General features: G+C 64.7%; 53 protein-coding genes (1 of these 53 only partly in view). 24 read left to right on the forward strand and 29 right to left on the reverse strand.

What is annotated here, in order from left to right:
• Positions 1–123: 123 nt before the first annotated feature.
• From FJW07_RS28725 to FJW07_RS28800, 16 genes are all read right to left on the reverse strand, one after another.
• Positions 124–1,194 carry a flagellin gene (locus FJW07_RS28725; RefSeq protein ID WP_140859589.1) on the reverse strand — a complete coding sequence of 357 codons (1,071 nt, stop codon included), beginning with the start codon at positions 1,192–1,194 and terminating at the stop codon, positions 124–126.
• Between the two features lie 262 nt (positions 1,195–1,456).
• Positions 1,457–2,443: a flagellin gene (locus FJW07_RS28730; RefSeq protein WP_140642134.1), complete on the reverse strand. Its 987-nt coding sequence runs from the start codon at positions 2,441–2,443 to the stop codon at positions 1,457–1,459.
• A gap of 245 nt (positions 2,444–2,688) precedes the next feature.
• Positions 2,689–3,420 carry a flagellar type III secretion system pore protein FliP gene (gene fliP / locus FJW07_RS28735; RefSeq protein ID WP_140642132.1) on the reverse strand — a complete coding sequence of 244 codons (732 nt, stop codon included), beginning with the start codon at positions 3,418–3,420 and terminating at the stop codon, positions 2,689–2,691.
• The gene (locus FJW07_RS28740) at positions 3,417–3,911 is read right to left on the reverse strand and encodes a flagellar basal body-associated FliL family protein (RefSeq protein WP_140642130.1); all 495 of its coding nucleotides are present in this window, start codon (positions 3,909–3,911) and stop codon (positions 3,417–3,419) included. Before FJW07_RS28740 ends, fliP begins: the two co-directional genes overlap by 4 nt.
• Before the next feature lie 17 nt (positions 3,912–3,928).
• Entirely contained in the window at positions 3,929–4,633 is a 705-nt protein-coding gene (flgH, locus tag FJW07_RS28745) for a flagellar basal body L-ring protein FlgH (RefSeq protein ID WP_140642128.1), read from the reverse strand.
• The gene (locus tag FJW07_RS28750) at positions 4,630–5,235 is read right to left on the reverse strand and encodes a MotE family protein (RefSeq protein ID WP_246680891.1); all 606 of its coding nucleotides are present in this window, start codon (positions 5,233–5,235) and stop codon (positions 4,630–4,632) included. The genes flgH and FJW07_RS28750 overlap by 4 nt, the downstream gene beginning before the upstream one ends.
• A gap of 8 nt (positions 5,236–5,243) precedes the next feature.
• The gene (locus FJW07_RS28755; RefSeq protein ID WP_226892228.1) at positions 5,244–6,332 is read right to left on the reverse strand and encodes a flagellar basal body P-ring protein FlgI; all 1,089 of its coding nucleotides are present in this window, start codon (positions 6,330–6,332) and stop codon (positions 5,244–5,246) included.
• Between the two features lie 149 nt (positions 6,333–6,481).
• Positions 6,482–7,003, reverse strand: a complete 522-nt coding sequence (gene flgA, locus FJW07_RS28760) for a flagellar basal body P-ring formation chaperone FlgA (protein ID WP_181181535.1) — start codon at positions 7,001–7,003, stop codon at positions 6,482–6,484.
• Positions 7,004–7,009: 6 nt separating this feature from the next.
• Positions 7,010–7,798 carry a flagellar basal-body rod protein FlgG gene (gene flgG, locus FJW07_RS28765; RefSeq protein ID WP_140642123.1) on the reverse strand — a complete coding sequence of 263 codons (789 nt, stop codon included), beginning with the start codon at positions 7,796–7,798 and terminating at the stop codon, positions 7,010–7,012.
• 9 nt (positions 7,799–7,807) lie between these two features.
• Positions 7,808–8,137 carry a flagellar hook-basal body complex protein FliE gene (locus tag FJW07_RS28770; protein WP_140642120.1) on the reverse strand — a complete coding sequence of 110 codons (330 nt, stop codon included), beginning with the start codon at positions 8,135–8,137 and terminating at the stop codon, positions 7,808–7,810.
• Complete coding sequence (gene flgC / locus FJW07_RS28775; protein ID WP_140642117.1) at positions 8,137–8,553, reverse strand: flagellar basal body rod protein FlgC; 417 nt, start codon at positions 8,551–8,553, stop codon at positions 8,137–8,139. Before flgC ends, FJW07_RS28770 begins: the two co-directional genes overlap by 1 nt.
• Before the next feature lie 2 nt (positions 8,554–8,555).
• On the reverse strand, positions 8,556–8,936 hold the full coding sequence (flgB, locus tag FJW07_RS28780) for a flagellar basal body rod protein FlgB (protein ID WP_140642115.1): 381 nt from the start codon (positions 8,934–8,936) through the stop codon (positions 8,556–8,558).
• 85 nt (positions 8,937–9,021) lie between these two features.
• Positions 9,022–9,801 (reverse strand): hypothetical protein, encoded by a 780-nt coding sequence (locus tag FJW07_RS28785; RefSeq protein WP_140859590.1) that lies wholly within the window; start codon positions 9,799–9,801, stop codon positions 9,022–9,024.
• Positions 9,782–11,203: a flagellar protein export ATPase FliI gene (fliI, locus tag FJW07_RS28790; protein WP_140859591.1), complete on the reverse strand. Its 1,422-nt coding sequence runs from the start codon at positions 11,201–11,203 to the stop codon at positions 9,782–9,784. The genes FJW07_RS28785 and fliI overlap by 20 nt, the downstream gene beginning before the upstream one ends.
• Positions 11,204–11,207: 4 nt before the next feature.
• Positions 11,208–11,930: a flagellar basal-body rod protein FlgF gene (flgF, locus tag FJW07_RS28795; protein ID WP_140859592.1), complete on the reverse strand. Its 723-nt coding sequence runs from the start codon at positions 11,928–11,930 to the stop codon at positions 11,208–11,210.
• A 7-nt stretch (positions 11,931–11,937) separates the two neighbouring features.
• A complete protein-coding gene (locus FJW07_RS28800) occupies positions 11,938–13,059 on the reverse strand; it encodes a DUF1217 domain-containing protein (RefSeq protein ID WP_140859593.1) in 1,122 nt (373 codons plus the stop codon).
• A gap of 146 nt (positions 13,060–13,205) precedes the next feature.
• Here FJW07_RS28800 and motA point away from each other — a divergent pair, with 146 nt between their 5' ends.
• Genes motA through FJW07_RS28830 form a run of 6 tightly spaced genes read left to right on the forward strand, consistent with a single transcriptional unit; the run spans position 13,206 to position 18,105 of the window.
• Complete coding sequence (gene motA, locus FJW07_RS28805; RefSeq protein ID WP_140642105.1) at positions 13,206–14,081, forward strand: flagellar motor stator protein MotA; 876 nt, start codon at positions 13,206–13,208, stop codon at positions 14,079–14,081.
• 34 nt (positions 14,082–14,115) lie between these two features.
• A complete protein-coding gene (locus tag FJW07_RS28810; protein WP_140859594.1) occupies positions 14,116–15,054 on the forward strand; it encodes a FliM/FliN family flagellar motor switch protein in 939 nt (312 codons plus the stop codon).
• Between the two features lie 30 nt (positions 15,055–15,084).
• Positions 15,085–15,477, forward strand: coding sequence for a flagellar motor switch protein FliN (gene fliN / locus FJW07_RS28815; RefSeq protein WP_140642101.1), 393 nt, complete (start codon positions 15,085–15,087; stop codon positions 15,475–15,477).
• 43 nt (positions 15,478–15,520) lie between these two features.
• Entirely contained in the window at positions 15,521–16,543 is a 1,023-nt protein-coding gene (locus FJW07_RS28820) for a flagellar motor switch protein FliG (protein WP_140783813.1), read from the forward strand.
• A gap of 24 nt (positions 16,544–16,567) precedes the next feature.
• On the forward strand, positions 16,568–17,650 hold the full coding sequence (gene flhB / locus FJW07_RS28825) for a flagellar biosynthesis protein FlhB (RefSeq protein ID WP_140859595.1): 1,083 nt from the start codon (positions 16,568–16,570) through the stop codon (positions 17,648–17,650).
• A gap of 17 nt (positions 17,651–17,667) precedes the next feature.
• Positions 17,668–18,105 (forward strand): hypothetical protein, encoded by a 438-nt coding sequence (locus FJW07_RS28830; RefSeq protein ID WP_140642095.1) that lies wholly within the window; start codon positions 17,668–17,670, stop codon positions 18,103–18,105.
• A 61-nt stretch (positions 18,106–18,166) separates the two neighbouring features.
• On the opposite strand, the gene FJW07_RS28835 is transcribed toward FJW07_RS28830, so the two are convergent.
• The 4 genes from FJW07_RS28835 to FJW07_RS28850 all read right to left on the reverse strand — a co-directional run bounded on the left by FJW07_RS28835 (position 18,167) and on the right by FJW07_RS28850 (position 21,912).
• Complete coding sequence (locus FJW07_RS28835) at positions 18,167–18,937, reverse strand: helix-turn-helix transcriptional regulator (RefSeq protein ID WP_140859596.1); 771 nt, start codon at positions 18,935–18,937, stop codon at positions 18,167–18,169.
• Positions 18,934–19,644, reverse strand: coding sequence for a helix-turn-helix transcriptional regulator (locus FJW07_RS28840; protein ID WP_140859597.1), 711 nt, complete (start codon positions 19,642–19,644; stop codon positions 18,934–18,936). The genes FJW07_RS28835 and FJW07_RS28840 overlap by 4 nt, the downstream gene beginning before the upstream one ends.
• A gap of 539 nt (positions 19,645–20,183) precedes the next feature.
• Positions 20,184–21,215 carry a histone deacetylase family protein gene (locus FJW07_RS28845; protein ID WP_140648105.1) on the reverse strand — a complete coding sequence of 344 codons (1,032 nt, stop codon included), beginning with the start codon at positions 21,213–21,215 and terminating at the stop codon, positions 20,184–20,186.
• Positions 21,216–21,258: 43 nt separating this feature from the next.
• Positions 21,259–21,912, reverse strand: a complete 654-nt coding sequence (locus FJW07_RS28850) for a TetR/AcrR family transcriptional regulator (RefSeq protein ID WP_140708379.1) — start codon at positions 21,910–21,912, stop codon at positions 21,259–21,261.
• Between the two features lie 250 nt (positions 21,913–22,162).
• Here FJW07_RS28850 and FJW07_RS28855 point away from each other — a divergent pair, with 250 nt between their 5' ends.
• The 8 genes from FJW07_RS28855 (at position 22,163) to FJW07_RS28890 (ending at position 32,806) form a co-directional block, all read left to right on the forward strand.
• Positions 22,163–23,830, forward strand: coding sequence for an amidohydrolase (locus FJW07_RS28855; RefSeq protein WP_140859598.1), 1,668 nt, complete (start codon positions 22,163–22,165; stop codon positions 23,828–23,830).
• Positions 23,831–23,969: 139 nt separating this feature from the next.
• Complete coding sequence (locus FJW07_RS28860) at positions 23,970–25,070, forward strand: ABC transporter ATP-binding protein (protein WP_140648102.1); 1,101 nt, start codon at positions 23,970–23,972, stop codon at positions 25,068–25,070.
• Positions 25,070–26,017, forward strand: a complete 948-nt coding sequence (locus tag FJW07_RS28865) for an ABC transporter permease (protein WP_140859599.1) — start codon at positions 25,070–25,072, stop codon at positions 26,015–26,017. The genes FJW07_RS28860 and FJW07_RS28865 overlap by 1 nt, the downstream gene beginning before the upstream one ends.
• The gene (locus FJW07_RS28870; protein WP_140859600.1) at positions 26,010–26,822 is read left to right on the forward strand and encodes an ABC transporter permease; all 813 of its coding nucleotides are present in this window, start codon (positions 26,010–26,012) and stop codon (positions 26,820–26,822) included. The genes FJW07_RS28865 and FJW07_RS28870 overlap by 8 nt, the downstream gene beginning before the upstream one ends.
• A gap of 44 nt (positions 26,823–26,866) precedes the next feature.
• The gene (locus FJW07_RS28875) at positions 26,867–27,895 is read left to right on the forward strand and encodes an extracellular solute-binding protein (RefSeq protein ID WP_181167048.1); all 1,029 of its coding nucleotides are present in this window, start codon (positions 26,867–26,869) and stop codon (positions 27,893–27,895) included.
• Between the two features lie 67 nt (positions 27,896–27,962).
• Positions 27,963–29,159 carry a serine hydrolase gene (locus FJW07_RS28880; RefSeq protein ID WP_140859601.1) on the forward strand — a complete coding sequence of 399 codons (1,197 nt, stop codon included), beginning with the start codon at positions 27,963–27,965 and terminating at the stop codon, positions 29,157–29,159.
• A 28-nt stretch (positions 29,160–29,187) separates the two neighbouring features.
• A complete protein-coding gene (locus tag FJW07_RS28885; protein WP_140859602.1) occupies positions 29,188–30,366 on the forward strand; it encodes a serine hydrolase in 1,179 nt (392 codons plus the stop codon).
• A gap of 121 nt (positions 30,367–30,487) precedes the next feature.
• The gene (locus FJW07_RS28890) at positions 30,488–32,806 is read left to right on the forward strand and encodes a Tex family protein (protein WP_140859603.1); all 2,319 of its coding nucleotides are present in this window, start codon (positions 30,488–30,490) and stop codon (positions 32,804–32,806) included.
• Here the strand turns inward: FJW07_RS28890 and FJW07_RS28895 are convergent, their stop codons facing one another.
• Positions 32,807–33,718: a LysR family transcriptional regulator gene (locus FJW07_RS28895; protein ID WP_140859604.1), complete on the reverse strand. Its 912-nt coding sequence runs from the start codon at positions 33,716–33,718 to the stop codon at positions 32,807–32,809.
• Between the two features lie 102 nt (positions 33,719–33,820).
• Between FJW07_RS28895 and FJW07_RS28900 the strand changes: the two genes are divergently transcribed.
• From FJW07_RS28900 to FJW07_RS28935, 8 genes are all read left to right on the forward strand, one after another.
• Positions 33,821–35,017 (forward strand): acyl-CoA dehydrogenase, encoded by a 1,197-nt coding sequence (locus FJW07_RS28900; RefSeq protein ID WP_140783803.1) that lies wholly within the window; start codon positions 33,821–33,823, stop codon positions 35,015–35,017.
• 105 nt (positions 35,018–35,122) lie between these two features.
• Positions 35,123–38,482, forward strand: a complete 3,360-nt coding sequence (locus FJW07_RS28905; protein ID WP_140859605.1) for a transglutaminase family protein — start codon at positions 35,123–35,125, stop codon at positions 38,480–38,482.
• Positions 38,483–38,488: 6 nt separating this feature from the next.
• Complete coding sequence (locus FJW07_RS28910; protein WP_140859606.1) at positions 38,489–40,900, forward strand: circularly permuted type 2 ATP-grasp protein; 2,412 nt, start codon at positions 38,489–38,491, stop codon at positions 40,898–40,900.
• 100 nt (positions 40,901–41,000) lie between these two features.
• Positions 41,001–41,876: a transglutaminase family protein gene (locus FJW07_RS28915; protein ID WP_140859607.1), complete on the forward strand. Its 876-nt coding sequence runs from the start codon at positions 41,001–41,003 to the stop codon at positions 41,874–41,876.
• Positions 41,877–41,966: 90 nt separating this feature from the next.
• Positions 41,967–43,058, forward strand: a complete 1,092-nt coding sequence (locus FJW07_RS28920) for a DNA topoisomerase IB (RefSeq protein ID WP_140859608.1) — start codon at positions 41,967–41,969, stop codon at positions 43,056–43,058.
• Positions 43,059–43,169: 111 nt separating this feature from the next.
• Positions 43,170–43,544, forward strand: coding sequence for a YciI family protein (locus FJW07_RS28925; protein ID WP_140859609.1), 375 nt, complete (start codon positions 43,170–43,172; stop codon positions 43,542–43,544).
• Positions 43,541–44,815 (forward strand): RNA polymerase sigma factor, encoded by a 1,275-nt coding sequence (locus FJW07_RS28930; RefSeq protein ID WP_140859610.1) that lies wholly within the window; start codon positions 43,541–43,543, stop codon positions 44,813–44,815. The genes FJW07_RS28925 and FJW07_RS28930 overlap by 4 nt, the downstream gene beginning before the upstream one ends.
• 329 nt (positions 44,816–45,144) lie before the next feature.
• Positions 45,145–46,659, forward strand: a complete 1,515-nt coding sequence (locus tag FJW07_RS28935) for an aldehyde dehydrogenase family protein (RefSeq protein WP_140859611.1) — start codon at positions 45,145–45,147, stop codon at positions 46,657–46,659.
• 86 nt (positions 46,660–46,745) lie between these two features.
• Here the strand turns inward: FJW07_RS28935 and ugpC are convergent, their stop codons facing one another.
• The 6 genes from ugpC to FJW07_RS28965 form a co-directional block, all read right to left on the reverse strand.
• On the reverse strand, positions 46,746–47,822 hold the full coding sequence (ugpC, locus tag FJW07_RS28940; protein ID WP_140653208.1) for a sn-glycerol-3-phosphate ABC transporter ATP-binding protein UgpC: 1,077 nt from the start codon (positions 47,820–47,822) through the stop codon (positions 46,746–46,748).
• The gene (locus FJW07_RS28945) at positions 47,809–48,747 is read right to left on the reverse strand and encodes a PfkB family carbohydrate kinase (protein WP_140653209.1); all 939 of its coding nucleotides are present in this window, start codon (positions 48,745–48,747) and stop codon (positions 47,809–47,811) included. Before FJW07_RS28945 ends, ugpC begins: the two co-directional genes overlap by 14 nt.
• The gene (locus FJW07_RS28950) at positions 48,747–49,763 is read right to left on the reverse strand and encodes an SIS domain-containing protein (protein WP_140859612.1); all 1,017 of its coding nucleotides are present in this window, start codon (positions 49,761–49,763) and stop codon (positions 48,747–48,749) included. Before FJW07_RS28950 ends, FJW07_RS28945 begins: the two co-directional genes overlap by 1 nt.
• Before the next feature lie 2 nt (positions 49,764–49,765).
• A complete protein-coding gene (locus tag FJW07_RS28955; protein WP_140859613.1) occupies positions 49,766–50,611 on the reverse strand; it encodes a carbohydrate ABC transporter permease in 846 nt (281 codons plus the stop codon).
• Positions 50,611–51,495: a sugar ABC transporter permease gene (locus FJW07_RS28960; RefSeq protein WP_140859614.1), complete on the reverse strand. Its 885-nt coding sequence runs from the start codon at positions 51,493–51,495 to the stop codon at positions 50,611–50,613. The genes FJW07_RS28955 and FJW07_RS28960 overlap by 1 nt, the downstream gene beginning before the upstream one ends.
• A gap of 87 nt (positions 51,496–51,582) precedes the next feature.
• A complete protein-coding gene (locus tag FJW07_RS28965; protein WP_140653213.1) occupies positions 51,583–52,821 on the reverse strand; it encodes an extracellular solute-binding protein in 1,239 nt (412 codons plus the stop codon).
• 223 nt (positions 52,822–53,044) lie between these two features.
• Here FJW07_RS28965 and FJW07_RS28970 point away from each other — a divergent pair, with 223 nt between their 5' ends.
• Positions 53,045–54,247 (forward strand): ROK family transcriptional regulator, encoded by a 1,203-nt coding sequence (locus tag FJW07_RS28970; RefSeq protein ID WP_140859615.1) that lies wholly within the window; start codon positions 53,045–53,047, stop codon positions 54,245–54,247.
• A 6-nt stretch (positions 54,248–54,253) separates the two neighbouring features.
• Here the strand turns inward: FJW07_RS28970 and FJW07_RS28975 are convergent, their stop codons facing one another.
• The gene (locus tag FJW07_RS28975; protein ID WP_140859616.1) at positions 54,254–55,147 is read right to left on the reverse strand and encodes a hypothetical protein; all 894 of its coding nucleotides are present in this window, start codon (positions 55,145–55,147) and stop codon (positions 54,254–54,256) included.
• 83 nt (positions 55,148–55,230) lie between these two features.
• Positions 55,231–56,097, reverse strand: a complete 867-nt coding sequence (locus tag FJW07_RS28980; protein WP_140859617.1) for a hypothetical protein — start codon at positions 56,095–56,097, stop codon at positions 55,231–55,233.
• Between the two features lie 338 nt (positions 56,098–56,435).
• On the opposite strand from FJW07_RS28980, the gene FJW07_RS28985 reads away from it, so the two are divergent.
• A protein-coding gene (locus tag FJW07_RS28985) for a GNAT family N-acetyltransferase (RefSeq protein ID WP_140859618.1) crosses the window boundary here: on the forward strand, positions 56,436–56,775 show its beginning. It continues 494 nt past the right edge of the window; 340 of the gene's 834 nt are visible here — the first part of the coding sequence; the start codon lies at positions 56,436–56,438; the stop codon falls past the right edge of the window.

Consider the following 56,775-nt stretch of genomic DNA (forward strand, 5'->3'; position numbering starts at 1 on the left):
AGGGGCGGGTCGCTTCAACATGACCCAGTGAATCAAAAACCCCCGGCAAATGCCAGAGGTTTGTCAGCAGTCTGAGGCCGCGCCTCAGGCGCGGCCTTTTTCTGGTGGGAATAATCCCGCGGCTTAGCCGTTCTTGAACAACTGCAGGATCGACTGCGAGGAACTGTTGGCGATCGACAGGGATTGGATGCCGAGCTGCTGCTGAACCTGCAGCGCCTGGAGGCGGGTCGATTCCTTGTTCATGTCGGCATCGACGAGCTGGCCGACGCCGCGGTCGATGGAGTCCATCAGGCTCTGCGTGAAGGTCTTCTGCAGGTCGATCGAGCTCTTGGCGGCGCCGAGCACGGTAGCGGCGTCAGTAAGCTGACTCATGACGTTGTCGATCTTGGTGACCATCTGCGTGATGATGTCGTCGGTCACGCCCGTTGCCGTGATGTCGAGATTGAAGGCGGAGACGTTGTCGATCTTGACGGGCGTGCCCGTCACAGCGGCCTGACCGGCGGTGTTGGCGGCGATGTCGGTGGCGCCGCCGGCGATCGAGGCCGCATAGGCGGCGTCATATGCCGACTGGTCCGCGGCGGTGGAATAGATCGAAGTCTTGCGATCAAGAATGCCCTGGTTCTTGACCGCCGTCGCGAGGCCGGAATCGAACAGCTTGGTGCTCTCGACATCGATGTCGATGGTGCCGAGAGAGATGGCGCCGGACGAGGAGCGATTGAACGAGGAGACGATCTTGGCGTCGGCCTGGACGCCGTCATTGGCGGCCGCGACCTGCGTCGACGTCACCGAAAGATAATTCGAGCCCGAGAAGGTGGCGGCGTCCGCGAAGGATTTCATCTGCGCCTGCAGCGTGGTGATTTCGGTCTGCGTCTTGGCCTTGTTGGCACCCGACTGGCCCACAGCCGACAAAAGCTTGGTCTTGATCTGGCCAATCGTCGAAAGGACGTTGTTCATGCCGGTATAGGCGGTGTCGACCTTCGAGGCGCCGAGGCCGAGCGCGTCCTGCACGGTCGACAGCGCCGAGTTGTCGGAACGCATGGTGGTGGCGATCGACCAGTAGGCGGCGTTGTCGGAGGCCTCGGAGACCCGGTAGCCGGTCGAGATCCTGGCCTGCGTCTGCTCGAGCGATTTGTTGGTGGCGTTGAGGCTTTGAAGTGCAGTCAACGCCGCAGCGTTCGTCATGATGCTCGCCAAGAAACTCGCTCCTTCTCAAAGGCCGGCATGCCACACAGGCCAGGTCCGGCCTGCCCACCGGTTGCGGTCGTGCCGGTCGGGCCGACTCGACAACCTGTCGTAAGTCGTTGGTTAACCATATCTAGCGCGATATGGTTAATGGCCTGTTAAAAGTAGGCTTTCGAGAAGTTAAGAAACGAGGGTTGCGCGGGCCTTGAGCAAACGAAAATCGGGCCGCGCTTTTGGCGCGGCCCGATGCTTTAGCCTGGTCAGTATAGAGCGATCAGCCGCGGAAGAGCGACAGGATCGACTGCGACGAACCGTTGGCGATCGACAGCGCCTGGACGCCGAGCTGCTGCTGGACCTGCAGCGCCTGGAGGCGGGTCGATTCCTTGTTCATGTCGGCATCGACAAGCTGGCCGACGCCGCGGTCGATGGAGTCCATCAGGCTCGAGGTGAAGGTCTTCTGCAGGTCGATCGAGCTCTTGGCGGCGCCGAGCTTGGTGGCGGCGTTCGTCATGTCCTTCAGCGCGGCGTCGACGACGTTCATCATCGCCTGGATCTGAGTGTCGCTTGCAGCGGTGGTACCGGAGAAGATCTTCAGGCCGGCGACCGAATAAGTGTCGGTGGCAGCGGCAGCAGCGCCCAGGGTCGGGGCCGAGGCCGCGGCGACAGCGGCGCCGGTGGTGCCGAGACGCTCTGTGTCGAGGATGCCCTTCGCGGTCGGGGCAGCGCCTGCGTCATAGAGCTTGATGCTTTCCACGTTGACGTCGATCGTCGAGATCGAAACCGAGCCGGTGGCGCCGCGGTTGAAGGCCGATACGATCTTGACGTCCGCCGCCGTGCCCGAAGCCGTCGATACCGACAGCATGTTGGTGCCGGAGAAGGTGGCGCCATCGGCATAGGCCTTCAACTGCTTCTGAAGAGCGGCGATTTCGACCTGGGTCTTTTCCTTGGAAGCATCGGTCTGGCCATACGAAGCGGTGAGCTTCTGCTGGATCTGGTTGATGGTCGAGATCGCGCTGTCCATGCCGGTGTAGGCGGTGTCGACCTTCGAGGCGCCGAGGCCGAGAGCGTCCGAAACGGTGGACATGGCCTGGTTGTCGGAGCGCATCGTGGTGGCGATCGACCAGTAAGCGGCGTTGTCGGAAGCCTGGGAAACGCGATAGCCCGTCGAGATGCGGGCCTGGGTGGTGTCGAGGTTCTTCTGGGTGGCGTTCAAGCTCTGCAGAGCGGTCAACGCCGAGGCGTTGGTCATGATACTGGCCATGGTACACGTACCTTGTTTTTACACGGATTTTTTTGACATACCGGCATGTCCGGTATGACGGTGCGGCATCATGCCAATGATCTGTGAACCCGATCACCCGCCATCTGCAGGCGACTATGGCGGCAAGTTGCTACCAAAGACCTAAATCGGACGGTTAATCGAAAATAATGTTGGAAGGCTTGCGCGCACTTTCCTCAAGCCGTCGAGGCTTGGCGCGGCACACTTGCGCGGTCCGGCGGGAACGATCAGGTGAAGGATCGCACCAGGCTGCCGACCAGAAGGTTCCAGCCGTCGATCAGCACGAAGAACAGGATCTTGAACGGCAGCGATACCACCGTCGGCGGCAGCATCATCATGCCCATGGCCATGGTGACGGTGGCGACGATGAGGTCGATGACGAGGAAGGGCAGGACGATGAGGAAACCGATCTCGAAGCCGCGGCGGATCTCCGAGATCATGAAGGCCGGCACCAGGATGCGCAGGTCGACGCTCTCGCGCGAGACGGTCTGGCCGCGCTCTCGGGCGAGGTCGGCAAAGAGGTCGAAGTCCTTGTCGCGCACATTGTGCAGCATGAAGTCGCGGAACGGGCCGGAAATCTTCTCGAACGCCTCGGCCTGCGTGATCTGGTTGTCCATCAGCGGCTTGACGCCGGTGTTCCAGGCCTGGTCGAAGGTCGGCGCCATGACATAGAAGGTCATGAACAGCGAGAGCGAGATCAGGATCAGGTTGGCCGGCGTCGATTGCAGGCCGATGCCGGCGCGCAGGATCGAGAAGGCGATGACGAAGCGGGTGAAGCTCGTCACCATGATCAAGAGGCCCGGCGCCACCGAAAGCACCGTGAGCAGGCCGAACATCTGGATCAGATAGCCGACGGTCGTACCGTCGGCTTTGCCGATGCCGCCAAGATCGAGCTGCTGGGCCGCGGCGACGGAAGTGGTGACGACGATGAGCGCCGTGGCTATGAGGAACTTTCTCATTCGAGCAGCATCGTCCTGACGAGAACCTGTTTGACGTGGCCGCCGCTGCGCAGCGCCGCGCGCTCTTCGAGATCGGCCTTGAGATGCTGGTAGCCGCTGGCGCCTTCGATCTGGTGCAGCTTGAGCGTGCGCACATAGGCGAGCAGGTCCTGGTGGATCTGCTCGGCTATTTCCGGCGGCTGGGGAGCATCGTAGAGCAGCGACGCCTCCAGCCGGATCCAGACGTCCGACGGTGAGGCGAGATTGGTGGTGATCGGCGCCAGCTGAACCAGCGCCGGCCCGGCGGCCGCCTTGCCGCCTTCGGCGGGTTTTTCCGCGGTGCCGGCGTTTTCCGGTGCCGCGGGCACCGGTGCCGGCGTTTCGCCTTGCTTGAGATAGCCGCCGGAAAGCCAGCCCATGCCGACCGCCGCGCCCGTTATGACCAACAGCATGGCGAGTTGGATCACCAGGGAAGGTCCCTTCTTGGGCTGGACCTGCTCGACATTGGCCACGGCAGCGCTCTCCGGTCCTAGAAGGGAAGAACCTGGTCGAGGACCTGCTGGCCATAGGCCGGCTGCTGGACCTCGCTCACACGGCCTCGGCCGCCATAGGAAATGCGCGCCTCGGCGATGCGCTCGTAGGGGATGGTGTTCTCCGCGCCGATGTCGGACGGACGAACCATGCCGGCGATGGTCAGCACCCGAAGCTCGTAGTTGACGCGGACCTCCTGCGAGCCCCTGATCATCAGATTGCCGTTGGGCAGCACCTCGGTAACGACGGCGGCGACGTTGAGGGCGATGTCCTCCGAGCGCTTGATCTCGCCGTCGGCATTGGTCTCGGTGCTGGAGCTCAGGCCGGCGTCGCCCTTGCCGCTGGTGCTTGCGTTTTCCCAGCCGAGATTGACGTCGTAGCCGAGCTTGCGCGCGGCGGTGCGGCTGCGGTCGTTCTGGTTCTTGAAATTGGCCCGGTCATTGAGCTTGATGTTGACGGTAAGGATGTCGCCGGCGCGCAGCGCGCGCGGATCGGTAAAGAGCCGGCTCTGGCGATCGTCCCACAGCGAGAATTTCTTTGGCCGCGAGGCAGGCGGCTCGGGGTAGCTGTAGGGGCCGGAACCGCCCTCACCGATGCCGGAACCGACCGGCGACAGAGCGGGCTCCCGGCCGATCTCCTTGAAATTGGTGCCGCAGCCGGACAATGCCGCAACCGCGACGAGGACAAAGAATTTCAACTTCATGACGGATCAACCCTTCGCGCCGCGCTGGCCATGATGCCGGTGAGCGTCGCTGCCGCCTTCTGGTCCATTTCGTTCAAGATGACGCCGGCCTTGCGCGAATCGAGCTTCATCAGGATGGCCGCCGCGAGCTCGGCATTGACCATCGCCAGCCGTTCGGCGGCGGCGTCGGGCTTCATGCCGGCATAGATCTTGACGACGCCGTCCTCGGCGCGCGCCAGGAACACTTCGCGGCGCTTCAACCATTCCTCGTATTCGGCCCGCTTTGCCTCGAGCGCTTTCATGCGTTCGTCGATGCCGGCCTGCAGCTGCTTCAATTCCTCGGCCTGAAGCGCGTAGCGGCGGTCGCGCGCGGCGTCGGCGATGTTGGAGCAGAAGCGCTGGACCTCGCTTTCGTCAGGCGCCTTGCCGGCCGCGAGCGCAGCCGGCTGAAGCGGCGCGCTTTCGTGTGTGAGCTGGGCCGGCTGAACCGGCGCCTGACCGCCCGGCAACACCTGTCGTACCTCGTCTGCATGGGAGGCCGTCCCGCCAAGCAGAGCGACCACTGCTCCGATGGCGCAGAAGCTCAGGTGACGGCGGGGTGTTGGGGAGGAAAGCGCGGTCATCGGCGTGCCTATTGGAGAACCAGGTCGGCCTGCAAGGCGCCGGCCGATTTGATGCCTTGCAGGATGGCGATGATGCCGTCGGGCTTCACGCCGAGGCGATTGAGGCCGGATACAAGCGTTTCGAGATCGGGACCGTCGAGCACGGCAACGCGCGCGTCGGGCCGGCTTGCCTCGATGGCGGTGAAAGGCTCGACCGCGGTCTCGCCCCTGGAGAAGGGTTCCGGCTGGACCACCTTCGGCGCTTCGGTGATGCGCACCGTAAGCGTGCCATGGCTGATCGCCACGCGCGAGATCCTGACATTGCTGCCGATGACGATGGTGCCGGTGCGTTCGTCGATGACGACGCGGGCAGGGGCGTCGGATTCGACGACCAGATTTTCGATCTCGGCATAAAAACGCGCGGCGGAGACGTTCTTCGGCCGCCTGATCTGCACCGTGCGGGCGTCGCGTTCCGCGGCGACCCGCATGCCGAAGCGCTGCGAGGTGTAATCGTTGATGGCGTCGGCGATGCGGATGGCGGTGGAGAAATCGGGATTGCGCAATTGCAGCGTCAATACGCCCTGATCGTCGAATTCGGCCGGCACCGAGCGCTCGACGATGGCGCCGTTCGGCACGCGGCCGGCGGTCGGTACGCCTTGCGTCAACTGCTCGGCCTGGCCCTGGGCGGTGAAGCCGCCGACGATCACCGAGCCCTGCCCGACGGCATAGATTTCACCATCGGCTGCCTTCAGCGGCGTCATCACCAGCGTGCCGCCGGCGAGCGAGGTGGCGTCGCCCATCGAGGAGACATCGATGTCGATGCGGCTGCCCGACTGGACGAAGGGCGGCATGTTGGCGGTGACGATGACGGCGGCCACGTTCTTGGCGCGCGCGCTGCCGCCTTCGGTGGCGATGCCGAGATTCTCCAGCATGGCGCGGATCGACTGTTCGGTGAAGGGCGAGTTGCGCAGGCTGTCGCCGGTTCCGGCGAGGCCGATGACCAGGCCGTAGCCGACGAGCTGGTTGTCGCGCGCGCTCTGCAGCTGGGCGATGTCCTTGATGCGCGCGGCGACCTGGCCGGGCGGCAGCGTGCTCGGCCCGGTCGAGACCCGGAACATGCGCGTGGTGGTGGCCGGATCGTATTCCGGATCGTCGTAGACGCCGCCGTTCTTCTGCGCGAGCTCGCGCTTGGCCTTGGGCGTCAGCCCATCCGCCAATGCCGGCTGCAGGCCGATGGCCGCGCTCAGCAAAAGGAGAAGGACGCGCATCACGAAGCGCCGACCTTGACGGTGCCGTCGGCCATCACCGTGCCCGAGATGATCTTGCCGCTGTCGATGTTGCGGATCTTGATCTGGTCGCCGGCAGCACCTGGCTGCAGCGTGACGCCGGCGGCCGAAATGGTGAGCGCGCCGGCGGTGAAATAGACCTGTACGGAAGCGCCCTGCTCGACCAGCCAGGCGTCGCGGATGGCGCTGACCGGGATATACCGGCCGGGCAGAAGCGTGCGCTTGGCGACCTTGCCCTGGAGTTCCTCGGAGCGCGTCGCCATGCCGTCCGGCTTGTGCTTGCCGGGGATGAGCGTCACCTGCTTGAGCGAGGCGGGCTCGATGGTCTCGCCGGGATAGATGACCCGGTTGGGGATCAGCACGGCCTCGCCGACGGCCTGGCCGGCGGCGATCTGGTTTGCCGACTGGCCGGTCGCGTCCTGCGCGAAAGCCGGCGTGCCGGCGGCCACCAGGGCGGTGGCCAGCGCGGCGCGACGGAGTGCGGAGGAGATCGGCCCGGCCATCATCCGTTACCTGATGTTCTTGGAGACCACCGAGGCCATGTCGTCGGCGGCCTGAATGACCTTGGAATTCATTTCGTAGGCGCGCTGGGCAGAGATCAGCTCGGTGATCTCCTTGACTGGATCGACGTTGGAAGACTCGAGATAACCCTGCTGGATCGTGGCGAAGCCCGGATCGCCGGGAACGCCGACATTGGCCGGGCCGGAGGCAGCCGTTTCCTGGAAAAGGTTGTCGCCGAGCGGCGCCAGGCCCGCCTCATTGGCGAAGTTGACGATCTGAAGCTGGCCGAGCAGCTGCAGGTCGGTCTGGCCGTCGATGCGGGCAAAGACCTGGCCGGTCTTGTTGACGATCACCTCGACGGCGTCGGTCGGCACGGTGATGGCCGGGATGACGTTGGCGCCGTCGGCGGTCACGAGCTGCCCGGTGGCATTGGTGTTGAAGGCGCCGGCGCGGGTATAGAGCGTGCCGCCGTCGGCACCCTCGATCTGGAACCAGCCCCTGCCGGTCAACGCCAGGTCGAAGCTGTTGCCGGTGCTGGCCAATTCACCTTGCGTGTGGACGTTGCGCACCGCCGTGGTCTTGACGCCAAGACCGATCGAGACGCCTTCCGGCACCAGCGAGGTGTTGGAGCGGTTGGGCACGCCCTGCGTGCGGTCGACCTGGTAGAGCAGGTCGGAGAATTCGGCCCGCGCCCGCTTGTAGCCGGTGGTGTTGATGTTGGCGATGTTGTTGGCGATGACTTCCAGGTTGGTCTGCTGGGCGTTCATGCCTGTGGCGGCGATCGCAAGGGCTTTCATGACGCGCTCCTAGATACTCATGCGACTGATTTCGAGATAGGCCGAGACGACCTTGTCGCGGATCGCGATGGTGGTCTGCAGCGCCTGCTGGGCGCTCAGCACCGCATCGACGACCTGGCGCGTGTCGGCATCGCCCTTGAGCGCCTGTATCGACATCTGCTCTGCGCCCTGCAGCGTGTTGACGGTCTTCGTCGCCGCCTGGCCGAGGACTTCGGCGAAGGTGCTGCCGACGCTTTCGCCGGCCTGCGTTCCAACACCGCCCTGCAGCAGACCCGGTGAAGCCTGTTCCGCTCCATCGACCGCCGTTTTGAATTGTATTGCCCCGATACCGCCGATCATTACTGGTTCCTCATCAGGTCGATGGTCATGGAAATCAGATCGCGAGCCTGCTTGATCACCTGCAGGTTGGCTTCATAGGAGCGGTTCGCCTCGCTCATGTCGGCCATTTCGACCAACGTGTTGACGTTGGGCATCTTGACGTACCCCTTGTCGTCGGCGGCTTCGTTGCCGGGTTGGAATTCGATCGGGAAGTCCGAAGGATCGCGGGAGATCGCGCTGACTTCCACCAGCGAGCCGCCGGTTGCGCGGTCGACCTCGGACTGAAAGGTGATCGTCTTGCGACGATAGGGCTCGGCGCCAGGCGTGCTGCCGGTCGATTGGGCGTTGGCTAGGTTTTCCGAGACCACGCGCAGGCGCTCCGACTGGGCGCCAAGACCGGAAGCCGCGACCTTGAGGGCTGCAGTCAGCGCATCCATGATCAGCTCTTCACCACCATCGTCATCATCGAATGGAAGGCCTTGACGATCGCCGTGTTGAGCTCGAAGGAGCGGCGCACCTCGCCGGCCTTCATCAGCTCCTGTTCGAGGACCACGGTGTTCTTCGACGGCATGATCGCGCCGTCAGCGTCTTCCGGCCTGACGTTGAAGCCGGCATGGGCCGTTTCGGCGCCAAGGTGGCCAGTCTGCGTGGCGGCAAGCGTCACGGCGGTGCGGTCGAGGACCTTTTCGAAGGGCTCGACGTCATTGGCCGTGTAGCCCGGCGTGTTGGCATTGGCGATATTCGAGGCAATCGCCGACTGGCGCACGGCCAGCCATTGCGATTGCCGCGTGGCAAGATCGAAAAGATTTACGGGTTCCATGGGAATCTCCCGGGCAAGTACGCACAAGACTAGGCGGCCAGTCTTGCGCGGACCTTGCGCGGGACGAGCTGTAAGGCCCGGGTTCTTACTTGGAGAGCTGGATCACCTTGTCGGTGCTGGTGACGATCACCCACTTGCCGCCGCGCTGCTCGATCGAGGCGACGCGGCTGGAATCGGGCAGAACCGAGCCGCGCTGGACGATCCACAGACCGGTATCGTCCTCGATCATGGCGCGGCCGTTGGCGACATGCACCATCTTGAATTCCGAAGCGGCGGCGGGGAAGGGCTGGTCGCCCGGCGGTGGCGCGGGATCGTCCTGCACCGTTCCGGTGGCGAACAGGTCGATATCGGCATTGGGAACGTCCTTGGCCGTCAGCGGTCCGCTGCGTTCGGCCACGATGCCGCCGCCGGCGCGTCCGGAGTTGCTGCCGCTGCCGCCGAACTTGATGGCCTGAACGCCGAACTGCTCCTGGTTGAAGAAGATATACCAGGGGAACAGCGCGCAGATCAGGCCGAGCGTGATGCCGAGCGCGGCGATGACTAAATCGCTGCGGCGGTCGGCGCTCTTGTCGGTGAGGCGCGGGAACTGGGCTTTCGGCGGCTCGGGCCATTGGGTGCGGGGAAAAAGGCCATCGAGCAACGAATCGCGGCTGGCCTGTGCCATGTCGGCAGTGGATGTCCGCGGCGGATGCGGCTTGTCGGCTCTGGTCGGAAGCGCCGTTGCTTTCTCCGTCCTGGCGAGCGCGGCCCTGTCCTTGGCAAGTCTTGCCGCGCCCGCCTCGGCTCTTTCCGCCGCCTCGGCCTCGGCAAGCATGTCGCGCAACATACGCTCGGTGTATTGGAATTCAGTCTCCTTGATCGCCATTCAGCTTCCCCTTGAGATGGCGGGCGAGGTCGGCGAACGGATCGGTCGATGCGCGGTCCCTCGGCGATTGCGTGAGCGCCTCGTAAATCAGCGGCACCTGGCGCACCGCGTTGTCGAGTTCGGCATCGGCGCCGCTCTGGTAAGCGCCCAGCAGACGGATGTCGCGTGTATCCTCGAAGCGCGCGATCATCGATTTCAGCCTTGTCACCAGCATGCGCTGCTCGGCGCTCCAGGCCTTGTCGGCAAGGCGCGAGATCGACGACAGCGGATTGACCGGCGGATAACGACCCTGCTCGGCGAGCGCGCGGTCGAGCACGACATGGCCGTCGAGGATGCCGCGCACCGAGTCGGCGACCGGATCATTGTGGTCGTCGCCGTCGACCAGCACGGAAATGATGGCGGTGATCGAACCCTTACCTTTAACCCCGGGGCCTTCGGCCCCCGGCCCGGCGCGTTCGAGCAACTTCGGCAGGTCGGTGAAGACCGAGGCCGGATAGCCGCGCGCGACCGGCGGCTCGCCCGTTCCGGTCGCCACCTCACGCAGCGCATGCGCGAAGCGTGTGATGGAGTCCAGCACCAGCAGCACGCGATGGCCCTGGTCGCGGAAATGCTCGGCCACGCACATGGCCGTGTCGGGCGCGCGCCGGCGCATCATGGCGCTTTCGTCGCTGGTGGCGACGACGGCGACGGTCTTGGCCATGTTCTGGGCGCCGATCGTATCCTCGAGGAATTCGCGCACCTCGCGGCCGCGCTCGCCGATCAGCGCCACGACCACCGTATCGAAGGCCTCGGCGCCGGCCAGCATCGCAAGCAGCGTCGACTTGCCGACGCCGGAACCGGCGAAGATGCCAAGCCGCTGGCCGAAGCAGAGCGGCGTGAAGATGTCTATCACCCTGACGCCGGTGAGGAAGCCGGTGCCGACGCGCTGGCGCGCCAGGGCGCCGGGCGTCGCGCTGTGCGCGGCATCGGCTGCATTCGGCCTGATCAGCGGCGGACCGCCGTCAATGACGCGGGTCAAGGCGTCGATCGCGCGCCCGCGCCAGGAGACATGCGGCGTGACCGCGAGCGGACCGCGGCGAAAGACGGCATCGCCGATGCCGGCATCGGTGCTGCGCTCGAACGGCGCGACCACCACCTCGTCGCTGCCGATCTTGACGATCTCGCCGCGGCGTGCGCCGGCCTTGCCGCGCTGCTCGACGATGTCGCCGAGCCTGGCAATTCCGGACAGGCCGCGAACCTTGTAATGCGTCGGCGAAATCTCGGCGACGCGGCCGCCGCGCGCAAGCAGTGCCTGCGGATCGTCGAACCGCCGCCAGACGCGTTCGAGCGCGGCCAGCCTGTCGGTCCGTCCGGTATCCGCCGGGCCCTCGGAAGCGCGCAACAGGGACGAGCCGGTCGTCATGCCGTCACTTCGAGCCGAGCGTCTTGATCGCGTCGTCGGTGGAGGAATCGGTCTGCCGCATCAGCGCCGCCGTGTTCTCGAAAGCGCGCTGCACCTGGATCAGCCGGGTCATTTCCAGAACCGGATTGACGTTCGACTCTTCCAGAAACCCTTGAGCGACGCCGACGTCCGAGCGATCGGTGACGGGTTCGGGCGTGCGCGCCGGAACGATGCCCGAATTGCCATAGCGGACGAAATTCTCGCCGGGGTCGAAATTGTAGAGACCGATGGCGCCGACCAACTGGTCGTTCTGCCTGAGCGAGCCGTCGGCGCCCGCCTTGGGCGGGCCGTTGCGCGGATCGAGCTGGATCGGAGCACCGCCGCTGTCCAGCACCGGATAGCCTTCGATCGACATCAGTTCGCCGTTCTCGTTCATGGAGAAGCGGCCGTCGCGGGTCATCACCGTGCCGGCGGGCGTCTCGATGGCGAACCAGGCGTCGCCCTGGATAGCGAAGTCGAACGGATTGCCGGTTTCGGTCAGCGCGCCATGCGCGCCGGAAAGATAGGTCTTGCCGGAGGAGGCGAAGGAGACCGACTTCGGCCCGGTGCCCGAGACCACGTCCTCGAACTTCACGCCGGTGGCGCGAAAGCCGATGGTCGAGGCGTTGGCGACGTTATCGGCGATGGTGTCGAGACGGCGCTCGAGCGCGATCTGCGAGGAAAGGGCGACGTAAAGACTGTCCTGCATGATCTTCTCAGAACTTCAACTGCTGCATGGCCATCATCAGATCGGTGGAGATGCCGACACTGGTCGGCTGCGCGAAGAGCACGCTGACAGACGTCACCGCCGTCGAGGTCGGGTGGTTGATCTCGTACATGCTGGTGAAGCGGGTCAGGAACTTGCTGAGCTTCTCGGGGTCGGTGAAGTCCGAGATGTCGAGCTTCTGCTCGAAGAGCTGCGCCTGCTTGTCGATGTCGGCGGTGGCAAAGGAATCGGGCAGGCCGAGCGCTGCGCGGACCACGCTGGCTAAAGCGGTGTCGGCGAGCACGTCGTACCAGCTGGTGATGTCCGGCGCCTTGCGCTGGAAATAAAGCGCCAGCCGCACGCCTTCGTTGGTCTGGCCGGCATTCTCTTCCAATGTCTGGCGCAGATACATGTCGACGGTCGGCTGCTGCGCCGCAACGCGAGTGGTGGTCGTGTCGCCGTACTGTGCGAAGTTGAAAGCGGCGGCGAGCCCGGCATAGGCCTTGTTGGTTTGCTGGTTGGCGACGCTGTCGGGATCCTTCACGCCGCCTTGCAGGACGGACTTGATGAGGTCCTTGTCCTCGGTGGCCGAATCCAGGCCGAACGCGGCCAGCGCGTAAGTGTAGAGCCGGTCGTTCGACATCAGATCGTCGATCGACTTCACCTTGGTGATATTGGCGAGATAGTAGGTCGTCTCGCCTTTTACATAGTCCGAATCCGGATCAAGGCCGGCGATCTCGGCCTGTGTGGCGTAGTTCGCCGTAACCTGCTGCTGTGTCGGGTTGTAGATCGTCGCACTGGTGCCATCGGCCGCGAAGTTGAAGGCAGCGACGAACTGGGCGTAGCGCTTGTCGGTCAGCTTGTTGGCGAAGCTGTCGGCGTCGGAGATGCCTTCCTTCAGCGCCTTGACCATGAAGGCCTTGGCATAGTCCATGTCCTCCAGCCCGTAAGCCTTCATGGCATATTTGAACAGGCGATCATTGTTTACGAAATCGTCGATCGATGTAACCTTGCCGATATTGGCCAGATAATACTGCGTATCGCGATCGACCGTCGGCTGTTTCTCAACCTGGACGATCGATTTGTTGATGTCTTTCGCGATCAACTGGTAGCTGGTGTAGGTACTGAGCAAGGATACGCCTCCGGCCGAAGCTATCCCTGCACAATAACGTCACTTCCTTGCGCGAAGCTGAATCGCGTTTGCGGCCTTCGATTCAAGCCTCACACAAGGCACGAGGACTATCCCTGATCACGACGTGACATGCGGAAGGACCTGTCGTGGGCATTCTGATCGGACTTGTGGTGACGCTCGGCTGCGTCCTCGGCGGCTTCATGGCCATGGGCGGGCATCTGCATGTGCTGATGCAGCCATGGGAAGCGGTGGTCATCTGCGGCGCCGCGCTCGGCACCTTCCTCGTCGCCAATCCGATGAAGACGGTCAAGGACACCGGCAAGGGTATTCTCGAAGCCTTCAAGCAGGCGGTGCCGAAGGAGCGCGACTACCTCGAGACGCTGGGCGTCCTGCACAGCCTGATGCGCGAACTGCGCTCGAAGTCGCGCAGCGAAGTCGAGGCGCATATCGACAATCCGGAGGAGTCGGCCATCTTCCAGGCTTTTCCGACCGTGCTGAAGAACCACGACCTGACGAATTTCATCTGCGACTATTGCCGCATCATCATCATCGGCAATGCCCGCTCGCATGAGATCGAAGCGCTGATGGACGAAGAGATCCAGACGATCCGCACCGACAAGCTGAAAGCCTATCACGCGATGGTCGCGGTCGGCGACGGCCTGCCGGCGCTGGGCATCGTGGCGGCTGTGCTCGGCGTGGTGAAGGCGATGGGCGCGCTGGACCAGTCGCCCGAAATCCTCGGTGGCCTGATCGGCGCGGCACTCGTCGGGACCTTCCTCGGCATCTTCCTGTCCTATGCGGTGGTCGGTCCGGTCGCCACAAAGATCAAGACGGTGCGCGAAAAGAAGAATCGCCTCTACATCATCGTCAAGCAGACGCTGCTTGCGTATATGAACGGCGCCTTGCCGCAGGTGGCGATCGAATTCGGCCGCAAGACCATATCCTCCTACGAGCGTCCGACGATCGATGCCGTTGAGCAGAGCACCATGAACGCCGGCTCCGCCGAGAAGAAGGCGGCCTGAGCATGCTGCATCCGAGACAGGGCCGCCTGCCGTCATGACAAGTCCGGGCAGTCCTTCGCAAACCCGGGAGTTGATCATCGAGCGGCTCGTCGGCGACAGCGGCGAGGCGGCGCAGGTGATCGGCGTCGGCCGCGGCATGGCCGAGCGGGCGCTGCCGGTGTTGCAGAAGGCGCTTGCGGGCGAGCTCGGCGCGCCAGTGATCGTCGATCTGCAAGTGGTGGAGGTCGGCCGCGTTCCCGAGGCGCGTTCGCGCGCCGGCGATGCCTTTGCGCTGACCGTTGTTGCCTCGCCGGCCTCGGCCGATGCCATGACGCTGGTGATGGATGCGCAAGCGGTCGCCGTCATGGTGAGCGCGCTGTTCGGCGGCGATCCCGACCAGCCGGTGGCGCCGATCGAGCGCGACCTGTCGCAGATCGAGGCCGACGTCGCGACCAGTGTGTTCCAGGAGGTCGCGACGGCACTCAACGGATCCGGCAAACGTTCGCTCGAGCTGCGCCTGCCGGTGCCGAAAGCAATATCCGGCAACGATGCGAGGCGGCGGGTGCTGCGCGACGGCGCCGCCGTGCGCATCGTCTATGGCCTGTCGACGCCGTCCGACAGCGGCACGCTCACGGTGATGATCCCGCAGCGCCTGCTGCTTTCCTCGCGCAGCGGCGACGTCGCCACGGGCGAGGACGGCGAGACCACGGAATTCGACTGGCGGGCCCGCTTCTCCGAAGAGGTGATGCGCTCGACCGTCCGGCTCGAAGCGACGATGCCGCTCGCCCGGCTGACGCTCGGCGACCTCGCCGCGTTCGAACCCGGCCAGGTGATCGAATTCGAGGACAACGCGCAGCTCAACGCCAGGCTCAGCGCCCGCGACAAGACACTGTTTGTCTGCGAGTTCGGCAAGCTGGGGCAGAATTACACCGTCCGCATCAGTCATCCGCATGATGCCGGGCAGGATTTCATCGACGGACTGATGCCGGGCTGACGCCAGGCCCGGGATTCATGGAGACGAAGCATGGCAGCGACAAATGTGGAAGCCGAGGCCGAAACGGAAACCGGCCAACCTAACGAGCAGCTTGATCGCGCTATCGAAGAACTGCGCGGCGTGCTCCGTGAAGAGGAGGGCCGTCCGGATGCTGCGCTTCGGTCTGGCGCCAATTCCTCGATCATCATGACCATTCCGGTAGACGTGCAGATCATCCTCGGCAGCACGGAGATGCCCGTGTCGGAGTTGATGGCGCTGCAGAAGGGTTCCACCGTCGCGCTCAATCGCCGCATCGGCGAGCCGGTCGACGTGGTGGTCAACGGCCGCAGAATAGCGCGCGGCGAGATCACGGTGCTGGAAAGCGATCCGACGCGTTTCGGCATCCGGCTCACCGAAATCATCGCCGCGACGAAGAGCGCCTGAGAATGGCGGGCGAGTGGACCAATCGGCAGCGAGGACAGCACGCATGACGACGGCATTGGCGCTCACACGTCCGCAAAAGGCGGCGGCCATATTGGTGGCCATGGGCAAGCCCGCGGCCAGCCGCCTGCTCAAATTCTTCAAACAGGACGAGTTGAAGGCGTTGATCGAGGGCGCGCGTCTCTTACGCACCATTCCACAGGCCGACCTGGAGCGCATCGTCGCCGAGTTCGAAGCCGAGTTCACCGAGGGCGCCGGCCTGCTCGATTCAGCCGACCGGATGGATACGATCCTGAACGAATCGCTGTCGCCCGAGGAGATGAGCGCCATCATGGGCGAAAAGAAGTTCGAGCCGGTTCCGGAAGGACCGCCGCCGATATGGCCGGACCTCGAGAAGCTCGAGCCGGCGCGGCTTGGCGGCTTCCTTGCCGGCGAGCATCCGCAGACGTCGGCCATGGTGCTTTCGAAGCTCGCGTCGCAGACGGCCGCCAACGTGCTGCTCACCATGGAAAAACCGATGCGCAGCCAGATCATCAAGCGCATGGTGACAATGGCCAACATCCCGGACGCGGCATCGCGGATCGTCGAGAACCAGCTGCGCGTGAGCGTGCTGTCGCAGAAGGCCAGCAGGGACACGTCCGCCGGCCAGGAACGCGTCGCCAGCATGCTCAACGAAATGGCGAAGCCGGAACTGGACGACCTCATGCAGGATCTGGAGGATCTCGGCACGCCCGATCTCGTCGGCGTCAGGTCGCGGCTGTTCGCCTTCGACGATCTGCCGCTGCTGCCGCAGAAAGCCCGGGTTTTGCTGTTCGACGGGCTATCGACCGAGCTCGTCACGCTGGCGCTGCGCGGCGCGGCGCCGGAACTCGCCGAATCGGCGCTCTCGGCGATCGGCGCGCGCTCTCGCCGCATGATCGAATCCGAACTCGGACAGGGATCGGAAGGCATTGCGCTTGCCGACATCATGGCGGCGCGCAAGAGCATATCGGTCGCCGCCATCCGGCTGTCGCGCGAAGGAGCCTTCGAGCTGCCCTCGACGCAGACCGCCGCCGCCGAAGCCGCTTGACGATAATCACCCGGTCAGAGCGCCATGGCTGAAGCGGTCGACAAGGATTCCAAAACAGAGGAAGCCACAGAAAAGAAGATCCGCGACACGATCGAACAGGGCAAGCTGCCCCATTCGCGTGAGACCGCGATCTTTGCGTCCTTCCTCGCCATACTGGTTTTCGCCGTCTTCTATGCCAAAGACGCGATCGTCGATCTCGGCATGTTCCTGTCGACGTTCCTGGAAAAGCCGGAAGCCTGGCCGATGGACACCGAGACCGACGTCATTTCGCTCTACAAGCAGGTCATGGTCGAGATCGGCGGCGCCGTCGTCAGCCTGCTGGTGCTGCTGACGGTTGCCGGCATCGGCGCCTCGGTGTTCCAGAACATGCCGCAAATCGTCGGCGAGCGGATCAGGCCGCAGCTGTCGCGCATCTCGATCGCCAAGGGCTGGAGCCGGATGTTCGGCGTGCAGGGGTGGGTCGAATTCCTGAAGTCGCTGGCCAAGCTCGGCTTCGCTATCGCGGTGTTGACCTTCACGCTCTCGGAAGATCATCGCAAGCTGCTCGCCGGCATGATCACCAATCCGGTCTCGTTCGGTCTGGTCATACGCGGCATCTTCGTCGACATATTGGTGGCGATCGTCTTCGTCATGGGGCTGATCGCGGTGGTCGACATCGTCTGGTCGCGTTTCCACTGGCGGAGCGACCTGCGCATGACCAAGCAGGAAGTAAAGGACGAGATGAAGCAGTCGGAAGGCGATCCGATCGTCAAGTCGCGGCTGCGCTCGCTGGCGCGCGACCGGGCGCGCAAGCGCATGATGACGGCCGTGCCGCGCGCGACGCTGGTGATCGCCAACCCGACGCACTATTCGATCGCGCTGAAATATGTGCGGGAGGAAGATTCCACGCCGATCGTGCTGGCCAAGGGGCAGGACCTGGTGGCGCTCAAGATCCGCGAGATCGCCAGGGAGAACAACATCCCGATCTTCGAGGACGTGGCGCTCGCGCGCTCCATGTACAAGCAAGTTTCGGTTGATAGCGTGATCCCGTCGCAATTCTACCAGGCCGTCGCCGAGTTGGTGCGGATCGTCTACTCGAAGAAGGCCACGCGCAAAGCAACCCAATGAACGGACGCCGCTAATCCATGGACCGGCAACCACACGCCAACTCCCGCGAGCTGATCGTCGCCAGCGCCATCGAGCCCGTGGTGGGCGAATTGAGGCTCATCGACGTTGCCGACTATATCGCCTTCATCCGGCTCGAGCATTTCGCCTGCCTCTCGGACCTGGTGGACTCGGCGGCCGAGCTTTACTTCCGGCCGGGCAAGCTGCGGCTCGGCCATGGGGGCGAGGCGCATGTCGACTGGAGCGGCAGCCCGCGCATCGTGCTCGATCTCGAGCTGCGCCCGCGCGGCGTGACGGTCTATTTCCAGCTGACGCTGACCGAGCACGAGGCGTCCGTGGTGGTCAACTACGTGTCGTTCGAGAAGCCCGGCGAGACGCCCGAGCACAACACGGCCTTGCTCGAGGACGCGATCGAAGAGGCTCGCATCCGCAGGACCGAGCCGCTCGCATTCCCCTGACGATTTGATTGCAGCCGTGCCAATCTCGCTGCAGCGCGTTTACAGCGCCGCAGTTGTGTAGCTATTCGATCAGGCCGAGCCGCAACGCCTTGGCGACCGCCTGGTTGCGGTTGACCGCGTTGAGCTTCTGCGTCGACTGGGTGAGGTACTGGTTGGCGGTATGCACCGAGAGCTTGAGGAGCTTGGCGATCTCCTCGCTGGTGTTGCCGTTGGCGGTCAGCTTGAGGCATTCGAGTTCGCGCTTGGAGATCGAGCGCGTCCTGCCGGTGTCGCCGGGGCGGATGCGGGCGACCGCCGCGAAAAGCGCGAAGGAGCGGGCATGGATCTCGCACAGCATGTCGTCGGACAGCGCGATCTCCGAGCCCAGGAAGACGACCAGCCCGCACTGGCCGCGATCGGCATGCACCGGAAAGGCGATGCCGTTGGTGCCGGGCGCCAGCGGCGCGGTCGGCTCGGCCCAGGCGAGCGGCTGAAAGGCGTGCCGCGATCCGGCGGAGCCGTCGTCGGCCCACCAGCGCGGCGCCGTCGAGATGCGGCTGTGGCGCACCATATCCTCGCCATTGGCGCCGGAGATGAATTTGGTCGCGACCGCGGTGCCGGGATAGTCGGAATCGAAACACGCCACGAGACGCGCGCGCTCGGGCGACGGGCTGACGAAATAGAGGCCGAAGGCCGAGGCGTTGATATCGACGGCGATCCAGCGGCAGCGACGCACGGCATCCGGAATGGTGACCGCGTGATGGGTCTCCGAGCCGAGCGAGAAGGCGCCGAACGGATTGCATTGATCGTTGAAAAGGGCCGCGGCGGCCTCTTTGACCTGTGCGTGCTTCAAATGATGCCGCTCCTGATCGCGGTCGCGATCGCCATCGCGCGGTTGCTGGCCGCGAACTTCTGGATGGCGTGCGTGATGTAGCTGTTGACGGTGTTCGACGAGACACCGAGGATGACGGCCACCTCGTCGGTGGTCTTGCCTTCCGAAACCCAGAACAGGCATTCGCGCTCGCGGTCCGACAGCGGATCCTGCATGGACGCCGCGGCGATCAGCTGCGGAATGCTGGAAAGCGCGTAGCAGCATTTGATCTGCGCCTTCATCAGGGCGGCCAGGTCGATCTTGCCCGCCTCGGCGGCTGAGAACAGCACGAACAGGCGCTGCCGGCCGACATTGAGCCGCAACGAATAGATTTCGGCGTGGCCGAGCACGTCGAGCAGGCGGGCTTCCTCGCCGGTCAGCAATGCGCCGGCGTCGGGCGCGTGCGCCGCCACCAGCGGCTTCGGGCGTACGCCCGGCGCCACGGTCAAGGGGCCCAGCGCCAGGTTGGCAATCAGCCTTTTGCCGATCAGCTCTATGCCGTCGAAGATCCAGTTCGAGGAGACGATGCGCGCATCGTTGCGGTCCTGGTCGTGCACGATGGCGACCAGCATGTAGCTGTCGGCGCCGATATCGGCGGCAAGCTGCATGAAGAAACTGGTGAGATCGCCGCGCGATGTCAGGCGCGAGCCTGAAGCGTCGGGTTGGAGAAGCGCGGCGGAATTGCTCATTTTAATTCTTGGATTCTTGCCGGAATCGATCCTTGTGCCCGGTGCTGGCAAAACCAGCGGCCGGACCCGAAACGCGTCACGTTTACGAAGACACACCCACGGGCGCGAACGGCGCCCAACCGCGCCGAATCCCTCTAGGGAACGCGAAACCGTCCGCGTCTGGTACCAGCCTGGCGCCGGAACTTGAGACTTTGGGTGGTCGCCGCGCCCCCCATGGACCGGCTGATTCGGGTCTAATCTACCCGCAGATGAATCCGACATCAAACGCGATTTGACAAAATCGAATCCGGTGGACTCGCTTTGCGACTCAGCAGCCGGTCTTCGCGTTACTTGGCGGTGATTTCACAGTCGAATTGAGCCGATGATTTCGCGGCGGGGTCGCAAAAATACGCCCCCGGTTGCATCCAAGGGCGTATCTCCTTGACGGGGATTGGCTTAAAGCGCGTCGCGCTGAAACGGATTCAGGCGACGCGCTTTAAGGCTTTGTTTTCGTGCATGTCGTTATCGCAAAACCGCTGCACACTTTTGCGCGACACGCATTAGCGATCCTCGAAGCCGGTCAGCACGCCGACGGTGTTGATGCCGATCTCTTCGACGGCGTAGCCGCCCTCCATGACGAACAGAGTGGGCAGGCCGAGCCTGGCGATGCGGCGGCCGATCTTGGGATAGTCCTCGCTCTTCAGCTTGAACTGGCTGATCGGATCCTTCTCGAAAGTGTCGACGCCGAGCGAGACGATGACGACATCGGGGGCGTAGGCCGCGAGCCTGGCGCAGGCGTCCTCCAGCGACGCGCTCCAGCCGTCCCAGTTGGTGCCGAAGGGCATCGGGTAATTGACGTTGAAACCTTCGCCTTCGCCTTCGCCGCGCTCGTCGGCATGACCGAGGAAGAAGGGATACTCGACCATCGGGTCGCCATGCAGGTTGAGGACCTGGATGTCGCCGCGGCGGTAGAAGATCTCCTGCGTGCCGTTGCCGTGATGGTAGTCGACATCGAGGATCGAGACGCGTTTGGCGCCCTGATCGCGATACCACTGCGCGACGACGGCGGCGTTGTTGATGAAGCAGTAGCCGCCCATGAAGGCAGCGCCGGCGTGATGGCCGGGCGGGCGGCAGAGCGCGAAGGCGGTGCGCTCGCCGCCCTTGACCAGTGCGGCGGCGGTCAGCGCGACGTCATAGGAGGACTTGATCGCCGCCCAGGTGCCTTCGACGAAGGTGGCGCCGGCGTCGAAGGAATAATAGCCGAGCAAGGCATCGACGCGCTTCGGCGGCACGTCGCCGCGCAGGCCGCGCGTCGGCCAGGTGAAGCCCATGGCCGAGCCCTTGAAGCCGGCGGCAACCCATTCCGGCCACACCGTCGGCAGGAAGTCGATATAATGGGCTTCATGCACGCGTTTGGCGGCGGCGAGGTCGTGTTCGGTCGGTCCGATGATCGGCCCGAGCTTCTCGCTCTCCACCCGCGCCCTGATGAATTCGGCCCGCGACGGCTTCTCGAAACCCGGCACGATCGCCGATGTGACCAGTTCCATCTGGCCTGAATGGCCGGCATGAAGCGGCGAATAGACAGTTTTCATAGAAATTCCCCTGGAAGTGCGAAATCAGTTGGAGGTGCGAAATTCAGTCGAGATTGAGATGGGGGGTCACCAGAGCGAGCCACATGGCTTCCACATCGTCCTCGATGAGGTCGAATGTCCTGCGGTCCTTCTTCAGCCCGACAAGCCGGCAGACATGGCCGACTTCCATCATCAGCACGCCGAGCCGGCTGGCGATCTTGTCTTCGAGAGCCGGATTCACATGCTGCAGCCAGGCGGCGTAGAGGGCGATGATCTCCTTGTCATATTCGTCCTGGATCGGCCTCAAGTCGGCATTGCCGGATATGGCCTCGATCACCGGCATCAACGTGGCGTTGTCGAGATAGAGCCTGGACGTGTCGATGAAGAGCTTGCGCACTTCGCGCCGAAATTCGTCGCGGTCGGTTGGCCGGGGGACGTCGATGCGCTTCTGGATGACCTTGGGAAAAGACGACAGCCAGCGCCGGGCCAGGTCCAGAAGAATGGCCTCCTTGTTGGGAAAGTACTGATAAACCGAACCGACCGACAAGCCCGCGCGCTGCGCGATGGCGAGCGTCGTCGGCGTTCTGGTTCCTTGCTCGCGCGTCAGGATCAGCGCCGCGTCGAGAATCCTGTCGACCACCTTGCTTGACCGTTGCTGCCGCGGCTGCTTGCGCGGTTCGAGCGCTATCTTGGTCTTGCGGTCGAGACTGCGCTTCACTGCTCGTTGCCCCCGTTCCCCGCCCGGCCTCACCATCGGCGCGCGGTGCAGTCCACTATACATTCCAGATTCCGGCTGTTGACAAACGCGAATAAACAGTCGCATTCTTTATCCACGCTGTCTTCCACGATAACAAGGGGAATTTCGAAGACGGCGCATCGGCATCGGCTTTTGTTCACGGCGTCGCCCGGTGGAGCGGCGGCTCGTCGGACGTGGCGTTGTCGATCCCTCAGCAAAATGTGGAGTCGCGATGTCGGTTGCGGATGGTGGTGCGGATCTGGTGGTCGTCAACGGCCGAGTGCTGACCATGGACGATGACAATCCCGCCGCCGAGGCTGTTGCCGTCAAGGACGGCGTCATCATTGCCATCGGCGACCGCGCTGCCATCGAAGAGCTCAAGGGATCGGCGACAAAGGTTGTCGACGCCCAGGGCAGCTCCGTCCTGCCAGGCTTCATCGAAGCGCATATGCATCTCTTCGGCGGCGCGGCCGAGCTCGATAACCTGCATCTGGCGGGCGTGCACGGCTTCGACGCGCTGCGCGATGCGATCCAGGATTTCGCCGCCAGGCGCCCCGACGCCAGGCTCCTGATCGGGGCCGGCGTCGATTACGCGATCCTGCCGGAGCCGGTGACGCGCCACGATCTCGACCGCATCATTCCCGACCGTCCCTTCGCCATGTCGGCTTCGGACCACCACACGATGTGGGCGAACACCAAGGCGCTGGAAGAGGCCGGGCTGCTGCATGGCAGGCAGGTCGGACAGGGCAACGAGATCGTCATGGGCGCCGACGGACTTGCCGCGGGCGAGCTGCGCGAAGGCGAGGCCTTCGGGCCGCTCCTCGACCATTACGGGGCAAACCGGACGCGGCTTGGCCTCGAGGGCGCCGAGCCGGATCCTTATCCTTCGGCGAAGGAACTGGCGGCCGATCGCGACCTGATGCATCGCGGCCTTGAATGGTGCGCCAAGCATGGCATCACCTCGATCCAGAACATGGACGGCAATCTCTACCAGCTCGAGCTGCTGGCCGGGCTGGAAAAAGAGGGACGGCTGCTTTGCCGCACCAAGATCCCGTTCCACTTCAAGAATTTCATGACGCTGGACATGCTGGAAAAAGCCTCGCGGATGGCCGCGAGCTACAATTCGGAATGGCTGTCATCCGGCATGGTCAAGGTCTTCTATGACGGCGTGCTGGATTCCTGGACGGCGGTGATGGTCGACGACTATGCCGACCGTCCCGGATGGCGCGGCGAACCACTGTTTTCGCCGGAGCATTTCGCCGAAGTGGCGGTCGAGACCGACAGGCGCGGCCTGCAGATCGCCGTGCATTCGATCGGCGACGGCGCGGTGCGTGCGGTGCTCGACGGCTACCAGGCGGCGCTGAAGAAGAACGGCAGGCGCGACAGCCGGCATCGTATCGAGCATATCGAGGTGATCACGGCCTCCGACGTGCCGCGCTTCGCCGAACTCGGCGTTCTGGCGTCGATGCAGCCGGCGCATCCGCCGGGCGCGCTGAACTTCCCGATGGAGCCGACGATCTCGCGCATCGGCCGCGACAAGTGGGCGCTGAGCTATGCCTGGCGCACGCTGAAAGACGCCGGGGCGCGCGTCGTGTTCGCGTCCGACTGGCCGGTTTCGCCGGTCGATCCGATCCTGTCCATCCAGGCGGCAGTGATGCGCAAGCCTTGGGCAGAAGGCATGCCGGACCAGAGCTTCTCGTTGCAGGAAGCAATCGAGGGCTACACCGTCGAGGGCGCCTATGCGGAGTTCATGGAAGATCGCAAGGGTCGCCTCAAAACCGGATATCTCGCCGATATCGTCGTTTTGTCGGCTGATATCGAGGCGACCGCGCCGGAAGCGCTGCACACCGTGCGTCCGGTGACCACCATCTGCGGGGGCAAGATCACCTACCAAGCCTAACGATGGCATAGGAATTGCTTAATTGAATAGGGACTCGGATCGAGTCACTGCTCCGCAGTTGCCAAGCCGACCGGCTTGTGGTGACAATCAAACAGGAACACACCTGCCGACAAGAGCAGGCTCTCTCAATGGGGTAATCGTGCCGGAACAACCGGGTAAGAACGCGATTGAAGTTCGCGGTGTTCGCAAGGTCTTTGGCACCGGCGAAAACCAGGTAGCCGCTCTCGACACGGTGTCGGTGTCGATCCGCGAAAACGAGTTTTTCACTTTGCTCGGCCCGTCCGGATGCGGAAAGACGACGCTGCTGAGATTGATTGCCGGCTTCGATTTCCCGACCGCCGGCGAGATCCTGCTGCACGGGCGCGACATCGCGCCGCTGCCGCCCTTCAAGCGCCCGGTCAACACTGTCTTCCAAAGCTACGCGCTCTTCCCGCACATGACGGTGGCGCAGAATATCGGCTTCGGGCTGGAAATGCTCGGCAAGCCGAAAGGGGAGACCGAAGCGCGCGTCGCCCAGATGCTGAAGCTGGTCAAGATGGAGGCGCTGAAGGCGCGCCGCACCAGCCAGATTTCGGGCGGCCAGCAGCAGCGCGTGGCGCTCGCCCGGGCGCTGGCGCCGCAGCCGAAGGTGCTTTTGCTCGACGAGCCGCTTTCGGCTCTGGACTACAAGCTGCGCAAGGAAATGCAGATCGAATTGAAGCGGCTGCAGAACGAAACCGGCATCACCTTCATCTTCGTCACCCACGACCAGGAAGAAGCGCTGACGATGTCCGACCGCATCGCGGTCATGTCGGCCGGCAAGATCCTGCAGGTCGGCACGCCGCGCGACATCTACGACCGGCCGGCCGAACGCTTCGTTGCCGACTTCATCGGCGAAACCAATTTCCTGCCTGGCACTGTGGTGTCGAAAAAGCCCGGCGTGGCGACGGTCAAGTTCGCCAGCAACGCGACGATCGCCGCGGGCTATCCGGAAGGCTTCGATCCGACCGGCGAGGTGACGCTGGTGGTGCGGCCCGAGCACGCCGACCTAGTACCCGATCCGGCCAAGGGCACGGTCGCCGGGACGCTCTCCAACATCGTCTATTTCGGCACCGACACGCATTATCACGTCAAGCTCGACGGCGGCGAGAACTTCATCGTGCGCCACCAGAACAGCCGCTCGGCGCCGGTCACCTACGAGACCGGGGCGAAGGTCGGCATCCAGTTCGAGGAGGACGCCGCCCGCGTCCTGAAAGACTGATGACGACAGCCACGCTCTCCCCGACCACGCTCTCCAAGGCCGCGTTGTTCGAAGCCCAGGCCGTGAAAACCAGCGCCCGGCGCAACCGGCTGCTGTCGCTGCCGGCGCTGATCATCATCGGCATATTCGGCGTGCTGCCGCTCCTCATAATCTGCGTCTATTCGTTCCTGGCCGCCGCGCCCTATGGCGGCGTGCAGTGGCAGTTCTCGACCGATGCCTATCTGAACTTCCTGTTCCAACGCGACATTTTCGACGACACGCTGCAGTTCACGTCGGATTTCCTGATTATCTACCTGCGCTCCTTCCTGTTCGCGGTGGTGACGACGGTCATCTGCCTGCTGCTCGGTTTCCCGACCGCCTATTTCATGGCCACCCGGCCGCCGGCGCAGCGCAACTGGTGGGTGCTTCTGATCACCATCCCGTTCTGGTCGAACCTTCTGGTCCGCACGTTGGCGATCATGTTCATCATCCGCGACGAGGGCCTGATCAACAACGCGCTGCTGGCGCTCGGCGTGATCGATAAGCCGATCACGATGCTCTACACCAATTTCGCTATCCAGCTTGGCCTGCTCTACGCCTTCCTGCCGTTCATGGTGCTGCCGCTCTATTCGAGCCTGGAGAAACTCGACTTCCGGCTGATCGAAGCCGCGTATGATCTTTACGCGACGCGCCGGCAGGTGCTGTGGCGGGTGATCATCCCGATGTCGAAGCCCGGCATCATCGCCGGCTGCCTGCTCGTCTTCATCCCGGCGCTCGGCGCCTATGTGACGCCGCTGATCCTGGGCGGCGGCGTCCACCTGATGATCGGCGATCTCATCGCGCAGCAATTCGGCTCGGGGCGCAACTGGCCGCTCGGCTGCGCGCAGGCGCTGATCCTGATGGCGGCGGTGTTGGTCGCGCTGTTCTTCTATGTCCGCAACACGTCGGGGAAGGTGCAGCATGGCTGAGCCCCGCGTCATGGACATCAAGGACCAGCCGGGCTTCCGCTCGATCGCCATCATCTGCCTTCTGGTGCTCTACGTGCCGGTGCTGATCCTGATGATCTTCTCGTTCAACAGCGGCTCGCTGGTCACGCATTGGGAAGGCGTCACGCTCAACTGGTACGGCAGCGCGCTGCGCAACGAGGAGTTCCACAGCGCGGCGCGCAACACGCTGATCATCTCGGTGACCGCGACGATCGTTTCGACGATCTGCGCGACGCTTGCAGCTATCGGCATGACGCGGGTGAAACCGTGGCGCGGCTTGGCGGCCGCTTTCATGGTCATCAACCTGCCGCTGATGGTGCCGGAGATCATCACGGCGGTGGCGACGCTTTCCTTCTTCGCGTTGATCGCCGGCACGCTCGGGCTCAATTTCGGCATCGGCAATCTGATCCTCGCCCACACCGTGTTCTGCATCCCCTTCGCCTATATGCCGATCAGGGCGCGGCTGGAGGACATGGACCTGACGCTGGAATATGCGGCGGCGGACCTCTACGCGACACCGTGGAATGCCTTCAAGCGCATCACGCTACCGCTGCTGGTCCCTGGCATCATGTCGGGCGCGGCACTTGCCTTCATCGTTTCCTTCGACGATTTCACCATCACGCAGCTCGTCGCCGGCCCCGGCCAGACGACGCTGCCCCTCTATATCTGGAACCAGATCCGACGACCGATGACGCCCGAGATCAACGCCATCTCCACCATCCTGCTCCTGGTGTCGATCCTGTTCGTCTCGGTCTCGTTCCTGATCGCGCGACGGCGCGCAAAATGACCACGGGCTCCAACACAACAATGGGAAGGCAAGGAGAACATAAAATGTCTGCAAAACTGATGGCGGCCGTTTCCGCGGCCGTTCTGCTATCGGCAGTGCCAGCGCTCGCCGACGGCGAACTGCATATCTACAACTGGGGCGACTACACCAACCCGAAGCTGATCGAAAAGTTCGAGAAGCAATACAACGTCAAGGTGACGCTGGACGACTACGATTCCAACGAAACCATGCTGTCCAAGGTGCGCGCCGGCAATTCCGGCTACGACATCGTCGTGCCGTCGGACTACACCGTGAAGATCATGGTCGAAGAGGGCCTGCTCGAAAAGACCGAGCCCAACGCGATGCCGAACGGCAAGAACATCGATCCGCGCTTCGTCGACGTCTATTGGGACTCCGGCCGGCACTACACCGCACCGTGGCAGTTCGGCACGACGGCGTTCTCGGTCAACATGGACAAGTTCAAGGGCGACATCAACACGCTGGCGATCCTGTTCAACCCGCCGGACGAGCTCAAGGGCCAGATCAATGTGCTCGACGACGTCAACACCGTCATGCACGCGGCCGAGCGCTATGCCGGCGTGCCGCGCTGCGGCGCCGACAAGGCCAACCTGAAGAAGGTCAACGACATACTGATGGCCGCCAAGCCGTCGTGGAAGACCTTCAGCTATGATACCATCACCAAGATCACCTCCGGCGACGTCATCGTGTCGGAGCAGTGGAACGGCGCCAGCTACCGCTCGCGCCAGAAGATACCGGCGATCAAGTATGCCTATCCGAAGGAAGGCATCGAAGGCTGGATGGACAATGTCGCGGTGCTGAAGGGCGCCAAGAACCTCGACAACGCCAAGCTGTTCCAGGACTTCGTCATGGCGCCCGAGAACGCGGCGTTGATCTCGGAGTTCGCCGGCTACGACAATGGCATCGCCGGCAGCCACAAATTCCTGCCTACGGAATTCGCCAACTCGCCGGAAATCAGCCCTCCGGCCGGCTCGCCGACGCCGGAATTCGTGCCGCCGTGCTCGCCAGACGTGGTGGAGATCTACAACAAGATCTGGACCAACCTGCGCAAATAATTGTGCCGGAACGCATGAAGGAGGGGAGGCTCCGGCCTCCCTTTCTTGTGTCTGCCGGGAGGACACTATGACGTCTTATCGCAACTCCGAGCCGCGGCCGCCGATCATGCAGGGCTCGCCGCCGAAGCTGGTGCCGCCGAAGCTCGATTGGGACCGGCCACCGTGGAACCGCTGGGCCTTCCAGCACATTCGCGAATTCCTGCCGACGGTCGAGGTCTGGCGCGGCAGCGGCCATCGCCATCGCCTGGAGCGCAACGAAGTCGACCTCGATGGGTTGGCTGTCGTGGACAGCAACGGAGCGCCGACGACGCTCGCCGGGTTGCTCGACGAAACCTATGCCGACGGTTTCCTGGTGCTGAAGGACGGCAAGATCGCCTATGAGCGCTATTTCAACGGCATGGACGAGCGCACGCTGCATCTGTCGCAGTCGATGGCGAAGTCGGTCACCGGCGCGGTATGCGGCATCCTGGTCGGGCGCGGCCTGATCGATCCGGGCAAGCTGGTCACCGATTATCTGCCGGAACTCGGCGAGACCGGCTGGGCCGGCGCCACCGTGCAGCACGTGCTCGACATGACGACGGGCGTGCGCTTTTCCGAGGAATACACCGACCGCTATTCCGAGATCGGCCAGGTCGATGTCGCGACCGGCTGGAAGCCGATCCCGCCGGGCAGCGATCCGGACTTCGCCTGGCCGTCGCACCTGTTCGAGCTGATCCTGCGGCTGAAGGACAGAGTGCGCCCGCATGGCGAGGCCTTCGAATACCGCTCGATCGAGACCGACGTGCTCGCCTTCGTCATGGAACGGGTGAGCGGCAAGCGACTGGCGCAGCTCGTCTCGGAAGAACTCTGGCAGAAGCTCGGCGCCGACGAGAGCGCCTGCTTCACCGTCGACAGCGCCGGCTATGCGCTGGCCGATGGCGGCTTCAACGCGACGCTGCGCGACTATGGCCGCTTCGGGCAACTGATCCTCGACAATGGCGGCGGCGTGATCCCGGCCGAGTGGATCGAGGCGACACGCACCGGCAAGCATGGGCCGAATTTCAGCCCGAGCCTGCCGGACGGCAGCTACCGCAACCAGTTCTGGATCGAGGATTCGCGCTCGCGCTCGCTGATGTGCCGCGGCGTGTTCGGCCAATTGATCCATATGAGCTGGGAACACAGGATGGTCGTGGTGAAGCTTTCGACCTATCCGGATTTCGTCAACTCCGCCTATTCGGTGGCGACGCAGAAGGCGGTGCACGCCATCGCCGCCGCGCTGGCCTGAAACCGCAAGTAAAATCCGGGAGAGTGTCATGACCGGCAAGACCGCGTTCGAGGCCCAGTACGGCTTTGCCCGCAAGGATGTGCGGCTCGAAACCTGGCGGCTGGCACCGTTCAACCGATGGTCCTTCCAGAATGTCGGCGAACTGGTGCCAAGCGCGCATGTCGCGGCGGCGGCGGGCGGCGAGGAGGAGGCGAAATCGCTCGGCGCATTGCTTGAGGAAAAGATACCGCTCGCCGGCGGCAGCGAAACCGTCGAGAGCTTCCTGAAGCGTTCCGACACGGACGGGCTGACGATCCTCAAGGCGGGCAAGCTGATCGGCGACTGGTCGGCGCCGCATATGCCGTTCGGAGCCCGCCACATCATCTTTTCGATCAGCAAGTCGGTGACGGCGATCCTGGCGGGCATATTGGAGGGCGAAGGGGCGTTCGACCCCAGCGCGCCGGTTACAAAATACATTCCCGAAGCCAGGGGCTCGGCCTATGGCGATGCGAGCGCGCGCAACGTGCTCGACATGACGGTCAGCCTCGATTTCGAGGAGGCCTATCTCGATCCGGAGAGCGCTTTCGCCCGCTACCGCCGCTCGACGTTGTGGAACCCCGGCGGCGGGTCGGAGAGCCTCGCGGCGTTCCTGATGACGATCCAGCGCCTTGCCGAGCCGCACGGGCAAACCTATCGCTACCGCTCACCTAATTCAGATGTGCTCGGCATCCTGGTCGAGCGCGCTTCCGGCATGCGCGTCAGCCAATTGCTCAGCGAAGAACTGTGGCAGCCGCTCGGTGCCGCAAGCGAAATGTCGGTGACGGTCGACATGGAAGGCACGGCGCGCACCGCCGGCGGCATGTCGATGACGCCGCGCGACCTTGCCCGTATCGGCGAGATGATGCGGCAGGGCGGCACGGCCAATGGCCGCCGCATCGTCCCGGAAGCCTGGGTGCGCGACACGGTCGCCACCGGCGGCAGCCATGAAGCCTGGCAGCGCGGCACGATGGCGTTCCTGTTCCCGAAGGGGCGCTACCGCAACAAATGGTACCAGACCGGTAATGACAGCGGCGCCTTCTGCGGCATCGGCATCCACGGCCAGTGGCTCTACGTCAATCCGAAGGCGGAAGTGGTCATCGCCAAGATGTCGTCGCAGCCGGAGCCGGTGGACGACAAGCTGGACGAGGACATTGTGGCATTCCTCGCGGCGTTGAGCCGGATAGCCTGATCCGGCCTAGCGGCCGCGCTCAGCGCCTTTCCTGTGGACCTTCCTTGCTGGATGAAGCCGGCGCGGTTGGCGCGGCCGGCATCCCGGCCTATGGTCGCCACTCTTTTCTGCAGGGACCAGCATGGCATCGGACATCAAGCGCATCGCAGCAATCATCGCGGCCGAGATCGGCGCGCGGCCGGAGCAGGCCGCGGCGGCAATCGGGCTGCTCGACGAGGGCGCGACGGTGCCGTTCGTGGCGCGTTACCGCAAGGAAGTCACCGGCGGGCTCGACGACACGCAGTTGCGCGACCTTTCCGAGCGTCTCGCCTATCTGCGCGAGCTCGATGCGCGGCGCGAGACGATCCTCGGCTCGATCCGCGAACAGGGCAAGCTGACCGAGGAGCTCGCGGCGAAGATCGCCGCCGCAGGCACCAAGGCCGAGCTCGAGGATATCTATCTCCCGTACAAGCCGAAGCGACGCACCAAGGCCGAGATCGCCAAGGAGCGTGGGCTCGGGCCGCTTGCCGAAGCAATCCTTGCCGATCGCTCGAAAGTTCCGGCCGAGCTTGCGCTCGCCTACGTCACCGAAGAGGTGGCCGACGCCAAGGCGGCGCTCGAAGGCGCGCGCGACATCCTGTCGGAGCAGTTCGCCGAAAATGCCGATCTGGTCGGCAAGCTGCGCGCCTATATGAAGGAACGCGCCTTCCTGCGCGCAAAAGTCGTCGACGGCAAGCAGGAAGCGGGCGCTAAATTCTCCGACTATTTCGACCATGTCGAGCGCTGGGCGAATGTGCCAAGCCACCGCGCCCTGGCAATGCTGCGCGGTCGCAACGAGGAAGTGCTGTCGCTCGACATCGAGGTCGATGCCGACGATCAATCGCCGGTGAAGCCGGTCGAGCGCATGATCGCCAATGCCTATGCGATCGGCGGCAGCCTGCCCGGCGACAAATGGCTGATGGACGTGGCCGGCTGGACGTGGCGCATAAAGCTGTCGCTGCATCTGACACTCGACCTGATGCGCGACCTGCGCGAGCGGGCCGAGGAAGAGGCGATCCATGTCTTTGCCCGCAATCTGAAGGACCTGCTGCTGGCCGCGCCCGCCGGCTCGCGGCCGACCATGGGGCTCGACCCAGGCATCCGCACCGGGGTCAAGGTGGCGGTTGTCGACGGCACCGGCAAGCTGGTGGCGACGACGACTGTCTATCCGTTCCCGCCGAAGAACGACGTGCGCGGCACGCAGGCCGAACTTGCCGCCCTCATCCGCCAGCACAAGGTGGAGCTGATCTCCATCGGCAACGGCACCGGCAGCCGCGAGACCGAGAAGCTGGTGGCCGACATGCTGTCGGACCTGCCGGCCGGTGCCGGACCGAAGCCGCTCAAGGTCATCGTCAGCGAAGCCGGCGCCTCGGTCTATTCCGCTTCGGCCACGGCAGCCGCGGAATTCCCGGGCCTGGATGTCTCGCTGCGCGGCGCGGTGTCCATCGCCAGGCGCCTGCAGGATCCGTTGGCCGAGTTGGTCAAGATCGAGCCGAAGTCGATCGGCGTCGGCCAATATCAGCACGATGTCGACCAGTACCGGCTCGGCCGCTCGCTGGAAGCGGTGGTCGAGGATGCGGTGAACGCCGTGGGCGTCGATCTCAACACGGCGTCGGCGCTGCTGCTGGCACGCGTTTCAGGCCTTGGCCCATCGCTTGCCGAAGCGATCGTCGCGCATCGCGACGCGACCGGGCCGTTCGCCAGCCGCAAGGATCTGCTCAAGGTCTCCCGCCTTGGACCGCGCGCGTTCGAACAATCCGCCGGCTTCCTGCGCATTGCCAATGGCAGCGAGCCGCTCGATGCCTCATCTGTGCATCCGGAAGCCTATGGCGTGGCCAAGAAGATCGTTGCCGCCTGCGGCCGCGACGTGCGCGCCCTGATGGGCGACAGCGCAGCGCTCAAGGCGCTCGACCCGCGCGTCTTCGTCGACGAGCGCTTCGGCTTGCCGACGGTGCGCGATATCATCGCCGAGCTGGAAAAACCCGGACGCGACCCGCGCCCAGGCTTCAAGACCGCGACCTTCGCGGAAGGCGTCGACGACATCAAGGATTTGAAACCCGGCATGCAGCTGGAAGGCACCGTCACCAATGTCGCGGCCTTCGGCGCCTTCGTCGACATCGGCGTGCACCAGGACGGGCTGGTGCATGTCTCGCAATTGGCCGACCGTTTCATCAAGGACGCGCATGAGGTGGTCAAGGCTGGCGACGTGGTGAAAGTGCGCGTCGTCGATGTCGACATCAAGCGCAAGCGCATCGCGCTATCGATGCGCAAGGATGGGGGCGAGGGCGGAGCGCCGAGAGGCCCACGCGACAATGGCGGCGGCAAATCGCCACCGCGTGCGCCGGTGCCGCAGCGCCAGCCGGAGCGGCCGTCGCAGGGCGCGTTCGGCGCGGCATTGGCCGAGGCGCTCAAGCGCAAGTAGCTACCACGCCAGGACAGCCGGCTCCTTGCCGATCTGACCCAACAACCAGTCGCGAAAGCTGGCGACGGGCGGATAGCCGCGCTTGTCGTGCGGCACGACGAGATAATAGGCGCTGCGGCTTTGCATCGGCCGACCTGGCGCCGGCACCAGCTGGCCGCGCTGCAGTTCGCCGGCGATCAGGATTTCCGGCAACAGCGCGACGCCGAGCCCGGCCATGCAGGCTTGGGCGACGGTGCCGAACTGCTCGAACTGCATGCCGGGACCGGTCGGCGCATCGAGCCCCTCATGCTCGAACCATTCGCTCCAGGCGCCGGGGCGCGTTGCCATATGCAGCAGCGGCATGCGGCCGATATCGGCCGGCGTGGCGATGGCGCGGGCGGCCAGGAATTCGGACGAAACCACAGGCATCACGGTTTCGCGCACCAAAAGCGTGCAGTCGGCCTCCGGCCAGTCCGGCATGCCGTGATGGATGGCGGCGTCCAAGCGTTCGCGGGCGAAATCGAACCGCCCGATACGGGTGGCGAAGTTGATGGTGATGTCCGGGTGGCGGGCGACGAAATCCGGAATCAGCGGCATCAGCCAGCGTGTGCCGAAGGTTGGCAGGATCGCGACATTGAGAACACCGCTATGCCGATTGCTCATCAATCCAAGTGCTGCGTCGCGCAACTGGCCAAGCGCGGAACGCACCGCTTCGGCATAGATCTCGCCCGCGGCCGATAGCCGGACATTGCGGCTGTCGCGTTCGAAAAGCCGACGGCCGAACTGCTCTTCCACCAAGCTGATCTGCCGGCTGACGGCACCTTGCGTTAGATCGAGTTCGCGGGCGGCTGCGGTGAAGGAGCCAAGACGCGCCACCGCCTCGAAAGCGGCAAGAGCGGCGGTATTGGGTAGAAGGCGGCGCTGGACACTCATTATCCATTACTAACGCTCATTGATCCGTGATGCAATTTTGTTTGATTTTTCGCTGGCACGGGCGGATAAGCCGGGCACATCAAAAAATACCGGGAGCGAGTCATGGCCGCCGAGAAGAATGCCTTCGTGTGGAACGATCCTTTCCTCATCGAGGACCAGCTTTCCGAGGACGAGCGCATGGTGCGCGACGGCGCTGCCGCCTTCGCCGCCGACAAGCTGGCGCCGCGCATCGAGGAAGCCTATGCCGACGAGAAGACCGATCCGTCGATCTTCCGCGAGATGGGCGAGGCGGGCCTGCTCGGCATCACCATTCCGGAAGAATATGGCGGGCTTGGCGCCGGATACGTGACCTACGGATTGGTCGCGCGGGAAGTTGAACGCGTCGACTCGGGTTATCGTTCGATGATGAGCGTGCAGTCCTCGCTGGTCATGTATCCGATCCATGCCTATGGCTCGGAAGCGCAGCGCAAGAAATACCTACCGAAGCTGGCGTCGGGCGAATGGATCGGCTGCTTCGGCCTCACCGAGCCGGATGCCGGCTCCGATCCGGGCGGCATGAAGACGCGCGCCGAGAAGACCGCGAATGGCTACAGGCTCTCCGGCTCCAAGATGTGGATATCCAACGCGCCGATCGCCGACGTGTTCGTCGTCTGGGCGAAGCTGAAGGGCGATAACGGCAAGGACGAGATCCGCGGCTTCGTGTTGGAAAAGGGCCTGAAAGGGCTTTCCGCGCCGAAGATCGGCGGCAAGCTCAGCCTCCGCGCCTCGATCACCGGCGAAGTGGTGATGGAAGGCGTCGAGGTCGGCGAGGAAGCGCTGCTGCCCAACGCCAAGGGCCTCGGCGGTCCGTTCGGCTGCCTCAACCGGGCACGCTACGGCATCTCCTGGGGCGCGATGGGCGCGGCCGAGGATTGCTGGCACCGGGCGCGGCAGTATGGCCTCGACAGAAAACAGTTCGGCAAGCCGCTTGCCGGCACGCAGCTGTTCCAGAAGAAACTCGCCGACATGCAGACCGAGATCGCGCTCGGCCTGCAGGGCTCGTTGCGCGTCGGCCGGCTGATGGACGAAGGCAAGATGGCGCCGGAGATGATCTCGATCGTCAAGCGCAACAATTGCGGCAAGGCGCTCGATATCGCCCGTCAGGCGCGCGACATGCATGGCGGCAACGGCATCCAGATCGGCTACCATGTGATGCGCCACGCGCAGAACCTGGAGACGGTCAATACCTATGAGGGCACGCATGACGTGCATGCGCTGATCCTCGGAAGGGCGCAGACGGGTATCCAGGCGTTTTTCTAAGCTGGCAACGCTGCTTAAATTAGGTGCAGCGCAACATCTCTGCTTGGAGAATGGCCAGCATTTATGCCAGGGTTCGGCGACTGAAACGCCGAGCTCCGGGGCACCATGGCAATTCTGGCAGCCGTCCATCACCTGACCCATTACAAATATGACCGGCCGGTGGTGCTCGGTCCCCAGGTGATCAGGCTGCAGCCGGCGCCGCATTCGCGCACCAAGGTGCTCAGCCACTCGCTGAAGGTCGAGCCGGCAAACCACTTCGTCAACCTGCAGCAGGATCCCTACGGCAACTTCCTCGCCCGCTTCGTCTTTCCGGAGCCGGTGATGGAACTGAAGATCGAGGTCGACCTCGTCGCCGACATGACGGTCTACAATCCGTTCGACTTCTTCGTCGAGGAGAGCGCCGAGACCTTTCCGTTCGATTATCCGGAAGAGATCAGGGAAGACCTCGCCATCTACCGGAAACCGGAGCCGACCGGGCCGCTGTTGTCGAAATTTCTGGAAAGCATCGACCGCAGCCCGGCAAACACCGTCAATTTCCTCGTCGACCTCAATGCAAGGCTGCAGCGCGAGATCGCTTACATCGTGCGCATGGAGACCGGCGTCTATTCGCCGGAAGAGACGCTGGCCGCGGCCAAGGGCTCGTGCCGGGATTCCAGTTGGCTCCTGATCCAGATCCTGCGTAACCTCGGCATCGCCGCCCGCTTCGTCTCCGGCTATCTGATCCAGCTCAAGCCCGATCTCGTCTCGCTCGACGGACCGCCGGGAACCGCTGTCGACTTCACCGACCTGCATGCCTGGTGCGAGGTTTATATTCCGGGCGCCGGCTGGATCGGTTTCGACCCGACTTCCGGCCTGCTCACCGGCGAAAGCCATGTGCCGCTGGCGGCGACGCCGCATTTCCGCAATGCCGCGCCGATCTCCGGCATGGCGAGCTTCGCCAATGTCGATTTCGGCTTCGACATGCGGGTCGATCGCATCGCCGAGCATCCGCGCATCACCAAGCCATTCTCGGACGAAAGCTGGCAGGCGCTCGATCGATTGGGCGAAAAGGTCGACGCGGTGCTGAAAGACGGCGACGTGCGGCTCACCATGGGCGGCGAGCCGACCTTCGTGTCGATCGACGATTTCGAGTCCGCGGAGTGGAACACGGCCGCCGTCGGTCCATCCAAACGCGACAAGGCGGACCAGCTCATCCGCCGGCTGCGCGGGCGCTTCGCGCCGGGCGGCTTCCTGCATTACGGCCAGGGCAAGTGGTATCCGGGCGAGAGCCTGCCGCGCTGGACCTTCTCGCTCTACTGGCGCGCCGACGGCGAGCCGGTATGGAGCGACCCGTCGCTGATCGCACGCGAAAAGAGTGACGCGAAGGTCGGGCCGCAGCAGGCCGAGAGCCTGCTGACGGCTATCGCCGGCGAGCTCGGCATCGACAAGGCGATGGTCAGCGAGGCCTATGAGGATCCAGGCGAATGGCTGCTCAAGGAAGGCAAGCTGCCGGACAATGTCGATCCGTCCAATTCCAAGCTGGAAGACCCGGAAGAGCGCAGCCGCATGGCGCGCGTCTTCGAGCGCGGGCTGACCAAGCCGTCGGGCTATGTGCTGCCGGTGCAGCGCTGGAACAGCCAGGCCGCCGGACAGCGCTGGCGCTCGGAGAAATGGAAGACGCGGCGCGGCCGCCTGTTCCTGGTGCCGGGCGATTCCCCGGTCGGCTACCGCCTGCCACTCGGCACGCTGCCTTACGTGCCGCCGGCGCAGTTCCCCTATATCGTGCCGGTCGATCCGTCGCTGCCGCGTGGGCCGCTGCCGGCGCGCGAGGCTATCTTGCCGGGGGCCGCCACGGCGGAGCCTGAAGGCGCCGACGAAATGGCGCGCCGCCAGCAGACCGTGTCCTTCACCGCCGCGACCGGCCAGCAGGATCGCGTCGAGCAGGAGATCACCGAGATCGGGGGCGCGGTGCGCACCGCGCTTTCGGTCGAGCCGCGCGACGGGCGGCTGTGCGTGTTCATGCCGCCGGTCGAGGCGCTGGAAGACTATCTCGAACTGGTGGCGGCGGCCGAGAACGCGGCCAAGGCCATCGGCCTGCCGGTGCATATCGAGGGTTACGCCCCGCCGCAGGATCCGCGCCTCAACGTCATCCGCGTCGCGCCCGACCCGGGCGTCATCGAGGTCAACATCCACCCAGCCGCCAACTGGCGGGATTGCGTGGCGACGACCACGGCAATCTATGAGGAGGCGCGGCAGTCGCGGCTCGGCACCGACAAGTTCATGATCGACGGACGCCACACCGGCACCGGCGGCGGCAACCATGTCGTGGTTGGCGGCGCGACGCCGAACGACAGCCCGTTCCTGCGCCGGCCGGATCTGTTGAAGAGCCTGGTGCTGCAATGGCAGCGGCACCCGTCCCTGTCCTACCTGTTTTCCGGCCTGTTCATCGGCCCGACCAGCCAGGCGCCGCGCATCGACGAAGCGCGGCACGATTCACTTTATGAGCTGGAAATCGCGTTGGCGCAGGTGCCGTATCCCGACAAGGGCGCGGCGCCTTTGCCGTGGCTGGTCGACCGGCTGTTCCGCAACCTTTTGACCGATGTCACCGGCAACACGCATCGTTCGGAAATCTGCATCGACAAATTGTTCTCGCCGGATGGGCCTACCGGGCGGCTGGGGCTGGTCGAGTTCCGCGGTTTCGAGATGCCGCCCAATGCGCGCATGTCGCTAGCGCAGCAATTGCTGGTCCGCGCCATCATCGCGCGCGCCTGGAAGAACCCGCTCGACGGCCGTTTCGCGCGCTGGGGCACCTCGCTGCACGACCGCTTCATGCTGCCGCATCATGTCTGGGCGGATTTCCTCGACGTGTTGGAGGATTTGAAGCTCAACGGCTTCGAGTTCCGCCCCGAATGGTTCGCGGCCCAGCTCGAATTCCGCTTCCCGTTCTGCGGCGAGGTAAGCCAAGCCGGCGTCAAACTGGAATTGCGGCAGGCGCTGGAGCCCTGGCACGTGATGGGCGAGCAGGGCGCCATCGGCGGCACTGTCCGGTTTGTCGACTCCTCGGTCGAGCGACTGCAGGTGCGGACCGAAGGCCTCAATCCGGAGCGCCACGCCATCGTCTGCAACGGCCGCATCGTGCCGATGAAAGTCACCGACAACCGCGAGGTCGCGGTGGCTGGCGTGCGCTTCAAGGCCTGGCAGCCGGCCTCCGGCCTGCATCCGGCCCTGCCGGTCAACACGCCGCTGATCTTCGACATCTATGATCGCTGGTCAGGCCGCCCGGTCGGCGGCTGTGTCTACCATGTCGCGCATCCGGGCGGGCGCAGCTACGACACCTTCCCGGTCAACGGCAACGAGGCCGAAGCGCGGCGGCTTGCCCGGTTCGAACCGCGCGGCCACACACCAGGCGCCTATGTGCTGCGTGACGAAGAAGCTTCTGAAGAGTTTCCCATGACCCTTGACCTCAGGCGGCCGGCGAGACTCTGATCGACAATGGCCAAGGGGAATCAGAGACGGGCAGGCGGCAGGCCGCGGGCGCAGGGCCTGCTGGAGCGCTACCGGCCGATCGAAGGCGTCGTCGACGAGATGGTCGACGCGTCGGGCAGCCCGCGTCCGGCCTGGCGCTTCTTCATCGACGCGCTCGATGATCTGGGCGCGGAACGGCTTGGGCAGCGGTTTGCCCGCGCCGACCAGTATCTGCGCGACGCCGGCGTCTATTATCGCGTCTATGAGCAGGCCGGTGCCAATGAGCGGGAATGGCCGCTCGCGCATGTCCCGCTGCTGATCGACGAGAAGGAATGGGCCGAGATCAGTGCCGGCCTCGTCCAGCGCGCCGACCTGTTCGAGGCCATCCTGGCCGACATCTATGGGCCGAACCGGCTGATCGAGAAGGGGATCCTGCCTGCCGGGCTGATCGCGGCGAGCTCCGAATATCTGCGCCCCGTCGCAGGCGTCCGGCCGGCGAGCGGGCATTTCCTGCATATGGTCGCCTTCGAGCTCGGCCGTGGCCCGGACGGGCGCTGGTGGGTGCTGGGCGATCGCGCCCAGGCGCCGTCCGGCGCCGGCTTCGCGCTGGAGAACCGCGTCGCCACCACGCGCGCGCTGTCGGATATCTATGGCGAGATGCATGTGCATCGGCTGGCGGGCTTCTTCCGTCGTTTCCGCGATGCGCTGAACGGCATGGCGAGGGAATCGGGCGGCCGTGTCGCCATCCTGACGCCGGGACCGCTCAACGAAACCTACTACGAGCACGCCTATATCGCCCGCTATCTCGGCATCATGCTGCTCGAGGGCGAGGACCTGACCGTATCCGGCGGCAGGCTGATGGTGCGGACGGTTTCAGGCCTGCTGCCGATCGGCGTTCTGTGGCGGCGGCTCGACGCGGCCTTCGCCGATCCGCTGGAGCTCAGGCCGGACTCGCAGATCGGCACGCCGGGGCTGGTCGAGGCGATCCGGCGCGGCGCCGTTTCGGCCGTCAATGCGCTGGGTTCCGGCCTGGTGGAAACGCGGGCCTTGCTTTCCTTCCTGCCCAGGATCGCGCGGGAACTGCAAGGTGAAGATCTGTCGTTGCCGAACGTTGCCACTTGGTGGTGCGGGCAGCAGAACGAACGCGACCACGTGCTTGCCAATATCGACCACATGGTGGTCGGCCCGGCGCTGTCGACGCGGCTCGCCTTCGAGGACGATGGCGCGACCAGGCTCGGTTCGGCGCTTTCGGCGGGGGAACGGGCGGAGCTTGTCGCGCGGATCGAAGCCGACGGCGCCGGCTTTGTCGGCCAGGAAGCGGTGACACTCTCGACCACGCCGGTGTTCGTCGGCGGTGTGCTCGAGCCGCGCCCCGCCAGTCTGCGCGTCTATCTGGCGCGCACACCGGAAGGCTGGACGGTGATGCCCGGCGGCTTCGCCCGGGTCGGCTTCTCGCTCGACCCGACGGCGATCGCCATGCAGCGCGGCGGCCAGGCGGCCGATGTCTGGGTGGTCAGCGACAGGCCGGTCGAGCGCGAGACATTGTTGCCGCAGGAGCATGACGGCTTCACCCGCACCATGCCCGGCAGCCTGCCCAGCCGCGCGGCGGAGAACCTGACCTGGCTCGGGCGCTATATCGAGCGCTCCGAAGACACGGTGCGCGTGCTGCGCGCCTATCACGTGCGGCTTGCCGAGACGTCCGATCCGGACATGCCGCTGCTCGCCGATATCAGGGACTATCTCGAGCCGTTCGGCATCGAGGCCGAAACGGCGATACCGCCAGGGTTGATCGGCACTTTGGACAGCGCGGTCTACAGCGCCGGCCAGATTCGCGACCGCTTCTCTCCCGACGGCTGGCTGGCGCTGAAGGATCTGTCGAAGACCATCCACAAATTCGCGGAGACGGTCGCGCCCGGAGACGACGCGACGCGGGCGATGACGGTGATGCTGCGCAAGCTCGCCGGCTTTTCCGGCCTGCTGCATGAGAACATGTACCGCTTCACCGGCTGGCGCTTCCTGGAGATCGGCCGCAGGCTGGAGCGCGGCATCCAGATCGCCGGCACGCTCAGCCGGCTGACAAGGAATGGGGCGCCGGAAGGGGCGCTCGACATGATGCTGGAAATCGGCGACAGCGTCATGACCCATCGCCGGCAGTATCCGGTGCAGGCCGGGCGGCGCACGGTGATCGACCTGCTCGCGCTCGACCCGCTCAACCCACGCTCGATACTGTTCCAGCTCGAGCGGCTGAAGGCCGAGATCGCCATGCTGCCTTCGATCGGCGGCGAGGGGCATATGTCGCCCGCCGCCAAGGAAATCCTGCAGCTCAACACGGCAATCGCCGTCATGGAGCCGTCGGATATGAGCGCCAAGGTGCTCGACGACTTGGCCGGCCAGATCGGCGCTCTCTACAACAGCCTCGCCAGAGGCTATTTCGGTTAGAGCATTTCCAGCGAAAAGGACCGCCTCCAATGCTCTATCTCTTTGTTTTTGCGCAATTCCGGACGCAAAACCGCTGCGCACTTTTGCTGGAATTGCTTTAATGCTCTACGACATCAAACTCCATCTGCATTACGACTATGCCGCCGTCGCCGGCGGCGGACGGCACCAGGTGCGCGTCATGCCGCAGACGATCGCCGGCGTGCAGCGCGTGATCGCGGCCTCGCTGTCCTTCCAGCCGTCGCCGGCCGAACGTGCCGATTTTTCCGATTTCTTCGGCAACAACGTCACATCGATCGCCTTTCGCGACGCGCATGAGACGCTCGACATCCGAATGAGCGCGCGCGTTTCGGTCTCGCGGCCCGAGCCGGGTCTCGATGTCTCGCCCGATATAAACGGGCTGAGGTCGGAGCTCGATCTGGTGCGGTCACTCTCGCCGTCCGCGCCGCATCATTTCCTCGCCGCCAGCGATCATGTAGGCATCGACGCGGCGATCACGGCCTATGCGCGGGACAGTTTGTCGGGGTCAACCGTCGCCACGGCGGCCGATCTCTGCAACCGCATTCATCGCGACTTCACCTATGACGGCGAGGCGACGACCGTGCAGACCCGGGCCAGCGACGCCTTTGCGCTGAAACGCGGCGTCTGTCAGGATTTCTCGCATATCATGATCGCCGGCCTGCGCGGGCTTGGCATCCCGGCCGGCTATGTCAGCGGCTTCCTGCGCACTATCCCGCCGAAGGGCAAGCCGCGGCTTGAAGGCGCGGACGCCATGCATGCCTGGGTCAAGGCCTGGTGCGGACGCGACGCCGGCTGGCAGGAGTTCGACCCGACCAACGGCATGCGGGCGAGCAACGACCATATCACGGTCGGCTACGGCCGCGACTATTCCGACGTGGCGCCGATCGTCGGCGTCTTGAAAACGACCGGTGGTCAAGTCGGCGAGCAGGCGGTCGACGTCATCCCGGTGGCAGCCTGACGCGACGGCGTCGATGATGCGCGCCGCCGTTTGCATCCGGAACCAGTCATCGGCGAGCGGCTTTATCTACGGATAATTCGCGGAGCCGGCATGTTGCAGCATTCACAATTGTCCTCGGACCGTTCAACGCGGAACGAGGAAACTCGAAGGAACGGTGCGCAAGATTCGGCCGAGCGCGCGTCGCTCAGCTATGTGAGCGATGCCGATCCCGGCGTCCGACGATTGAGAAAAGGCAAGGGATTTTCCTATGCCGGTCCGAACGGACGCGCGGTCAGCGCGCAGACCCTTGCCCGCATCAAGGCGATCGTCATTCCGCCGGCCTGGACGGATGTGTGGATCTCGCCCGATCCGGACGGCCATATCCAGGCGACAGGCCGGGATCAGCGCGGCCGCAAACAGTACCGTTATCACCCGCAATGGACCGAGGAGCGCGACGGCGTCAAATATTCCAGCCTCGTCGCTTTCGCCGAAAGCCTGCCCGCGCTGCGGCTGCAGATCGATGCGGACCTGCGCCGCCGCGGTCTGCCCATGGAGCGCGTCGTCGCCTCGGTGGTCTGGTTGCTCGACAACACCCTTATCCGCATCGGCAACGCCGCCTATGCACGGGACAACAAGAGTTTCGGGCTGACCACGCTGCGCGACCGCCATGTCGAGATCACGGGCTCCAGCCTGCGCTTCGCCTTCAAGGGCAAGTCGGGCAAGGAATGGAAGCTGAAGCTGGTCGATCGCCGCATCGCCAAGATCGTGCGCGGCGCCCAGGATCTGCCTGGGCAGAAACTGTTCCAATATCTCGATGAGAATGGCGACCGCTGCCCGGTGCGCTCGGAGGACGTCAACCGCTATATTCGCGAGGCATCCGGCGCCGATTTCAGCTCAAAGCATTTCCGCACCTGGGGCGGCACGATCCATGCGGCGTCGCTGTTTGCCGGGAGCGAGCTGCCGGAAAGCAAGACGCAGCAAAAACGGATGATCAACAGTGTCGTCGACAAGGTCGCCGAGCGGCTGGGCAATACCCGTGCCGTCTGCCGCAAATGCTACATCCATCCGCTGGTGTTCGAGGCATGGAGCAAAGGGCGCCTGCTCGACGAAATGGCCGGGGCCAACAAGCGCAAACGCCGGATATCCGGCCTCGACGAGGAAGAAACGCTGGTGCTCAGATGGCTGCAGGCGCGCGGCGCCTGACAGGCAGGCGCGAAGGCAGCCAAGTCCGTGATCCTTCGATAAATTTTTTTATCGACCTCGTGTCGGGAAGGGTCCTAGTGTCGCGTCCTTTGATACGGAAAGGACGAGACCATGCTCTACGCCATCCTCTGCTACGCTTCCGAAGACGTCGTCTGCTCCTGGAGCAAGGAACAGGACGACGAGGTCATGGCAAAGCTCCTCAACGTGCAGGACAAATACGCCAAGGCGGGCCGGCTCGGCCCCGTGGCGCGCCTTTTGCCGACGACCGCGGCGACCACGCTGAGAAAGGTCAGGGGCGAGGCGGTCGTGCTGGACGGCCCGTTCGCCGAAACCAAGGAACAGTTCCTCGGCTTCTACACGCTCGAATGCGACGATCTCGATGAAGCGGTCGCATTCGCGCGCGAGCTCTCCGAGGTCAATCCGAGCGGCGGCTCCTACGAGATCCGGCCGGTTTCGATCTTCAATCCCACAAAGGTAGCGGTATGACTGACCTTGCCTGGATAAGCACGGCGATCGGCAACGCCCGTCCGCAGGCGATGGGCGCGCTGCTGCGCTACTTCCGCGACCTCGACGCCGCGGAGGAGGCTTTCCAGGACGCTTGCCTGAGGGCACTCAAGAACTGGCCGAAGAACGGGCCGCCGCGAGATCCCGTCGCCTGGCTGATCTTTGTCGGCCGCAACAGCGGCATCGACGCCGTGCGCAAGCGCGCCAAGCAGGCGCCGATGCCGGAAGAAGACCAGGTCTCCGATCTGGAGGACGCCGAGAGCGACATCGCCGAGCGGCTCGACGGCGCGCATTACCGCGACGATATCCTGCGGCTTCTGTTCATCTGCTGCCATCCGGATCTGCCGGCGACGCAGCAGATCGCGGTGGCGCTGCGCATCGTCTCCGGCCTTACCGTCAAGCAGATCGCGCGCGCCTTCCTCGTCGGCGAGAGCGCCATGGAACAGCGCATCACCCGCGCCAAGGCGCGCATCGCCGACGCCGGCGTGCCGTTCGAAACGCCGGGCGCGGTCGAGCGCTCGGAGCGGCTCGCCGCTGTCGCCGCGATGGTCTATCTGATCTTCAACGAAGGCTATTCGACCAATGGCGGCGAGGCGCCGGCCCGCGCGCCGCTGTGCGAGGAGGCGATCCGGCTTGCCCGTCTGCTGCTCAGGCTCTTCCAGGCCGAGCCGGAGATCATGGGGCTGACGGCGCTGCTTCTGCTGCAGCACGCGCGGGCGCCGGCGCGTTTCGACGAGAATGGCGAGATCGTCCTGCTCGAGGACCAGGACCGCTCGCTATGGAGCCGTAAGATGATCGACGAGGGCCTGGCGCTGGTCGACAAGGCGCTGCGCCACCGCAAGCCTGGCCCCTACCAGGTTCAGGCGGCGATCGCGGCGCTGCATGCGCGGGCGGCGACGGCGGAAGATACAGACTGGACCGAGATCGACCTGCTCTACGGTCTGCTGGAGCAGATGCAGCCTTCGCCCGTTGTGACGCTGAACCGCGCCGTCGCGGTCAGCAAAGTGAAAGGTCCGGACGCTGCGCTTGCCATGATCGAGCCGCTGGAAGAGCGGCTCTCGGGGTACTTCCATTTCTTCGGCCTGAAGGGCGGGCTGCTGATGCAGCTTGGCCGCAACGAGGAGGCGCGCGTTGCCTTCGACCGCGCCATCGCTTTGGCCAATACCGCCGCCGAGGCGGCGCATATTCGCATGCATATCGACCGGCTGATCAAGGAAAGCAGCCCGAAGCCTTCGGTCCAGAAGGCGCACTGAGGCGTATTGAGTTTCAGGTGATGCCGGTCTGCAAATGCCGCGTTCCTGCGCTTCCGGCCTTCGCCGGCCGAAGCGCTCGTGAGTGGCGCGGCAGCGCCCCTCTTTGACTCCGGCTCGGCCTGACCTGAATCCACAACACACCTTGGCCGTGGTTTGCTGTCTGGCCCAATTCCGCGCTCCGGCCTTGGACCATGCCGGGGTGGCGGTTTTTCCCTGAAACGAGTAATGCCACGCCATCAAAGCGCCCGGACCGTGCCCGACCGCACGTCCAAGAGATGGCGCATGGCTCCATCCCTGCCCATGAGAGGCGGAACCTGAAAGGGACAGAAATGACGTTAGCGAAGGAAACGGCCGCACTTCTTGAGAAACTCGGCGTTGCCAAGGATGCGCTTTCGGGCGGCGACCTTGTCGTGCGCAGCCCGGTGACGGGCGAACAGATCGCGGCGCTGAAGTCGATTTCGGCCGCCGATACCCGCAAGGCCATCGATGCCGCGCACAAGGCCTTTCAGGACTGGCGGCTGGTGCCGGGGCCGAAGCGGGGCGAACTGGTGCGTCTGCTCGGCGAGGAGTTGCGCGCGCATAAGGACGAACTCGGCCGCCTGGTGTCGATCGAGGTCGGCAAGATCCCGTCCGAGGGCCTCGGCGAAGTGCAGGAAATGATCGACATCTGCGACTTCGCCGTAGGCCTTTCGCGCCAGCTCTATGGCCTGACGATCGCCACCGAGCGTCCCGGACACCGCATGATGGAGACCTGGCATCCGCTCGGCGTCGTCGGCGTGATCTCTGCCTTCAACTTCCCGGTCGCGGTGTGGTCGTGGAACGCGGCCCTTGCCTTCGTCTGCGGTGATGCGGTGGTGTGGAAGCCGTCGGAAAAGACGCCGCTGACCGCACTTGCCTGCGAGGCGATCTTCAAGCGCGCCGTCAAGCGTTTCGGCAAGGATGCGCTGGCAGGGCTGCTGCAGGTGCTGATCGGCGACCGCGTCGCCGGCGAGGTGCTGGTCGACCATCCCAAGGTGCCGCTGGTCTCGGCCACCGGCTCGACGCGCATGGGCCGGGAGGTCGGCCCCAGGCTCGCCAAGCGTTTTGCCCGTGCCGTGCTGGAGCTTGGCGGCAACAATGCCGGCATCGTGACGCCCACCGCCGATCTCGACATGGCGCTGCGCGCCATCGCCTTCGGCGCCATGGGCACGGCCGGCCAGCGCTGCACGACGCTTCGCCGACTGTTCGTGCATGACAGCGTCTATGACGCGCTCTTGCCGCGGCTGAAGAAGGCCTATCAGTCCGTCTCGGTCGGCAATCCGCTGGAAGGCAAGGCGCTGGTCGGCCCGCTGATCGACAAGGCCGCCTTCGACAACATGCAGAAGGCGTTGGAGGAAGCTGAGGCGCATGGCGGCAAGGTGACCGGCGGCACGCGCGTCGAGAATGGCCACCCGGACGCCTATTACGTGCATCCGGCACTGGTCGAGATGCCGAAGCAGGTTTCGCCGGTGACGGAAGAGACCTTCGCGCCGATCCTCTATGTGATGAAATATTCCGATTTCGACGAGGCGCTGGAGCAGCACAATGCGGTCGGCGCCGGACTGTCGTCGTCGATCTTCACGCGCGACCTGCAGGAATCGGAGCGCTTCCTGGGTGTCGACGGTTCGGACTGCGGCATCGCCAACGTCAACATCGGCACGTCGGGCGCCGAGATCGGCGGGGCGTTCGGTGGCGAGAAGGAGACGGGCGGCGGCCGCGAGAGCGGCTCGGACGCCTGGAAGGCCTATATGCGCCGCGCCACCAACACGGTGAACTATTCCAAGGCGCTGCCGCTCGCGCAAGGCGTGTCGTTCGACATCGATTGAGGACGAGCGACGGGTCAGCCCTCACCCGCGAGCTGACCCGGCCCGCCTATCGATCAGGCCATGCAGGGCGGAAGGCGGGCGATTGGTCAGAAAGCCTTGCCGGTGGCCGGATCGAAGAGGCGGAGCGCGTCCGCATCCAAGACGAACGCGCATGGCTGACCCTTGGCGACACGGGCGCGCGGCGGCAATGTCGCCGTCAAGTTCTGCGCGCCGACCCGGGCGGTGGTGACCTGTTCGGGGCCGGTCAGTTCGACGACGTCGATCTCCACCGGCAGCGACAGTTCAGCGCCGCTGCCCGGTCCAAGGCGGAGCGCTTCCGGCCTGATGCCGACCACAACTGATGCACTGTTGCGGGCCGCGTCGGCGTAGCGAGCCGGAATCGCCAGCCGCGCATCGGTGCCTGCAATCGCCAGCTTGCCGTCCTCGACGGTCGCTTCCAGCATGTTCATCGACGGCGCGCCGACGAAGCCCGCGACATAGAGCGTCGCCGGATGGTTGTAGATCTCTTCCGGCGTGCCCAGCTGTTCGATGCGGCCGTCGCGCATGACGGCGATGCGGGTCGCCAGCGTCATCGCCTCGATCTGGTCATGGGTGACGTAGACGACCGTGGTGCGCAGCATTTCATGCAGGCGCTTCAGTTCGGTGCGCATTTCCAGCCGCAGCTTGGCGTCAAGATTCGAGAGCGGCTCGTCGAACAGGAAGACCTGCGGCTTGCGCACCAAAGCGCGGCCGATGGCGACGCGCTGGCGCTGGCCGCCGGAGAGCTGGCCGGGCTTGCGGTCGAGCAGGTTCTCGATCTGCAGCAATCTTGCCGCCTCGCGCACCGCCTTGTCGCGCTCGGCGGCGGGGACTTTGCGCATTTCAAGGCCGAAGCCGATGTTGCGGCTGACGGTGAGGTTCGGATAGAGCGCGTAGGACTGGAAGACCATGGCGATGTCGCGGTTTTTCGGATGCACGCCAAGCACCGACCTGCCGCCGATCAGCACATCGCCGCTGGTTGCCTCGGCGAGACCGGCGATGATGTTGAGCAAAGTGGACTTGCCACAGCCCGACGAACCGAGCAGCACCAGGAACTCGCCATTTTCGAGCGCGATGTCGATGCCTTTCAGGGTTTCGACGCTGCCGTAATTCTTGCGGACATCGCGAATTTCAAGCGCGCTCATGAACAGCATCCTCGAACTGGATCGGCCCGCCATAATCGCGGGGCAAGGTTGAAATGGCGCGCGAGGCCACAAGGATGGCGGCGGACAGGCACTTCACCAACGATTGCCCCTGTGCCAGTGCCGCCAGGAAGGCGGCGTTGAAGACATCGCCGGCGCCGATCGTGTCGATGACGGCGACTCGAGGTGCCGGCACTTGAATGAGCTCGCCGTCGGCGCCGATGGCGATCGCGCCGTCCGGCCCGCGCTTGACGACGACCGTCGCTTCGTCCCGCATGCCGTCGCGGATCTTGCGCGCGGCTTCCGATGGACTTGCCAGGCCGGCCAGCGTAGTCGTCTCGACCTCGTTGAAGAGGGCCAGTGCGCAGCGCGACAGCCAGCCGCGCGCGGCGGTGCAGTTCGCTTGCGTCCAGCCGTCGATCGGCCAGCCTGTGTCAAGCGCAACGGCGATGCCATGCGCTTCGGCCCAGTCGAAGAAGGCGTCGTAATCGCGCGTCAGGTCGTCGGTGAGGAAAGAGCCGCAGAGCAGCGCGTAACCGCCAGCAAGCCGATTGCCGTTCAGCACGGAGAGCACGTCAGCCAGGCTGAAGCGGGGCAGGTGGCCGCGCGTGGTGAAGAAGGTGCGCTCGCCATCGGGATGGGTCATGCCGACCGACAATGTCGTGCCTTCGGGACGAACCGGCCAATTCTGCGCGCGGCGTCCGAAGGCCTCGCGCAGCCAGCGCCCGAACTGGTCGTCGCCAATATTGGCGGCGATCTCGAAGTCGATGCCCAGCGCCTGCCAGGCAAGCGCGGTGTTGCCGGCCTGGCCGCCGACGCGCAGGTCGTCATGATCGACGACGGTCTCCGTGCCGGCCTTCGGCCAGGGCGCGACGGGCCCGACGATCAGGTCGACATTGACGTTGCCGATCACCGCGAGCGGCAGCATCACTCGCTCCTGGTGATCTTGGTGGTGCGCACCGGCGTTCCGGCATTCTCGACGCGGGAATCGGCGAAGGCGACCATCAGGCGTTGCGCAACCGGCAGCATGGCAAAGATCGCCGCCAAGCCCGTGGCGGGCTTGAAGGCGAACGTGACCGCGCCCGCGACCGGCGGCTTGCCAGAAGCGTCGAACATGATCAGCGGCGCGCCGGTCTCGACCACCGAAACGGCCATGGCGGTGATCAGCTCCGCGGTCGGGTCGTCGCCGCGGAAGAGGACGACGCCGATCTTGGGCCCGAGCATCTCCATCGGCCCGTGGCGAAGCTGGCCGCCTTCGAGCGAAAAGCACGGCAGGCGCGACAATTCGGTCAGGCCGAGCCCCAGCGCCTCGGCGAGGCCCTGCAGCCTGCGGCCGGAGGTCACGACGGTCGCGACCGTGCTCAGCGCCTCGAGCGCGGCATTGATCTCGACCGTCTCCGTCGCCTTGAGCACCGCGAGCGCGGCGGCGGGGTCCTCGCCCAGCGCGGCGAGAATGGCGAGGTGCAGGGCGAAGGTCACGGTCAGGCTGCGGGTCGCGGCAAAGGCAAGCTCGGTGCCGCCGGTGCCGACGAGGCAAGGCACCGTACGGCCGAGGAAGGAACCGGCCTCCAGCGTCAGGCCGAAGGTGTCGGCCTGCGGATCCGTTTCGGAGAACCAGCGCAGGACTTCGGCGCTTTCACCGGATTGCGAGGTGACGAGCACGGTCCGGCCTGTAAGCGGCAGCGGCTGGCCGAGTTGCTCCGAGAGCGGCATGGCGATGGCATCGATGCCATGCGCGCGATAGAGCGGCTCGACGGCGCGCGCGACGGCATGCGAGGCGCCCATGCCGAGCAGGACGAGCCTGCCGTTCTTCCTGATCGAGGCGGCGACCTCGGCGGCGGCCTCTCGATTGCTCTCGAACGAGGCAAGCGCATCCTCATGCTGGCGCGCCATCTCGCGGTCGATCGCGACAAGCCCTGCCGGGCGGTTCTTCTCTGCAGTCATGATTATCCTTTCACTCCGCCGCTGGTGAGGCCCGAGATCAGCGCGCGTTGCATGACGAGGCCGATCAGCACCGGCGGCAAGGCCGCGAGCACGCCGGCGGTGGCGATCAGTCCGTAGTCGGAAACGCGGCCGCCGGCGAGATCGGCGATGGCGACCGTCAGGGTCTTTGCCCGCTGGTCCGAGGTGAAGAGGAGGGCATAGAAGAACTCGTCCCAGGCAAGCAGCACGGCAAACAGCGCCGATGTCGCCACGACGGGCGCCGCCAGCGGCAAGGTGATGATGCGCCACGTCTGGAGCAGCCCGGCCCCGTCGATCATCGCCGCGGCCTCGATCTCGCGCGGGATGGAATCGAAACCCGATTTCATCAGCCAGGTGGTGAAGGGCGCGAGGATCGTCAGATAGATCAGCGCAAGGCCAAAGACGTTGTTGAGCAGGCCGAGATAAGACAGGCCCATGTAAAGCGGCACGGAGAGCGCTACCGGCGGCAGCATATAGGTGGCGATCACCATGGACAGCGACCAGCCCACCGAAGGCGTGCGCGAAACGGCCCAGCCGGCCGGTACGGCAAGGACAACAGCGGCAAGCGTCGCCATGCCGGCGACTTCCAGGCTGTTGCGCAACGAGGCGGTGAAGGCGGCGCCGGCGCTGTTTTCGGCCGTCGACAGAAGCTGCGCGTAACGGGAGAAGTCGGCCGCCTGCGGCCACCAGCGCAGCGGCTTGGCGGCAAGATCGGCGGCCGGCGATATGCTCATGACGAAGAGCCAGGTAAGCGGCGCCAGGATCACGGCGGCGAGCAGGATCGCGCAGACATAGATAAAAGCGGTGAAGACCGGGCTCTTGCGTTCCATCAGGCGGCACTCCCCGCGGTCTTCCTGACCAGCGCCGCATAGGCGACGGCGAGCACGGTGACGAGCAAGGTGACGATCAGCGCCAGCGATGCGCCGGAGCCGGCGCGCTGGAAGGAGAAGGCCTCCTGATAGACGAGGATCGACAGCGAGCGGGTGCTGTTGGCCGGGCCGCCGCGGGTCATGACCCAGATGATGTCGAAGACCTTGAAGGCCTCGATGGTGCGCAGCACCAGCGCGACCATCAGCGGACCGGCGAGATAGGGCAGGATGACGAAACGAAAGCGGTTGAACGGGCCGGCGCCGTCGACAAGCGCCGCGGCGGTGATGTCGCGCGGCACCGCTTGCAGGGCGGCGAGCGCGATCAGCGCGACAAGAGGAAAATTCTTCCAGCAGTCGGCGACAATCAGCGCCGCGAGCGCCGTGCCGGGCTCACCCAGCCAGGAGCGATAGTCATCGAGGAGATGGAGTTGCGTCAGCGCCGCATTCAGCGCGCCATATTCGGGATTGTAGATCAGCCGCCAGAGCGTCGCGTTGACGACGGTGGGCAGCGCCCATGGCAGGATCATCAGCCCGCGCAAGACCGCGCGGCCACGGAATTCCTGATTGAGCAGAAGAGCCGCAAGCACGCCGATCACCATCTCGGCGGCGACCGAGATGACCGCAAACCAGGTGGTTGTGACCAGCGTGCGGCTGAAGTTCGAGCTCGTCAGCATCTTGGTGTAGTTGTCGAAGCCGACGTAATTGCCAGCCGTGCCGACCAGCTGGGCGTCGGTGAAGGAGAGCCTGACCGTATCAACCAACGGCCAGCCGATGACGGCGACCATGATCACCAGAAGCGGCAGCATCAACAGCCACGCGCGAGTCGTCATCCAGGTGCCTGACATCGGAGGCGCCTCTCTTCCTTCATCCGGTCAGAAATAGCACGGGCGGCGCTCATGTATGAGGCCGCCCGCCCGTCAGGGAACGCCAGATCAGAGGCCGCTGTTTTCGGCAGCGGTCTTGAGCGCGTCTTCCGGCGCCGTCTGGCCGAGCAGCGATTCCTGGATCGCCTGCTGCAGTGCCGTCGACAGCTGCTGATATTTCGGCGTGGTCGGGCGCGGATACATCGCGGCGAGACCGAGCTTGGCGGCGGCGATCAGTTCTTCCTGGCCCTTGGTGACGGCCGGATCGTCATAGGACGAGGCCCAGATCGGCAGCGAGAGCTTGGCATACTGGTTCTGCGTCGCCTGCGAGGTCATGAACTCGATGTATTTCCAGGCTTCGTCCTGGTGCTTCGATACCGCGGTGATGCCAAGGCCCATCGAGCCATTGACGGCCGAGACCTCGCTGGTGCCGGCAACGCCCGGCGCCGGCACCACGCCGACCTTGCCCGCGACCTTGGAGTCCTTCGGATCGTTGGCCATGTTGTACATGTAGGTCCAGTTCAGCGCGAAAGCGGCATCGCCGTTCTCGAACACCTTGCGGACGTCTTCTTCCAGGAATTCTTTGGAATTCGGATTGGTCAGGCCCGACTTGTAGCTGTCGACCATGTATTTCAGCGCCGATAGGCCGCCGCCGTTCTGGAAGTCGGGCTTGCCGTCCTTGAGGAAGTCGCCGCCATAGGCGCTGACCAGCGTGGTGTAGTCACAAACGGCGGCTTCGGCCTGCGACCAGCTCCAGGCGATCGGCGTCTTCAGCAGGCCCTTGTCCTGGATGATCTTGGCCTGCTGGCCGAGCTCTTCCCAAGTCTTCGGCGGCGCCTTGATGCCGGCCTTTTCGAGGATTTCCTTGTTGTAGAACAAATACTTGGTGTCGAGGATCCACGGCATGCCATAGTACTTGCCGTCATACTGGACGGTGGTCCAGGCGCCGGGCAGCACGCCCTTCTTCATGTCGTCGGTGATCTTCGACGACACGTCGACCAGCACCTTGTTGGTCGCATATTCGGCCGGCCAGATGACGTCGAACAGCACCACGTCGTAGCCGCCGCCGGATCCTTGGGCGAGCACGGTCTTGTCGTGCAGGCCTTCATAGGGGACGAATTCGAGATTGACCTTGATGTCCGGATTGGCCTTGGTGAAGGCCTCCGTCATCGAGCGCACGTCGGCCTCGCTATAGGCGGCCTGGGCCATGAAGAGCGCGTTCAAGGTGGTTTCAGCAAAGGCGTGCGGGACGAGCAGTCCGCCGACGAACACCGCGCCCAGAAGTGTCTTACCGATCGATTTCAGCATTTGTCTTTCTCCCATTTTCGACAACTGCGAGTGGGCGGCCAGGACTGCGCCGCTTCCCCAAATTCGCATCGCGTCTGACCGGATCCGTCCCCAACGGCCTGCGGCGGAGCCCAAAAGCTTTTGCCGTCTTTTTGTAGAGTCGCAGGGGTCTCACCTATTAAGTCAATTCGCTTGACTTAATTAGTCGATCAATCCTTTAATGGAGTCAAGAGGGGAAACGACGGTGCACGACATCAGCCCGATCCGTGCCAAAAGCGGCACCAACCAGGAGGGTACCAGCGCGCATAACCGCCGCGTCATGATCGAGGCGCTGCGGCTCAACGGCGCGCTTTCGCGCGCCGACCTGGCTCGGGCGACGCAGCTTACCAAGCAGGCGGTTTCCAACATCATCGAGGATCTCGAGCGCGACGGGCTGGTTGTCGCGCTGGATGCCGTGCGCAAGGGCAGGGGGCAGCCCTTCACACCCTACCGGCTGGTTCCCGAGGGAGCCTTCGCCATCGGGCTGCAGATCGACCGGCATTTGACGCGCGTCGTGGTGGTCGACCTCGTCGGCAAGGTGATCGCGCGCGCCGAGGCGGGGCTGCCGCTCGACGAGCCTTCGGCGGGCGTCAAGATCATCCTCGGCCTTGTCGATCGCGTCAGGTGCGAGCTGGCTTCCTTGTTTGCCCAGTCCGAGCGGCGGCTGGTCGGGTTGGGGGTCGCCATGCCGGGACCGTTCGGGCTGAAGAACCCCGACAACAAATGGATGATGCCGGCCTGGCAGCAATTTCCCTTGGTGCAGGCGCTTGCGGCCGGCACTGGGCTCAATGTCGGCCTGCAGAACGACGCGGCGGCCTGCGCGACTGCGGAGCGGATCGTCGGCGCGGCGCATGGCGTCGATCACGCCGTCTGCCTTTATGTCGGTTACGGCATAGCCGCCGGGCTGATCCTCAACGGCGAACTCTATAGCGGCGGCAACGGCAATGCGGGCGAGATCGGCATGGCGTTGCTTGCGCCGGCCGGCCCCGGTTCCACGCCGCTCGAACACCGTGCATCGCTGGCCTCGCTCTACCAGCATCTCGGCCTCGACCCCACCGAGAGGGGGCTCTACGAGACGCTCGGCGCGCTGGCGCTTGCCAGGGATCCGCGGGTCATGGGCTGGGTCGAGAAAGCCGCGTCCGACCTGCGCTGGAGCGTGCATCTGATCGAAACGATCTTCGATCCGCAAACCGTCATCCTCACCAGCAGCGCGCCCGAGGCGCTGGCCCGGCTCCTGCTTCAGGCCATGCATCCGCTGCTGCCGTCGATCGCGGATCGTCCCGTCCGGCGCCTGCCTCGACTGCAACTCGGCACCACCGATCCCTGGGCGATCGCGGTGGGCGCGGCGGCAGAGCCGATCAGCCGGGCCTTCGATCCGCGTTTTTCCGCCATCCTGAAGGCCGGATAGAAGCGGTCAACCCATCCTTTGCGTCGCGGTGGCGGCGAAAGCCGCGTCGATGATGGCGAGCTTGACCGCCTGCGCGGCGAGGTATTCGCCGTAGAATTCGTTCGAGATCCACATGACGGAATGGCCGCGCTGTCCCAGCCAGCCGACGCTGCCAAGCGCCTCGGCGTCGCGCAACTTGCGCGCAAGGTGGGTGCGCGACAGCTTCAGCCATCTGGCGAAGTCGGCGATGGAGAGGACGCCCGTCGGGATGCGCTCCTGGCCGGCATTCCGCGGGTCGACGCCGGAGATCAGCCAGTCCATGACGACGCCGCCATTGTTGAGCCAGGTGAACAGCGAGAAAGTCTGTTGCGGCTCGCGCACCGGCACGGAGGAAATCAGGCCGTCCGCGATCAGCGGCTGCAGCTTGGCAAGCATCTGCGGCCTTGCCTGGAACGTTTCCAGCCGGTTCCCGCCGTCAAGGGCATCGAGCGTGCTCAGATGGATCTGGATCCAGCCGATCAACGGCTCCAGGGTCATGGCGGGCAGTTGCAGGGGGCGAATGCGGCCGTCATCGGCCGTCGGCCCGGTCTCGAGGAAATTATAGTGCTGCATTTCCTTGATGAAGGCATGAGCCGTGTTTCGGCTTGCCACCGCATGCTGAACGGTGACGTCGGCAAAACGCGCCGCGGTCAGTTCCTTTCGATAGTCGCTGGGATCCCGGCGGAAATGCAGGGCAAGACCGATATGCGCCATCAGCCAGCGTTGCTGGGTGGCAAAGACCGAGGAGGCTCGCGGGTTTCCTTGATAGGCCTGCTGCATCGCCACGGCTTGCGCGCGCACGCAAGCCGGCAATGCCGGGTGACCGGCAATGTCTTCATAGGTCAACGCACCCTCCCAGCTTCCACCCAAAGATGCTGTCATGCTCGCAAGTTGCGGATAGCAGTTTTGGCTGGCGCCTGCCAGTAGCGGGCCGGTTTTGCGCGAGTTGCGCCGATCTCCGGCTGTCAGCGGCGTTGCGGAGCTGAGATACAGGCTTCGAACGCCTCGTCGACGACGGCGAGCTTGGCTGCCTGGACGGCCATGTACTCGTCGAAGAAAGCCCTCGAAACCCACATCACGGAATGACCGCGCTGGCCGACCCAGCCGATGCTGCCGAGCGCCTCGGCATCATGGAGTTTGCGCGCCAGATGGGTGCGTGAGAGCTTCAGCCAGTGCGCGAATTCGCTGACCGAGATGACGCCGGTCGGTATCTTGTCGAGATGGACGTCCTCCGGATCGATGCCGCACATCAGCCAGTCCATGACGATACCGCCGTTGTTCAGCCAGATAAATAACGAAAAAGTCTGTCCGGGCTCCCGCACGCCGTCGCTGGCGAGCAATCCGTCGGCGATCAGCGGCTGCAAGACAGGCAGCATTTCGGGCCGCTCGAGGAAGGCCGCCAGCCGGGTTCCGCCGTCTATGCGGTCGAGCGTCGTCAGATGCGCGTAAATCCAGCCGGTGAAGGTCTCGATGGTGCCCGCCGTGACCCGCATGGGGTGGGCGCGGCCATCGCCGCTGGCCGAAATATATTCGGCGATGTCGTAGTGCAGCATCTCCTTGACGAACGCCTCGGCGGTGTTGCGGCTGGCCACCGAATTGCGGCGTACGACATCGATGAAACGTGCCATCGTCATTTCGGTGCGGCGGTCTTCGGGATCGCGCCGGAAATGCAGCGCCAGGCCGACATGGCCGAGCAGCCAGCGCTGCTGGGTGGCAAACACGGCGGCCAGCCGCGGGCTCGTTTCGTAAATATGGATGAGCGCCTTGGCCTGTTCCTGGACACCGCGAAGCGCTGCTGGATGACGGGCGATCTCTGCGGCACTCAGCGGCATTTCCTGCGGCACTCCATGCGATTCCAAGCAACGACAAATGAAGATTCCCAGTCTTCGCCGATTGTGTCCAGTTGCCTATTGGAACAACGATCGAATAAGTGGTGCATTCCTTGCTAACTCTTTGCACCGGTTCGGGAAAGCCGTCCCGACAATAGTCGGGCCGCGGCCCTGCGTTGAATCGACGAGTCCCGCCAAGCAGGCACAGGTTCCGCGCCATCGGGGCCGCGGGGGGCGGCTGGCGTCGGCCGATACCGCGCGGCCTTTGCAGCCCGCGGCCGGCGGCCTATCGTGACGGTTGATGGCCGGCCATGGCGCAGCCAATGCCACAGAGTGAAACGATGCCGAGAACAATCCGGACCCTGACCGCCAGCGAAGTGGAAACGCTTGTCGACTGGGCGGCGAGGGAGGGCTGGAATCCGGGCATAGACGATGCCACGGCGTTTCGGGCGGCCGATCCGGATGGATTCATCGGCGCCTTTGCCGGGGGCGAGATGGTGGCCGGCATTTCGGCTGTCGCATACGGCTTGGGCTTCGGCTTCATCGGCCTCTACATATGCCGGCCCGACCGGCGTGGAGAAGGCCATGGCAAAGCGGTCAGGGACGCGGGCATGGCGCGCCTCGGCAACCGCATCATCGGTCTCGACGGGGTAGTCGAGCAGCGGGCCAACTACCAGCGCA

Origin of the sequence: Mesorhizobium sp. B3-1-9 (assembly GCF_006439595.1) — a bacterium.
In the GTDB taxonomy this organism is placed as follows: domain Bacteria; phylum Pseudomonadota; class Alphaproteobacteria; order Rhizobiales; family Rhizobiaceae; genus Mesorhizobium.

Bases quoted from the DNA above. Each gene is read 5' to 3' on its own strand.
- fliI (WP_140859591.1), bottom strand. From the start codon at position 11,203: ATGACGACCGGCTCGTCCCTGTTGCGCGCTTCCGAGGGCCCGGCGGAT.
- flgH (WP_140642128.1), bottom strand. From the start codon at position 4,633: ATGAAGTTGAAATTCTTTGTCCTCGTCGCGGTTGCGGCATTGTCCGGC.
- FJW07_RS28910 (WP_140859606.1), top strand. From the start codon at position 38,489: ATGGCCAAGGGGAATCAGAGACGGGCAGGCGGCAGGCCGCGGGCGCAG.
- FJW07_RS28930 (WP_140859610.1), top strand. From the start codon at position 43,541: ATGACTGACCTTGCCTGGATAAGCACGGCGATCGGCAACGCCCGTCCG.
- FJW07_RS28945 (WP_140653209.1), bottom strand. From the start codon at position 48,747: ATGCTGCCGCTCGCGGTGATCGGCAACGTCAATGTCGACCTGATCGTC.
- FJW07_RS28920 (WP_140859608.1), top strand. From the start codon at position 41,967: ATGTTGCAGCATTCACAATTGTCCTCGGACCGTTCAACGCGGAACGAG.
- FJW07_RS28915 (WP_140859607.1), top strand. From the start codon at position 41,001: ATGCTCTACGACATCAAACTCCATCTGCATTACGACTATGCCGCCGTC.
- FJW07_RS28905 (WP_140859605.1), top strand. From the start codon at position 35,123: ATGGCAATTCTGGCAGCCGTCCATCACCTGACCCATTACAAATATGAC.
- fliP (WP_140642132.1), bottom strand. From the start codon at position 3,420: ATGAGAAAGTTCCTCATAGCCACGGCGCTCATCGTCGTCACCACTTCC.
- FJW07_RS28935 (WP_140859611.1), top strand. From the start codon at position 45,145: ATGACGTTAGCGAAGGAAACGGCCGCACTTCTTGAGAAACTCGGCGTT.
- FJW07_RS28975 (WP_140859616.1), bottom strand. From the start codon at position 55,147: ATGACAGCATCTTTGGGTGGAAGCTGGGAGGGTGCGTTGACCTATGAA.
- FJW07_RS28750 (WP_246680891.1), bottom strand. From the start codon at position 5,235: ATGACCGCGCTTTCCTCCCCAACACCCCGCCGTCACCTGAGCTTCTGC.
- FJW07_RS28900 (WP_140783803.1), top strand. From the start codon at position 33,821: ATGGCCGCCGAGAAGAATGCCTTCGTGTGGAACGATCCTTTCCTCATC.
- FJW07_RS28955 (WP_140859613.1), bottom strand. From the start codon at position 50,611: ATGGAACGCAAGAGCCCGGTCTTCACCGCTTTTATCTATGTCTGCGCG.
- FJW07_RS28885 (WP_140859602.1), top strand. From the start codon at position 29,188: ATGACCGGCAAGACCGCGTTCGAGGCCCAGTACGGCTTTGCCCGCAAG.
- FJW07_RS28865 (WP_140859599.1), top strand. From the start codon at position 25,070: ATGACGACAGCCACGCTCTCCCCGACCACGCTCTCCAAGGCCGCGTTG.
- FJW07_RS28730 (WP_140642134.1), bottom strand. From the start codon at position 2,443: ATGGCCAGTATCATGACCAACGCCTCGGCGTTGACCGCTCTGCAGAGC.
- FJW07_RS28960 (WP_140859614.1), bottom strand. From the start codon at position 51,495: ATGTCAGGCACCTGGATGACGACTCGCGCGTGGCTGTTGATGCTGCCG.
- FJW07_RS28820 (WP_140783813.1), top strand. From the start codon at position 15,521: ATGACGACGGCATTGGCGCTCACACGTCCGCAAAAGGCGGCGGCCATA.
- FJW07_RS28830 (WP_140642095.1), top strand. From the start codon at position 17,668: ATGGACCGGCAACCACACGCCAACTCCCGCGAGCTGATCGTCGCCAGC.
- FJW07_RS28980 (WP_140859617.1), bottom strand. From the start codon at position 56,097: ATGCCGCTGAGTGCCGCAGAGATCGCCCGTCATCCAGCAGCGCTTCGC.
- flgG (WP_140642123.1), bottom strand. From the start codon at position 7,798: ATGAAAGCCCTTGCGATCGCCGCCACAGGCATGAACGCCCAGCAGACC.
- FJW07_RS28810 (WP_140859594.1), top strand. From the start codon at position 14,116: ATGACAAGTCCGGGCAGTCCTTCGCAAACCCGGGAGTTGATCATCGAG.
- FJW07_RS28845 (WP_140648105.1), bottom strand. From the start codon at position 21,215: ATGAAAACTGTCTATTCGCCGCTTCATGCCGGCCATTCAGGCCAGATG.
- FJW07_RS28855 (WP_140859598.1), top strand. From the start codon at position 22,163: ATGTCGGTTGCGGATGGTGGTGCGGATCTGGTGGTCGTCAACGGCCGA.
- FJW07_RS28950 (WP_140859612.1), bottom strand. From the start codon at position 49,763: ATGACTGCAGAGAAGAACCGCCCGGCAGGGCTTGTCGCGATCGACCGC.
- FJW07_RS28890 (WP_140859603.1), top strand. From the start codon at position 30,488: ATGGCATCGGACATCAAGCGCATCGCAGCAATCATCGCGGCCGAGATC.
- FJW07_RS28875 (WP_181167048.1), top strand. From the start codon at position 26,867: ATGTCTGCAAAACTGATGGCGGCCGTTTCCGCGGCCGTTCTGCTATCG.
- FJW07_RS28840 (WP_140859597.1), bottom strand. From the start codon at position 19,644: ATGAGCAATTCCGCCGCGCTTCTCCAACCCGACGCTTCAGGCTCGCGC.
- fliN (WP_140642101.1), top strand. From the start codon at position 15,085: ATGGCAGCGACAAATGTGGAAGCCGAGGCCGAAACGGAAACCGGCCAA.
- flgC (WP_140642117.1), bottom strand. From the start codon at position 8,553: ATGGATGCGCTGACTGCAGCCCTCAAGGTCGCGGCTTCCGGTCTTGGC.
- FJW07_RS28925 (WP_140859609.1), top strand. From the start codon at position 43,170: ATGCTCTACGCCATCCTCTGCTACGCTTCCGAAGACGTCGTCTGCTCC.
- FJW07_RS28755 (WP_226892228.1), bottom strand. From the start codon at position 6,332: ATGTTCCGGGTCTCGACCGGGCCGAGCACGCTGCCGCCCGGCCAGGTC.
- flgA (WP_181181535.1), bottom strand. From the start codon at position 7,003: ATGGCCGGGCCGATCTCCTCCGCACTCCGTCGCGCCGCGCTGGCCACC.
- FJW07_RS28785 (WP_140859590.1), bottom strand. From the start codon at position 9,801: ATGGCGATCAAGGAGACTGAATTCCAATACACCGAGCGTATGTTGCGC.
- flhB (WP_140859595.1), top strand. From the start codon at position 16,568: ATGGCTGAAGCGGTCGACAAGGATTCCAAAACAGAGGAAGCCACAGAA.
- flgF (WP_140859592.1), bottom strand. From the start codon at position 11,930: ATGCAGGACAGTCTTTACGTCGCCCTTTCCTCGCAGATCGCGCTCGAG.
- FJW07_RS28895 (WP_140859604.1), bottom strand. From the start codon at position 33,718: ATGAGTGTCCAGCGCCGCCTTCTACCCAATACCGCCGCTCTTGCCGCT.
- FJW07_RS28965 (WP_140653213.1), bottom strand. From the start codon at position 52,821: ATGCTGAAATCGATCGGTAAGACACTTCTGGGCGCGGTGTTCGTCGGC.
- FJW07_RS28770 (WP_140642120.1), bottom strand. From the start codon at position 8,137: ATGATCGGCGGTATCGGGGCAATACAATTCAAAACGGCGGTCGATGGA.
- FJW07_RS28880 (WP_140859601.1), top strand. From the start codon at position 27,963: ATGACGTCTTATCGCAACTCCGAGCCGCGGCCGCCGATCATGCAGGGC.
- FJW07_RS28870 (WP_140859600.1), top strand. From the start codon at position 26,010: ATGGCTGAGCCCCGCGTCATGGACATCAAGGACCAGCCGGGCTTCCGC.
- flgB (WP_140642115.1), bottom strand. From the start codon at position 8,936: ATGGAACCCGTAAATCTTTTCGATCTTGCCACGCGGCAATCGCAATGG.
- ugpC (WP_140653208.1), bottom strand. From the start codon at position 47,822: ATGAGCGCGCTTGAAATTCGCGATGTCCGCAAGAATTACGGCAGCGTC.